Origin of the sequence: Pelagibius sp. (assembly GCF_965249265.1) — a bacterium.
Classification (GTDB): Bacteria; Pseudomonadota; Alphaproteobacteria; order Kiloniellales; family Kiloniellaceae; genus Pelagibius.
Genome location: NZ_OZ252224.1, coordinates 4,974,244 through 5,030,710 on the forward strand (window position 1 = coordinate 4,974,244; position 56,467 = coordinate 5,030,710).

The following is a 56,467-nucleotide window of genomic DNA, read 5'->3' on the forward strand; positions in this document are numbered from 1 at the left end:
TGCGGCAGACGACAGCGACCGCAGCGGCACTGGCGAAACCACCATCCAGGGCGCCATCATCCTGAGCGATGGTGCGGATGGTACGACAATCGACGGCTTCACCATTGCCGACGGGGCGACCGTCCAGGGTCAGTTGGCGGGAATCTACCTGGCTGCCGGCGCGACCGATGTTGTCATTGAGAACAATGTCTTCGAACGCAGCGGTGGTTTCGATAGCTTCCGCGGCATCCTCACCACTTCCGGCGGCGGCAACAGCGGCCTGACGATCAGCCAGAACAGCTTCACCGGCTGGGCCACCGGCGTTTTCCTGAACCCGGGCTCGACCGATGCGGAAGTGTCCGGGAACGTCTTCGACGGCAACTTCGTCGGCATGTCGGTCGACGGACCCGACGCGACATTGATCGCCGGCAACACCTTCACCAACAATGGCTTCGAAGGGCTGGGGATCGGTCCGGGTGAGGCTCAACCCGCCCTTACGCTGAACGGCAACACCTTTGCCGACAACGGTGGCGCAGCCGACGGCCGCTCCATCGGCGTCTACGACGACGGGATCACCGTCACCAGCGACGACGCGGGAACGAATGCGGTGTTCGAACTGCAGGACAATGTGCCCAACATCATTGTGGCCGACTTCACTCTGGCCGGCAGCGCAGACCTTTCGGTCATCGGCAATAACGCAGACAATGACATCGTAGGCAATGCTGGCGCCAACCGGCTGGAGGGCGGCAACGGCAGCGATACCATCGACGGCGGTGACGGCGATGACACCTTGCTCGGCGGCATCGGCAACGATGATCTGGCCGGCGACGCCGGAGCCGACCTGATCAACGGTGGCGAAGGCAATGACACACTGTTCGGTGATGCCGGGGCGGACACCCTCATCGGTGGCGCCGGCGGCGATACCTTCGTCTATGAGGTCCTGCTGGATGCCGGCGACGTCATCGACGGCTTCAGTTCTGCCGACGGCGACCGGATCGATCTGGACGCGCTTTTGGACAGCCTGGGCCTTACCGAGGACGAGGTCGAGCGCGCGACCCGCGTCGAGATCCAGCAAAATGCAAGCGGCGAGGATGCGACCATCTCCATCGACAGCAGTGGGGATGCGACTTTCGACACTGTCGTGGCGACGGTGACCAACGTCACCGGCGACCTGAACAACGACAGCCTGATCCTCAACGTGAGCTGAAACGGGCGAGAGGTAACGCGGTCACCCTTGCGGGTGACGCGCCCGGCGGTGACCGCGTTACGTTGATTGCGAAGGGGCGTCCCGAACTCGCCAAATCTGCGACCCCGACTTCCCCCTTGGTGGGCCGGGGCGCCCCGTCGCTACCAGAGACTCTCTGGCGGTTAAACGGGGTGGAAGGTGGGAGCGGTCCGGGGGTCACTTCGGGCCGATGTATAACCGGATGACGAGCGATCGCCGCGCGCGGGCCGGGCAGGGCCGTCCTGCCGTCAGGGACGGCAGCTTCACCACGAAAAACAAGCGGGTGCCAGGCACGCAACAACTGCGACGGCCCGCGCAGAGCCAAATCGTTGCTGTCCAACTGAAGCCGGGCTTGCGCTATCGCCTGCCCGCCGCGGCCGCCAATGCGCGTGTTTTCGTCCGCGAGCGCGACCTCTTGTTGCGCTTCGAGTCCGGTGGCTGCCTGCAACTGCAAAACCTCATCACCGTTGAGGCCATGGCGAACCCGCCGGTCTTGGAACTGCGTGAACGCGATATTCTGGCCAGCGTGATCGGGGTTCTGGCCCTGGCGCAGGGTGACGGGGCAACACTGGAGAAGCTCATCAAGCTGTCCGCCGACGTCGTCGCGGTTTCCGGCGACAGCCATTGCGCCGCCCTGCGGGCGCTGATGCGCGACGGTATCTTGCCGCGCAGTTGTTTCAGGTCCCGGGAAACACTCTTGAAAAGGACTGCAGTCTCGCAACACCGGGCTTTCCACAGCGATAGCAGTTGACAAGAGATCGGATCTGAAAAATATTCCAATAAGGAAAATAATTTCAGATCCAGGGAAAGCCCAGGGAAATGGCAACGCCCAACAAAGCCGGCCCCGCCCGTGCGGCTGCGACCGATCCGCGCCACGAGGCGGAGATGGCGGCCCGTGCCGCCTGGCTGCATTTCGTCGGCGGCCTGACCCAGAGCGAAGTCGCCAAGCGCCTCAGCGTGCCCAATACCCGCGCCCACCGCTACATCGCCCGCGCCCAGAACGAGGGGCTGGTGCGCGTTTTCGTCGACATCGAGTCCGCCGACTGCGTTGCCCTGGAGACCCGCCTGATGGCGGCCTACGGCCTCTCGACCTGCCGGGTTGCCATGGAAGCGCAGGAAAGCGGCCCGCTGCCGCTGCGCGCCCTCTCCGTCATCGGTGCGGACTACCTGATGCAGGTGCTGGCCGCCGGTGATCACGAAGTGATCGGCATCGGTCACGGCCGCACCATTGCCGCCTCGGTCGACGCCATGGGCCGGACCTCGGGTGAAAGGGTCCGCTTCGTTTCCCTGCTCGGCGGCCTGACCCGCAGCTATGCCGCCAACCCCTACGACGTGATCCACAACCTGGCGCGCAAGACCGGGGCCGAAGCCTATCTGATGCCCGCGCCGCTCTTTGCCAACTCCGCCAAGGACAAAGAGGTGATGCTGGCCCAGTCCGGACTGGCGGCGACCATGGAGTTGATCAGCGAAGCCTCGCTGGTGATCGTCGGCATCGGCGATATGGACAGTTCCGGCGGCGGCGCCTCGACCGACGCCCTGGAAGGGCCCGACGCCATTGCCGAACTCAGCCGCCTCGGCGCTTCAGCGGAAATTCTCGGCCAGTTCCTGACTGCCGAAGGGGAGATCCTGGCCACACCTTACGACAAGCGCGTCATGGCGCCGGCACTGGACAGCCTGCGCGGCCGCGAGGTGGTCGCCATCGCCGGCGGCGAAAGCAAGACAGGCGCCGTGCGCGCGGCACTGCGCAGCAAACTCCTGACCGGATTGATTATCGACGAGGCGACCGCTCGCCGCATCGTCGAAGAACTGTAGCCGGACCTTCGGCTAGAGACAGATACAAAAAGAGCAAACGGGAGGAACACAATGTACGAGAAAGAAAAAGATCTCATAGACGCGTTCCGCCGGGGGCAGATGAGCCGCCGCAATCTGATCCGCGGTCTCGGTGCGCTTGGCGTTTCCGCAGCCACCGCCGGGGTTCTGGTGAACATGGTCTCGACCCAGGCCATGGCCGCGGACTTCGACTGGAAGAAGCATGCCGGAACCGGCGTCAAACTGCTGCTGAACAAGCACCCCTACACCGACGCGATGATCGCCAACCTGGAAAACTTCAAGGCACTCACCGGTATGGAGGTCGCCTATGACGTCTTCCCCGAAGACGTCTACTTCGACAAGGTGACGGCGGCGCTGTCCTCGCGCTCCAGTGAATACGACGCCTTCATGACCGGCGCCTATATGACCTGGACCTACGGACCCGCCGGCTGGATTCCCGATCTCAACGAATGGATCCAGGACGACAGCAAGACCTCGCCCACCTATAACTGGGACGACATGCTGGAAGGCGTGCGCAAGTCCTGCGCCTGGAACGGCCGGCCGGGCGGCGAGCTCGGCTCCGACGATGCCAAGCAGTGGTGCATCCCCTGGGGCTACGAGCAGAACAATCTGGCCTACAACGCCGACATGCTGAAGCAGATCGGCGCCTCGGTGCCGACCAACATGTCGGAGCTGATGGAGGTTGCCGCCAAGGCCACCAAGGACATCGATGGTGCCTACGGCATCGGCGTGCGCGGCTCGCGCAGTTGGGCGACGATCCATCCCGGGTTCCTCTCGGCCTATGCCAACTTCGGTGAGAAGGACCTGAACGTCGCAGGCGACGGCAAGCTTTCGGCGGCGATGAACACCGCCAGTTCGAAGGCCTTCCATGCCGACTGGGTGAAGATGATCCAGGAAAGCGGGGCGGCGGACTGGTCGTCCCACACCTGGTATCAGGTCGGCACCGACCTGGGCGCCGGCAAGTCGGCGATGATCTTCGATGCCGACATCCTCGGCTACTTCATGAACGGCGGCGACAACGCCATGGCCGGCAAGCTGGCCTACGCACCTTTCGCCGCCAATCCGGCCGCTTCGGCACCGACGCCCAACATCTGGATCTGGTCGCTGTCGATGTCCAACTTCTCCCAGAAGAAGGATGCCGCCTGGTACTTCATGCAGTGGGCCTCCGGCCCCGAGCACGGCCTCTTCGGCGCCACCAAGATGGACTTCGTCAATCCGGTGCGCGAATCGGTCTGGGCCGACAGCGGCTTCCGCAAGCGGCTGGACGAAAGCTATCCCGGCTATGTGGCGATGCACGATGTCTCCGCGCCCGGCGCCAGCATCAAGTTCACGGCACAGCCGCTGTTCTTCGATCTGACGACGGAGTGGGCATCGAGCCTGCAGAAGATGGTGGCCAAGGAGCTGCCGGTCGACGAGGGTCTCGATCAGCTCGCGGCCTCGGTGGACCGTCAGTTGAAAGACGCCGGTCTCGGCTGAACCTGAGCTAGCGGCCCGTCGTTTCGCGGCGGGCCGCTGCCCCCTCTTCTTCGAAGGATGATCGCCATGGCGACGGCGAGCGACATCTCCATACCCAGGCGCCGCTTCTCGGTCTCGCGCCGGGTGCTGCCCTACCTGTTGAGCCTGCCGGCTCTGCTGGTCTGCATCGCCATCCTCGTGCCCTTCTTCACGGCGGTCTTCTACTCGCTTCAACGCTTCCGGCTGTCCCAGCCCTGGAACCGCGGCATGAACTGGGGCGAGAACTATCTGAACTTCCTCTCCGACCCGGATTTCTGGAACACGCTGCAGGTCTCGCTGACCTACGCTTTCCTCACCGTGGGCCTGGAACTGCTGCTGGGTCTCGGCATCGCGCTGCTGCTGAAGAAGCGCAGCCGCCTCAACAACTTCATCTCCATCATGCTGCTGATGCCGCTGATGACCGCGCCGGCGCTGGCAGCCCTGATGTGGAAGCTGATGACCAATCCCAACTTCGGCATCCTCAGCTACTTCGCCGCGCAGCTCGGCTTTCCGGATTTCCGCTGGGGCTCTTCGCCTGATACCGCGCTTTTCACGGTGCTGCTGGTCGACATCTGGGTCTACACGCCCTTCATCATGATCCTGCTGCTGGCCGGCCTGCGCTCCCTGCCGACCCAGCCTTTCGAGGCGGCGGCGCTGGACGGCGTGCCGCGCTTCCAGCAGTTCTGGCGCATCACCCTGCCGATGCTGACACCCTATATCCTGACCGCCTCGCTGTTCCGTCTGCTCGATTCGATCCAGCAGTTCGACATCATCTATGCGCTGACCCAAGGCGGCCCCGGCGACACCTTGATGGTGTTCCAGGTCGAGGCCTATCTGAACTTCTTCCAGTCGATGAACGTCGGGCGCTCAGCGGCGCTTTTGATGATCCTCTGGGTCATCACCTATTTCCTGTCGAACATCTTCATCAAGAACTGGCTGCGCCTGCGCGAGCGCGCCAGAGGGGAGGCCTGAGCCATGGATCACATGTCTCCGGTCGAAAAGATCCTGCGCGGAATCGCGCTGACGCTGGTGGTGCTGTTCTTCATGTTCCCGATCTTCTGGATCGTCCTGATGAGCCTGCAAACCAACGAGACCATTCTGCGCAGCCCCCCTTCCATGGTTTTCGAGCCGACCTTCCGCAACTACGTCGCCATCGTGACCGGCAAGCTCGATTCCAACGTTGCTTCCATGGACATCACCTTCATGCGCAACCTGTGGAATTCGATTCTGCTGTCCGCCGCCTCCGTCGCCGTTGCCTTACTGCTCGGCGTGCCGGCGGCCTATGCCTTCGCGCGGCACAAATTCCGCGGCTCCGAAGAGGTCGCCTTTACCCTGCTGTCGTTCCGCTTCGCCCCGCCGCTTCTGGTGCTGCTGCCGCTGTCGCTCTACTTCCAGGAAATCGGCCTGGCCAATACCTACATCGGTCTGATCTGGGTCTATCAATTGATCTGCCTGCCGCTCATTCTCTGGATCGTGCGCGGCTACTTCGAGGATATCAGCCCGGACCTGGAACACGCCTACCGCATCGCCGGGCATTCCTGGCTGTCGACCTTCCGGCGCATCGCCCTGCCGCTGGCCGGGCCCGGCATCGCCGCCGCCGGGCTGCTGGCCTTCATCTTCGCCTGGAACAACTTCATCTTCGCCCTGGTGCTGGCCTCCGCCGACAAGCAGCCGGTCACCGTCGGCGCCCTGGCCTTCGTCACCGCCTCCGGCATTCAGTACGGGCAGATCGCCGCGGCCATCGTGCTCTCCATCGCGCCGACCCTGGCCCTTGCCCTCTATGCCCAGCGCTACCTCGTCGAAGGCCTGTCGCTCGGCGCGGTGAAAGGTTAGATCATGCCCGAACTGCGCATCGAAAAGCTGACCAAGCGCTTCAAGAGCGAAACCGTTCTCGACGACGTCTCCTTTACCGTGGCCGACGGTGAGACGACCATCCTCTTCGGCCCCTCCGGCGCCGGCAAGACCGTGCTGCTGCGCTGCATCGCCGGGGCTGTCGATCCGGAGGAAGGCCGCATCACCATCGGCGGCAACGACATCAGCGAAGTACCGCCGGAGCATCGCGGCATCGGCATGGCTTTTCAGAACTTCGCCCTCTTCCCCCATATGACCGCCTTCGACAACATCGCCAGCCCGCTGACGGCGCGGCGCTGGTCGCGGGAGAAGATCGCCGAAGGTGTCGAGCAGGTCGCCAGGCTGTTGAAGATCGATCACGTGCTGAGCCATCCGCCGCGCGCCCTTTCCAACGGACAGAAGCAGCGCACAGCCCTGGCCCGAGCGCTGGCGGCTTCGCCCGAGATCCTGCTGCTCGACGACCCGCTGCGTAACGTCGATGCCAAGCTGCGCTTCGAGATGCGCCTGGAACTGCCGCGCCTCTTGGCCGACCAGGGCGCCACGGTGGTCTACGTCACCCAGGACTATAAGGAGGCCATGGCGCTGGGCGACCGCATCGCCGTGCTCTCCGACGGCCGCATCGCCCAGGTCGGCACGCCGGAAGACGTCTACCGCCGCCCGGCCTCCATCGCCATCGCGCGGCTCTTCGGCGATCCGACCATCAACCTGCTGGACGTGGTGCCGGAGAAAGACGGCGGCGGCATCTTCGCGCGCCTTTCCGACCAGCGGGTGCCTTTGGACAGTGGGTTGGAGGCTGCGGTCGGCAAGGACTGCGTGCTCGGCCTGCGGCCTGAGGCGCTGCGCTTTTCCGACAGAGAGGACGGCATCCCGGTGGAGATCGAGGCGGAAACGCCCTTCAACGAGAAGACCGTCACCCTGGTGCAGACCATAAGAAAACGGGAAATCCTGGTCTCGCGCCCCGCCGGCAGCCCGGCCCCCGCGAGCGGCATGGCGCGCATCGAAGTGGACGCCACCGATGCCCTGCTCTTCGACCGCGAGACAGAGGCACGCATCGCCCCCCATCGCGGCGGCGGCAAAAGCGAGGCCGCGGCATGAGTAAGGCGATGCTGACCCTGCAGGCGGTCGACAAGTTCTATAACCCCGGCAGCGCCGGCGAAGTCCATGCCGTGAAGGACCTGGACCTGGCCGTGGAGGAAGGGGAGATCGTCGCCCTGCTCGGGTCCTCGGGCTGCGGCAAAACCTCAACGCTGCGCATGATCGCCGGTTTCGAAGAGGCCTCCAACGGCAGCATCCAACTGGCCGGGCGCGATATCCATCGCCTGGCGCCCGCCAAACGCAACGTCGCCATGGCTTTCGAAGGCTACTCCCTCTACCCGCCGCTGACGGTGCGCGAGAACATTGCCTTCGCCCTGAAATCGCAATCCCTTTCGAAGGAGGTGGTGGCGGAACGGGTAACCGAGGTCGCCCAGTTGCTGGAGATCGAGGATGTGCTGGAGCGTTATCCCTCGTCGATTTCCGGCGGCCAGCAGCAGCGCGCGAGCCTGGGCCGCGCCTTGATCCGCAGCGCCGACCTGCATCTGCTGGATGAACCCATGGGGCAGTTGGAGCCGCAGTTGCGCGCCCTGCTGCGCGGACGCCTGAAGCACTTCATCAAGGAACGCGGCCTGACCGCGATCCTGGTCACCCACGACCAGACCGAAGCCAATGCCCTGGCCGACCGCATTGCCGTCATGGAAGAAGGCGTGCTGCAGCAGTTCGACACCCCGGCCAACCTGAAGGACCGCCCAGCCAATCTCTTCACCGGCGCCTTCATCGGCGAACCGCCGATGAACGTCTTCGAAGCTGAGGTGCGCAACGACGCCGGACGGCTGGTCTTCGGCCTCGGCGGCGGCGGCGCCCTCGACTATCCGGAGAATGAGTTCTCCCTCGCCCTGCGCGCCGCGCTGCTGAAGGAACCGCGGGTGACCATCGGTGTGCGCCCCCATGCAGTGCGCATCACCGAGGAAGGCGCCCGGGCCGAGGTAACCGCCAACCAGTGGCTCGGCGACCAGACCCACATCGCCGCCCGTTTCGCCGGCGGTGCCATCGTTTCCGTCGAGCACGACCGCACGCGCTATGCCAAGGGCGACAGCATCGGCGTCGCCCTGGCCTCGGAAGATCTCCATGTCTTCGACACCCGCAGCGGGACCGCCATCAGCCACGGCGGGGCCCTGGCATGAAGCAGGACATCCTGATCGGCGTCGATGCCGGCACCTCCGTCATCAAGGCCGTCGCCTTCGATCTGACAGGTCGGCAGATCGCCATGGCCAGCCGGCGCAACAGCTACAACACCCTGCCCAACGGCGGCGTTGAGCAGAACATGCGCCGCACCTGGACGGATACCGCCGCCGTGTTGCGCGCGCTGGGCGACCAGGTCGAAGGTCTGTCCGGTCGGACCCTGGCCCTCTCGGTAACCGGCCAGGGCGACGGCTGCTGGCTGATCGACGCCGCGGGCGCGCCGGTGCATGACGGCTGGCTCTGGCTCGACGCCCGCGCAGCAGAAGAAGCCCGGCACATCGCCGCCAGCGACGGCATTGATACGATTTACCGCACCACCGGCGCCGGGGTGAACGTCTGCCAGATGCGCACCCATCTGACCTGGATAAAGCGTCACGAACCCGACTTGCTGGAACGCGCGGCAACGGCGCTGCATTGCAAGGACTGGCTCTACTTCAATCTCACCGGCGAGCGTGCCAGCGACCCGACCGAGGGGGTCTTCACCTTCGGCGACTACCGCACCCGCGATTACTCCGATGCGGTACTGGCGGCTCTCGACCTTGCCGATCTGCGCCGCCTGCTGCCGCCCATCGTCGACGGTGCGGTGACGGCCCACCCCCTGACGGCAGCGGCCGCCGAAGCGACGGGGCTTGCCGCCGGCCTGCCGGTCACCCTCGCCTATGTCGACATCATGTGCTCGGCCATGGGCGCCGGCCTGCACGACGATGCCGTCTGTCCCGGCCTGACCGTGCTGGGGTCCACCGGTATGCACATGCGCTTCGTGCCCTCCGCCGAGGCCGTGGTGCTGAACGACGACCGCTGCGGCTACACCATGGCCTTTCCCGGCGGCGCCTATGCCCAGATGCAGACCAACATGGCCGCCACCCTGAACATCGACTGGGTACTGGGTCTGGCGCGCGACGTGCTCGCTGCCGAAGGCGTGGCCCGCGACCTTGGCGATCTGCTGAAGGGCCTGGATGACCGCGTCATGGCGGCGCGTCCCGGCGCCGCCCTCTACCACCCCTATATCTCTTCGGCCGGGGAGCGCGGGCCCTTTGCCGAACCCGCCGCCCGGGCCAGCTTCACCGGCCTCGACCAGACCACCGGCTGGTTCGACATGATCCGCGCCGTCTATGACGGTCTCGCCCTGGCGGCGCGCGACTGCTACACGGCCATGGGGCCGATGCCCGGCGAGATCCGCCTGACCGGCGGCGCCGCACGCTCCGCCAGCCTGAAGTCGATCTTTGCTTCGGCGCTCAATACGCCGCTGCGTACGGTCGCACAGGAAGAAGCCGGCGCCGCCGGTGCGGTGATGATCGCCGCCGTCCAGCAGGGCCTCTATCCCGACATGGCGGCCTGCTCCAAAGCCTGGGTGACGCCCTTGTTGCAGCAGGCTGAAGACCCGGACCCGCAGATGACCGCCACCTACGACGCGCTTTACGAGGCCTATGCCGCGACCCGCCAGGCCCTGGCGCCGGCCTGGACGACGATGAGCAGTGCAAGGGGAGCCTTGGCATGACCGCACCGGCACCGACCGAGGTGGCCATCATCGGCGACCGTTTCATGCTCTCGGCAATGTTCGAAGAGGCGCTGCACGAAGCCTGCGGCGACAGGGTTATCTGCCGCAGTCTCGACCTACCCTGGCCGGACGAACCGATGGAGCACGGCTATGCCAAACCCGGCATGGACGGCCTGAAGGAATACATGGGCGAACCGGAGGAAGTAATCGCCCATATCGGTTCGGCGCCAATCCTGGTGACTCACCTCGCGCCGCTTTCCGCCGCCATGTTTAAGGCGATGCCGGACCTGCGCCTCGTCGCGGTCTCGCGCGGCGGGCCGGTGAATATCGACATGGGTGCCGCCGCCGGCCATGGCGTCACCGTGGTCAACACGCCGGGCCGCAATGCCTCCGCCGTGGCCGAATTCACCATCGGCGCGATCATCGCCGAGACGCGCAACATCACCAAGGGGCACGACGCCCTGCGCCGGGGCGAGTATCGCGGCGACCTCTACCGCGCCGACGTCACCGGCAAGGAGCTGTCCGAGATGACCATCGGGGTGATCGGCTACGGCAACGTCGGCACCAGGGTGGTGCGCCTGCTGCGCGCCTTTGGCTGCCGCATCCTGGTGACCGACCCCTACGTCCAGCTTGCCCCCGCCGATGCCGCCGACGGCGTGGCGATGGTCGAGCTTGATCAACTGCTGGCGGAGTCCGATGTCGTGAGCCTGCATCCCCGGGTCACGGAGGAAACCCGCGGCATGCTGGGCGCCGAGGCTTTCGCCGCCATGAAGCCCGGCGCCGTGGTGGTCAACACCGCGCGCGGCCCGCTGATGGATTACGACGCGCTCTATCACGCGCTGACCGAGGGCAGCCTGCGCGGCGCGATGCTGGAAACCTTCTCCATCGAGCCGACGCCACCGGACTGGCCGCTTTTGCAACTGCCCAACGTGACCCTGACGCCACATATCGCCGGCGCCTCGGTGAAGACCGTCAGCATCGCCGCCGCCAAGGCCGCCGAAGAGGTGCGCCGCTGGATCACCGGCGAGCCGCCGCTCAATCCCTGTTGAGGATCTGATGCCCAGGTTGAGAACGACATGAACGCGCCCATCGACCTTCTCGTCATCGGCGGCGGCATCAACGGCGCCGGGGTGGCGCGCGATGCCGCGGGACGCGGTCTCTCGGTCGTACTCTGCGAAAAGGACGACCTGGCCGAGGGCACCTCGTCACGCTCCGGGAAGTACATTCACGGCGGGCTGCGCTATCTGGAGTATTACGAGTTCCGGCTGGTCCGCGAGGCGCTCATCGAGCGCGAAGTAGTGCTGCGGGTCGCCCCACAGCTTACCTGGCCGCTGCGTCTCGTACTGCCCCACAGCCCGGAGCAGCGGCCGCGCTGGCTGATCCGACTCGGTCTTTTTCTCTACGACCATCTCGGCGGGCGCCAGCGAATCCCGGCCAGCAAGGCCCTCGACCTGCGGACATCGCCTGAGGGCGCGATGCTGCGCGACACCTCTCCCAAGGGTTTCGACTATTGGGATGTCTGGGTCGACGATGCACGCCTTGTTATCCTCAACGCCCTGGATGCGGCCCGGCGCGGTGCCGAGGTGCTGCCGCGAACCGAGTGCGTCGCCGCGCGCCGCGACGGCGGGCTGTGGCATGCCCGGCTGAAGGACAGCACGAGCGGCGCAGAACGCGAGATCCGGGCCCGCGCCATCTTCAACGCCGCCGGCCCCTGGGTCGAAAAAGTGCTGGGCAATGTGGCGGGCGTAAACGCAAGGCGCAGCGTGCGTCTCGTCAAGGGCAGCCACATCATCATGAAGCGCTGGTGGCAGGGCGATCACGGCTATGTGCTGCAGGCCCAGGACAAGCGACTGATATTCGTGAATCCCTATTTCGACGATCTCGCCCTGATCGGCACTACCGACATCCCTTATGACGAGCGGCCGGAAGGCGTGACCATCGGCAGCGATGAAATCGACTACCTGCTCGCCATCCTGAACCGCTATTTCAAAACCGAGCTCACCCCCGGCGATGTCGTCGACAGCTATTCCGGCGTGCGCCCGCTCTATGACGACGACAGCGCAAAGGGCGCATCCGCCGTCACTCGCGACTACGAGTTCGAACTGGACGGCGGCGGGGACCGGGCGCCGATCCTCTCGGCCTTCGGCGGCAAGCTCACCACCTATCGCAAGCTGTCGGAACACGCCCTGGAGAAACTTGCCGCGTTTTTCCCGGAGATGGGTCCCGCCTGGACGGCCGGGGCGCCCCTGCCCGGCGGCGAAGTTCCCGAAGCGGATTTCGAGGCTTGGCTGCAACGCTTCGCCGCGGAGCGGCCCTGGCTGCCGACGGAGCTGGCCCGCCACTACGGACGCTGCTACGGCAGCGAGGCCGTCGACCTTCTGGCCGGAGCCCAGTCCCTGCAGGACCTCGGCCGCCACTTCGGCGCGCTGTTTTACGAGCGCGAGGCGAAGTGGCTGATCGACAGGGAATGGGCCCGCAGCGCAGAGGACATCCTGACCCGCCGCACGAAACATGCGCTGTTCCTGAACGACGCGGAGAAAGAAGCTTTCTCGAACTGGCTGAGACTGGAGGCCGCTGCATGAGCGCCTATGAAACACTCCGACAGTCACCGGCCTTTGCCGCGCTGCGCGCCGCCTCCGTGCGTCTCGGCAGCAACCCGCTGCAGGTCCAGGGGCCCGGCGGCAATGCCTCCATCAAGGACGGCGGCGTCATGCTGGTGAAAGCCTCCGGCACCTGGCTGGCCGAGGCCGAGAACAAAGACATCATGGTGCCGGTCGATATCGCGGGCTTCCGCGCCGCCCTGCGCGCCGGCGATCCGGCGGCGGAAGACAACGCCGCCTTCGTGCCGCAGGACGAAAACCCGTTTGGCCTGCGGCCCTCCATCGAGACCTCCGTTCACGCGATCTTCGACTGGCCGGTGGTGATCCACACCCACTGCGTCGCCACCATCGCGGCCGCGCTGCGCAAGGATGCGGCCGAGATCGTCACGCAACGCCTCGGCGATCTCGGCGCCGCCTTCGTGCCTTACGCCAAGCCGGGCCTCGATCTTGCTCGGGCGATCGACGCAGCCGCCACCGCGCAGACACGCATTCTCGTGCTTGGTAACCATGGGCTCGTCGTCGGTGCGGAGACAGCCGAGGAGGCGGAGACCCTGGCGCTGGAGGCGGCGGGGCGCCTGACCCCGGAGACAGCATCAAGGCCCGAGAGCCAAACCGAGTTGTCGACCTTTCTCGGCAACAGCGGCTGGCAGGCCGTCGACCACGCGGCAACCACCGCGATTGCCTTTGATGCGGCTTTACGGGCACGTATTGCGGGCGCGAGTTTCTATCCCGATCACGTTATCTTCCTGGGCCCGGGGATTCTGATTGCCGGCGAAGACGAGAGCGCTGCAGCAGCCATTGCACGGGCGCAAGAAGGGGCAGCCCAGAAACTGATTGTCTTTCCCGGCCGCGGCGTCGCGATTCCGACGGATGCCTCGCCCGCCATGCAGGCCATGGCCCGTTGCCTCGGCGACGTTGCCGCCTGCCTCGACCCCTCGGCGGAGCTGATCCGCCTGACGCCCGAGCAGGAAGCCGAGTTGCTGAACTGGGATGCGGAAAAGTACCGCCAGGCGATGAGTGCCGATACGCAGTAGCCTGCGCCTGGCAGCAAGGCTCACGAGATCGGCCGCTCTCCGTCGAACAGAGGGCGGTGATCGCGGAACAGCTTCAGCAGACGGTCAACGACAGCGCGGATGCGTGCGGTCTGGCGCATGTCCTGATGCACCACCATCCAGGTCTCGCCCTGCAGCTCGGGAATCGGATCCCCGACCCGCACCAGATCGGGTTCGCTGTCGGCGGCGTAGCATGACAGCAGGCCCAGGCCGGCGCCGCCCTTGACGGCATAGAGTTTCTCCGGCGGCGTGGAACAGCGCACCCGCTGGCGCCCGCCTTTCAATTTGGCGGAGAGCCAGCGCGCCGTCGCCAGGTGCTGATGCGCCTCGTCATAGCCGACCCAGTCCCATTCCGCATAGCGGTCCGGCTCCAGATCGATCTCCCGCCCGGCGACATAGTGTCGGCTGCCGTAGACGGCTACCGCAGGTCGCGCCACACGCTGCGTCACCAGATCGCCCTGTTCCGGCAGTCGGTTGCGGAGGGCGATGTCAGCCTCGCGACGTGAGAGGTTGGTGAATTCGAAGGAGGCGGCAAGCTCCAGTTCCAGCCCCGGCAGACCGTCAAGCAGCAAGGTCATCCGATTGCAGAGAAAGCGGCAGGCCGAAGAACCGGCAGAGATGCGCACCGTGCCGCTGAGTTCTTCACTCACCGCACGGCTGCGGTCGATGGCCTCCGCCGCGGCGCCCATGGAGGCCGCCATCGGCAGCAGGGCTTCGGCGGCTGCCGTGGGCAGATAGCCTTTCGGCAGGCGATCGAACAGCCGTTTGTCGAGCGTCTCCTCCAAAGCCTGAATCCGGCGGCCGACCGTCGGCTGGCTCATCCCCAACCGGCGGGCCGCGGCCGAGAGGCTGCCGGTCTCCACCAGGGCCAGAAAAACCCGGAGATCATCCCAGTTTGGCTGCGATCTATCCATTTATGAATATTACAATACAGTTATAGGCAATAGCCATTTATTTTTGAATGCACAACTGTCTCCGCGTGGAAAACCGAACGACGGAGATGAAGATGTTGATGGCCCTTGGCATTCGCAGCAGGTGGATATGGCTGAGGCAGCTTCTGCAGTGGTGGCGTCCGCGCCGCAAATCACCCGCCGTCCTGCATGTACGAGAGCTGGGCAACCACCTTCAACGCGACATCGGGCTTGAGGATTGGCGCGACCGGTGTTGAGGGATCGCGGCGCGCCGGCCCGTCTCTTCAGGGCTTGTCGTGGTAGTCGATGCTTTCCACGCGGTCGAGTCCGCGGCGCATGGTGTTCAAAATGAAGTCAGCGCGGCGTACAGGACCGCCGACACCGCTGCGGGGAAACTTTTCAGCCCAGGCATCCAGCTTCACCGAGGTGACGCAGAGCGCGCCGCCGACCTTGCTCTGATAGTCCGTTATCATCTGTTCCATGCGTTGGAATGAGTCCGCCGACATGTTGTCCCACATGTCTTCGGTGCGGGCACGGAACATGTCCAGCGTATCGCCCACTTCGCCCACGACGGTCGCGATTTTGGTTTCGACAGCCGAGCAGGCCGACACCACGCCGCGTTCCTTGCCGAGGTTCTTGTCGGCTTTCAACTCGGCCAGCGCCTTCAGGAAAGCCTGCAGCTTGGCCTGAGAAGCATCGAGGCAGGATTGATAGTAGGCAAGGGAAAGATAGACATCGCCATAGTTCTCCAGGAACTTGGGAATATCGGTCACTTGCAGGTTCATCTGGTCCGCCAGCTTACCCAGATTGCGCTGCGCCGCCTCGGCATCCGGTGAGGCAAAAAGCTGGACCAGTTCCTTTAGCGACCGCTCTTTCTTGTCATCCTTGCCGAAAACCGCGCGCAACAGCGGGCGGGTGAAACTCGACATATGGGGCGTAACCTCATGCACCTTCGCATCGGAGAGGCGGAGGTCGTCGACGTCGTCGACCTCGATGCCGAGACGGCGCAGTTCGACACGCAGGCTGTAGACGTCATAGCTGGAGAGCTGGCTGAGATTTCTGATCAGCGGCAGGTCGCGCTGGTTGTCCGCGTCGAAGTGAAAAACCTGTGGCAGATCTTCCGGCGCCACCTGTCCGCTGCCGGACTGGCTGTCCGCGAAGAGTTCGACCACGCCTTCGAGGTGGGAGTTCTTGACCAGGCGCGCGCGCTTCAGGCCCGGGGTAACCAAGGGCAGACCGGACAACGGCAGAATGTGCAGCGAGTCCTTGGCGACAGCATCGTCTTCTTCGCTGATTGAAAGCATGCTTGCGGTCGGTACGGGATCCGGATTTCCAGACACGCGGCTGAGCTCCTCTGCATCACGGCGCCGATGGGCCTCTTTAGAATATCCATCTATACGCGTTATGTTTATTTTTCGCTAAATCCTTTTTCGCGAAAACCCCAAAGAAATGCTGGCCTCCATCCCTACCGCCCGGCCGGCGGTCGAGGCGCCGGCGCAGCGAGCGGCGGGACTCTTCTCGCATAGGCTGTCGTAGTGAAGCGGCACGCAGAAAGCTGGGAAGCGGACGGGAGGCTGAAGACAGGGCGGATCGCCTGCCATCGCGTTTCCAACCGCCCGGATTACTGTGCGTCTTCGTAGCGGATGTCCTGCACCAGCTCGAGGCCGGGGCGCATGTTGGTCATCAGGAAGTCGGCGCGGCTCCAGGGACCGCCGCTTTCCTTCTGCGGGAACTGCTGGTTCCAGGCGTTCATCTTCACGGTGATGATGCAGAGCGCGGCGCCGATGGCCGTCTGGTAGCCGATAATCATCGCCTCCATACGCCGGAAGGTTTCCTCCGACATCTTCTCCCACATGTCGATGGTGCGGATGCGGAACATCTCCAGGATGTTGCCAAGTTCATGGACGATCCCGTTGATCTTGGTTTCCAGCATCTTGCAGGTTGCCATCAGATTGGCGGCCTGTTTCAGGCTGGGGGTGCGCTGCATCTCTTCCATGGCCTGCAGGAAGCTCTGAATCTGCGGTTTGTTCTGATCCAGGCAGTATTGGTAGTAGGCCAGCGCCAGATAGACATCGCCATAATCTTCGATGAACTTCGGAATCGCGGTCACTTCGATGCGCATTCTGTGGGACAGCCGCGCGAGGTTTTCCTTTGCGACCGCCTTGTTCGGCGAAACAAAGAGGTTGATCAGATCCTTCAGGTCGCCCGGCTCCTGGGTCTCGCCGCCATAGACCGCGTGCAGCAGGGGCCGGGTGAAGGTGCGCATGTGCGGAACCAACTGGGTGCGCAGTTCCGGAGAAATCTGCAGCGCATCGACGTCCTCCACCTCCATGCCGAGTCGGCGCAGGGCGACGCGGACCGTATAGACATCGTAGCTGTTGAGCTGGCTGAGATGCTTGATCAGATCGAGGTCGGACTGATTGTGGGAATCGAAGTGATAGACCTCCGCCAGGCGGTCCGGCGAGATCTGGCCGCTGCCCGACTTTTCGTCGGAGAACAGCTCGACGACGCCTTCGAAGCGGGCGTTCTTGATCAGGCGCGCCTTGCGCAGGCCGGAGGTGACAAGAGGTAATCCCTGGAGCGGCAGCTTATGCAGCGTGTCTTTGTCAGGCGGTTCGACATCCAAAGGAATATCGGACCGGACCGGCGGCTTCGAATAGGATCTTAGATGAGATTGGGCGACCGAATTGCTGCGCCCAGGCATGGCATTACCGACCATGAGGACTCACCCCCCCGATGATCCGTTGGACACTGTCGGCAGATCGACAAAGCAACCCATACCACTCATCATTTCCACAGTTTTCAACTCTTTGCAGCTGGATGCCATTTTCGCGGGTAAATCATAATAAACAATAAATCATCTTTTGCTGACATATCAATTAGCGATAATCGCTAAGATTGCAATTCGCTTTGAAGGTGAAAATCCAGAGGAAACTCGCCCCGAAAACCGAAAACAATCGTAAAAAACGAAACCTATCTGCATATCTCCCGCAAAACGCGTTCCTCATGTCACGGCCCACCCCCCGGGTAATTGAAACTGCCGGTTTCTCCAGTACGCTGCCCTTCAATCCATGATCCTGTTTAATCCTGGGGGTGGAATCGCCAGGGAATCGGGCGCGACGGGAGAGGGCCCGGCCAAGCAGCAAGGCCAATCAGAACCCTCTGGACGGCATCGAGGATGCCCGCCTCGCCGCCGCCGGAATCTTGGCGGCTATCGCCAATATGGACGCTGCCGAGAAGCACCAGCTTCTCGACATGGTCAGGGAGATCGCCAGTATCGAGGGGGGCGGCCTCTCCGACAGCCCGTTGGACGCACTGGAACGCTTGCGGCGGCAACGCGCCTAGAGCAGATCCGGGTTGCGGTTGCCGGTCTCCTATTAACCCCTGGCCATCGCTTTTGGGACCTCCTAAGGTTGCCGATGCCTGACTCGGCTCGACCCGTTCTGGAAGGGAAAGAGCCCAGGAAGCGGGAGGCAAAGAGGGTGGACCAGGCGACAGGCTTCTTTCGGCCGCGGGCAGCCAAGACAACATGACCGGCGTCGAAGCGCAGTCTGCGGCAACGCGCGCAATGGCGACGGCAAAGAATGAATGGTGGCGCGGCGCGGTCATCTATCAGATCTATCCGCGCAGTTTTCACGATGCCAGCGGCGACGGCCTGGGCGATCTCGCGGGCATCTCCGAAAAGCTGGACTACGTCGCATCCCTTGGCGTCGATGCGATCTGGATTTCACCCTTCTACAAGTCGCCGATGCGCGACTTCGGCTACGACGTCGCCGACTACCGGGCCGTCGATCCGATCTTCGGCACTCTCGACGACTTTCAGCACCTGCTGGAAAAAGCCCACAGGCTGAATCTCAAGGTCCTGATCGACCTGGTGCTCAGCCACACTTCCGACGAACACGACTGGTTCACGCAAAGCCGGCAGAGCCGCGATAATGCCAAGGCCGACTGGTATGTCTGGGCCGACCCGAAAACCGACGGCACGCCGCCCAACAACTGGTTGTCGATCTTCGGCGGCGGCGCCTGGGCCTGGGAGCCGCGGCGCCGGCAATACTACCTGCACAACTTCCTGACCTGCCAGCCGGATCTGAACCTGCACAACAAGGCGGTGCAGGACCAACTGCTGTCGGACGCGGCCTTCTGGCTCGACATGGGCGTCGACGGCTTCCGCCTGGATGCCGTCAACTTCTGCACCCACGACCCTCAGCTGCGCGATAACCCGCCGCTGAAGCCGGGGGAACGGCCGACCGATGGTGTGCCGCTGGACAACCCCTATGCCTATCAGCGTCATCTCTATGACAAGACCCAGCCGGAAACCGTCCACTTCCTGAAACGCCTGCGCGCCCTGACCGACCGCTACAACGCAAGGGCCACCATGGGGGAAGTCAGCGGCGACGACTCCCTGTCCATCGCCGCCGACTACACGCGCAGCGGCGACCGCCTGAACATGGCCTACACCTTCAACCTGCTGACCCAGACTTTCACCGCCGAGCACCTGCGCGACGTGGTCGAGGAAATGGAAGCGCAGATCGACGACGGCTGGGCGAGCTGGGCGTTCAGCAACCACGACGTCGCCCGGGCGGTGTCGCGTTGGGGCAACCCCGGCGACGGCGAATTCGCCCGCCTGCTGATGGCCCTGCTGTTCAGCCTGCGGGGCACCGCCTGCCTCTACCAGGGCGAGGAACTCGGCCTTGCCGAGGCCGAGGTGCCTTTCGAGCGCCTGCAGGACCCTTACGGCAAGGCTTTCTGGCCGGAGTACAAAGGGCGCGACGGCTGCCGCACGCCGATGCCCTGGCAAGGATCGGCCGATCATGCCGGCTTCTCGACGGCGGAGCCCTGGTTGCCGGTCGACCCCAGTCACCTGGAACTCGCCGTCGACCGGCAGGACCACCTGCCCGGGTCGCTGCTCAACGCCTATCGCGGTTTCCTGCACTGGCGCCGGACGCAGCCGGCGCTGCGTTTTGGCAGCCTGACGGTCAAGGAGTCCGAAGCGCCGCTTCTGATTTTCGAGCGCCGCTGCCCGGAACAGAAAATGCTGGCGGTCTTCAACTGCGGGCCCGAACCAAGGGACCTGCAACTGGAAGACAGTCAGGACCTGAAAGCCCTCGACGGACACGGCTTTACCGCCGCCTTGGAGAACGGGACACTGCGCCTGCCGCGCTATGGCGTTTTCTTCGGCGGCATGAATAATGAAGTACAACAAGAAGTTTCCGGTAACGGAATTGAGGGAGGAACAAACCATGGCTGAAGTGGTGCTGAGCGGTATCCGCAAGTCGTTCGGAGAGATCGAGACCATTCATGGTGTCGATCTGACGATCTCCGATCGTGAGTTCGTCGTCTTCGTCGGCCCTTCCGGTTGCGGCAAGTCGACGCTGCTGCGCCTCATCGCGGGCCTGGAGGAAATCACCGCCGGCGAGATGACGATCGACGGCCAACTGGTGAACGAACTGCCGCCGGCCCAGCGTGGGATCGCCATGGTGTTTCAGTCCTATGCGCTCTATCCGCATATGACGGTCTACGACAACATGGCTTTCGGCCTGAAGCTGGCCAAGGCGGGCAAGGATGTCATCGAAGAGCGCGTGCGCCGCGCGGCGGGGATTCTCCAGATCGACCACCTGCTCGATCGCAAGCCGAAGGAGATGTCGGGTGGCCAACGCCAGCGTGTCGCCATCGGCCGCGCCATTGTGCGCGAGCCCAAGGTCTTCCTCTTCGACGAACCGCTGTCGAATCTGGATGCCGCCCTCCGGGTCCAGACCCGCATCGAACTGGCCAAGCTGCACGTCGAGATGGCGGCGACCATGGTCTATGTGACCCACGACCAGATCGAAGCCATGACCCTGGCCGACAAGATCGTGGTGTTGAATGCCGGCAACGTGGAACAGATCGGCTCACCGCTGGAACTCTATCATCATCCCAACAACCTCTTCGTCGCAGGCTTTATCGGCTCACCGAAGATGAACTTCGTAAAGGGCGCTATCGCCAATGTCGGTGAAGCGGCGGTCGAGGTGGCCCTGCCGGGCGACGTCAAAGCCAACATTCCGGTGAAGGCAGAGGGTGCGCGCAACGGCGACGAGGTGACCCTCGGCGTACGCCCCGAACACATCCTTGCCGGCGGCCCCTCCCAGCTTGTCGGACGCGTCGACGTCGTCGAGCAACTCGGCGACTCCAACCTCGCCTATCTGACGCTTCCGGACGGTGAAACCGTTGTGGTGCGCAGCGAAGGGGATGCCAGCGTGCGCGAGGGCGATCAGATGCCGGCCGGACTGGATGCCGCGCAGTGCCACCTCTTCAATGCATCTGGGGCGGCCTTCCCCCGCGTCGCCCTGTAAGACTTGTTACCCTGTAAGACTTACAGCCGGTCGGGCGCCGCAATCACGTCCAGGCGACGGCGCAGCGACGCAAAGCGCACGTCCTGACTGCGCAGGTCTTCGGGAATCGCCAGCAGCAGCTCTGCAGCTTGATTCTCATGCCTCAAATGAAGGTGCGCCTCGATGCGGGCGATCATCAGATCGGTCAGGTGGCTGCGATGCCGCGCCTCTTCCAACCAGGGCAGCGCGGCATCGAGAAACCGCAACACCTCTTCGTAGCGTGACAGGCTGCGCAGAGCGGTGATCACGAAGTGTGCGGAGCGGCCGGCGGTATTCACGTAGACCTGGGCCGGCCCGGCACCGTGATTGCCGTAGAGATGGCGGCAGACGTGATAACAGGCCGTCGCCAGGGAGAGGCAGAGTTCCGGGTCGCGGTCGCCGACATGATCGGCCGTGACCTGATCGAGACCGACCACCGCGATGCTGGGTTCGTCCGATGCGGCAAGCTGGATCGCCACGTCGCGCGCCATGGTCGGCGGCATCGCCGCGAGGATCGCCTGGCGGTCACTCGGCGAGCCTTCGGTGAAAGCCCTGATGATCTCGTCGGTTCTTGGCCTCATGCCCGTCACCCCCTGCCCCCGTAACACCCTGCCTGCGACTTCCGCTTTTCCGTGATTGTCGGCACCGTTTCGGCGCCCTTCGAAGCAATCCTGGGTCGATGCGCTCTGGTGGCCCGGATCACACCGCCGACGGCAGCACCCCCGCTTGCCCGGACCCGGAGGATCTACAAGGCAAGAGTATGAAAAGCAGTACCGCCCGGGGCAATCGCGCCGTAGGGGTAGCCCCTTTGGGGGTAGGGGGAACGGCGAGAGTCCGACCGCGCTAGGGCTTGGCCGACGGGAATCCGGGCACGGCTTGCAGACCGCCGGGCTGAACATGATCCGGGCGATGGTCGATGCCGAAATGGGTGCTGAGATAGGTCAGGATCAGGGCCCGCTCGTCGGGCTCCAGCGGTTCCATCTCCTGCTCTTCGACCATCCAGTCGAGCGTTTCGTCCCAATCGCTGCGCGACAATCCTTGCTGGGTGACGAGGCGCAGGGAATGACAGGCGCCACAGAGATAGCCCGTCTCATCGCGGCCCGGCCCTTCGGGCCAGGTACTGCCGAAGGGATCGTCTTCCCCCCGTGCGGTCGTGGCAAGCAGAAGCGAGACCAGGATCGCGCTGCACATACCAACGCTGCGGCCAAAGCCGCCAAGCGTTCGGCTTCGCCGGGGATCACCCCATGAAAGGCTTCTCATGCGGCGACGGTCACCGCAATCCGGTGCATGGCGTTATTCAGATAACCCTTGGGATTCCAGTTCACTGCGAAGGGCTGCATGCGGCCCTCGCTGTCGGTCGCCCGGGCCCAAACCTCGTAGTAGCCCTTCTCCGGAAAGGACAAGGTCGCGCGCCAGTCCTGCCAGGAATAGCGATTGGGCGGGGCATCCAGTTCCGCGGCGATCCAACTGGCGCCGAAATCGATGGAGACCTCCAGCTTTGCAACACTTCGGTCACCCGCCCAAGCATGGCCGCGCAACGCGAGTTGGCGGCTTTGGATGGTGGTGTTGGTCTGTGGCGTGGTGATCAGCGACTTCACCGGCATCGACTCGATGATCCGGAAGTCCTTCTTGTCCACCTTGGTGCCCGGTGCCACGTTGTAGTAGGGCACCCGGTAGGAGGTGCCGGTCATCTTCGGGCCGTCGTGAACCACGTCGCGCAGCTCAATGCGGCGCAGCCATTTCTGCGAGGTCGAGCCCGGCCAGCCCGGACAGATGGTGCGCACCGGGAAACCGTTGAGCGCCGGAATCGGCTCGCCGTTCATTTCAAAGGCGATGAGGGAGTGGGACTCCAGCGCCTTGGCCAGCGGCACCCCGCGAGAGATCGGCAGCTTGTCCGGATTGCCGGAAAGATGTCCGTCCATGCCGTAGTGCGCGGTGTAGATCGCCTCGCTCTTGATACCCGCCGCCTTCAGCACGTCGGCATAGCGCACGCCGGTCCACTCGGCATTGCCGATGGCACCGAGAGTCCATTGGTTGCCCTTGGCCGGCGGATTGAACCCGGCCCGGCCGTTGCCGCCGCATTCGATCTGCAGCTTCAGCTTCACCACCTCGAAACGGCTGCGCAGATCATCCAGCGTCAGTTCGAGCGGCGTATCGACCGCGCCGTCCACGGTAAGCCGCCAGTCCTTGGCGTCCATGGCCAAGGCCATGTCCGGCACGGTGCCGTTGTTGCGCACGAAGTGGCGCGCATTGGGTGTCACCGAATCGTCGAGCAGATGCGGTGGCGTTTCGGCGTTTACCGGCCGGTCGTTCAGAAGAGTCAGGCCGTCCTTCGCCTCGAACAGCGAAAGCTCGGTTTCCTCCGCCAGCGCGGCGGGAATGAGCCCGGCCGGCATGTTGCGGTGAAACGGGATGGCGGCACCCAGAACGGCGCCCATGGTCGCCAGCCCTGCGCCGCGCAGAAAGCCGCGACGGTCGGCATGGGCCCGGCGCCCGAAAACGAGGTAGTCGGCCCGCTCCGGATCGTCCTGATAGATCTCGCAGAGGCCGCGTTCTTGTTTGCGATCGGTCATTTCTTCCCCCAGTTGGTTCGCGCCGGTTGGCCTGACGCTGTTGGTTTGCCGCAATCGGCTTGCAGCCGATGATTCGGGATCGGCAGTGAAGGAGGAAACGCCGCGGTTCCGGAAATCATTCCAAAAAAATGCCGGGACCGGCACCGACAGCAGGGGGACAGCAGGGGGATCGTCCTAGATCGGATCGTGTTTTGACGGAACCACTTCGTGGTTGCGCCAAAACATGTGAATCCGATCGACATTAAATGGTTAGAGCAGATTCACCGGGTTTAAAGGATCGCTGAAGCGATTCCATCAAACCCGGATCTGCTCTAGGTCAGGCAGCGTTCGGCCTGGGCGTAGCTGCGCTGCAGCGCCAGGCGGGTCTCTCTGCCGAAGGGGCGCTGTTCCAGACTGGCGCGGAACAGGCGTCGGGCGATCTCGGCGAAACGCAGCGGATCCATGCCTTCGGCCAACAGCAGGGTGGAGAAACCGCCGCCTTGCCAGGCGATCGCCTGGCGCGGCCCGGCCGAACCCGCATCCGGTGCGAGATCCAACATCTGCTGATCCAGACCCAGACCGCCCGCCAGCAGGAAAAGGCTGAGCCGGCAGCCCCGCGTCCCGCGGTAACCCAGATGCAGGGACGGCATGCCGTCGATGACCGGCCCGTCGCCGACATGGTCCAGGCTGAGGCCGGCAGAAAGCAGATCCGGCACATAGGCGGCCGGGCCGAGCTTTTGCTGGGCAAGACGCAGCGCCGCGGTCTGTTCACCGTTCTGATCGCGACTGCCGTCGCTTGCCGCTGCCGGCCAATTCGCATGGGTCACCCAGGCCTGCGTCGCCCAAACCACATGGCGCTCCGGCGGCGGCGAGAGCAGAATCCACAGCCCGCCCAGCAGAAACACCATCGTCAGGGAGGCGGCCAAAGCCATCCCGGAGCGCAGCCAGGCGGCGGCCTGCCGTTTTTCCGAAGGCAGGTCGATCCCCCCTTCCTCCACCAGGCCCTGGGCGGCGCCCTTCAGACGGTGCAGCGCGGCAACCTGATCGGCCAGGGCCGGGTCGCGGCCCAAGGCGGCCGCCACCTCGGCCGCGCGCTCGTCGGTGAGCTCGCCGTCGACATAGGCGTTGAGCTCTTCCCAGGTTGGCTGACCGGACTTCACTTTCTTGATCCTTTGATCGCGGGCTCGGGCAGGCTGCGGATGTTGCTCTCGTTCACCACCACGAGCAAGGCATGACGCGCACGGCTGATGCGGCTCATCACGGTTCCGACCGGTACGTTCAGGACCGCTGCCGCTTCGCCGTAAGTCAAACCGGCGATGTCGATCAACGCAATGATTTCACGCTCTCGCGCGGAAAGTTGTTGCAGCGCCAGCTTTACCGTCAGCCGGTTAATCAAATGTTGATCGCCGCGCCAGGCCTGGTCCGGCTCTATGGATCGGGTCTGCAGCTCGGCGGCACTGTCGAACGCCGCGACCTCCGGCCGGCGCCGGTTCTGTCGCAGGCGGTCGATGAAACGGTTCCTCAGCACCCTGAACAACCAGGCCCGATAGGCCGGCTCGTCCAGGGGCACGCGGCGCGCGGACAAAGCCTTTACCGCACAGTCCTGGACGAGATCGCGGGCCTCCTCCCGATTACCGACAAGACTGACGGCAAAACCGAAAAGCCGGTCCAGATACCCTTCCAGCCGATGAGGATTCGAGCTTGTCACCAAGTTGTCTCCGAGCGCGGCAGGGGCATCCTGACCGAGGAAGCGGCGAGCTGACAAGACGCCTCGGAGAATTACAACTTCTGGGTGCCAGCCAACGCTCTGGGGTTGCTGCCCCGCTTGACTTTCCGAGGGACGCGTTCCGGGTTTTGCGCCCCTCGTTAGGACCACGTTTACGGTGCCGAAGGGATAATTCCGCTGTGTCGGCCGGCCCCTGGCGGCCGCTGATGCTGCGAAACGCCGGCCTCACCCATCGACCAAAGCGGAACAAACCGATGCCCCCAATGGCAGGCAAGCCAGCCAACGGCCCAGCTTCCCGCAAAGATCAAAATGCCGGGTCAAAACAGAGCGCCCTGGTCAGCGCCTTGGGTCTGCTCGACGGCCTGCGGGAAAGCCAACCCTCTGCCGAGGCTGAAAATGAGGCTTTCACCGCCTGCCGCCAAGTTCTGCGCGACGGCGATGAAGCCGCCCGGCGCCAGCTCGGTGCCGCGATCACGGGCTTCACCGCCCTGCCGCGCGATATCGCTCTGGCGCTGGCGAGCGACCAGCCGTCGGTCTCCCTCCCCTTCATCGCGCGCTCTGCCGTGTTGAACGAAGATGATCTGGTAAAGCTGGTGTGGAGCGGCGATCCCGCAAAACAGGTCACCATTGCAGCGCGGCCCCAGTTGCCCGCCCCGGTGGCCGCTGCGCTGACCGCCGTTGCCGGCGCCCGGGTGCTGACGACCCTGCTCGCCAACAAGTCCGCCAGGATCGACGCAGACGCCCTGCAGAGCTGCCTCGACCGCTTCGGCGACGACGAAACCATCCAGCAAGGGCTGATCGGGCGCGAGCGCCTTCCGCTCGCCGTCAGCGAAGCACTCTTGGCCTCTGCCGCCCCAGGGCTGCAACAGGCCCTGTTGGCCCGTCATGCGGTTTCCCCGGCCGTCTCTCAAGAACTTCAGCGCCGGCGGGGCAGCACGGCGCCTTGGTGGCAGATCCAGATTTTTTCGCGCTGATCCCTGTTTCCGGATGATCGGCCTGCCCGGAACGATCAAGCCGCTCTTTAGTTGTAATTAACCATACCATTGCTCTTATTTATATGCCGATACGTGAATAGCCTCCACATTTCGTTTAGTTATATAAGAATAGTATGAAAGCAAATGGGTACAATTTCCTTCAGCACTGCACGTTAACCAAGAAAAACGCCATCAAATTCATCGTTCGAAACAATTCTGTCACAATTCATCTTGGTCTTTTGGGAATTCACGAAGTAACTTAAGCCCATGGTTGAGCTGCAGACCTGAAACGTCAGAGACAGCCATGACCGGAACAAGAGTTGGTGGGGGGCACTCCGGGAATGGTCTTCCGCATGTCAATAACGATCAAGTAGAGAGCACATTGCCATATGGAAGACCTGTCGCAGGATCTGCTGACCACCCTTGAGATTACGCCCAGTGTTACCCTGATCGATCTGGTGATCGCCCTGGTCACCAGCGCGGTTCTGAACTTCGTGCTGGCCTGGCTCTACATCCGCACCCACGGCGGATACTCCTATTCCAAGTCCTACGTGCAGTCGATCGTGCTGGTCGGACTGATCGTGTCGTTGATCATGATCGTCATCGGCTCGGAAATTGCCCGTGCCTTCGCCCTGGTCGGCGCCATGTCGATCGTCCGCTTCCGCACGCCGGTGAAGGACAGCCGGGATCTCATCTTCATCTTCGCGGCCATCGCCGTGGGTATGGCCGCGGGTACCGGATTCCATCTCTATGCTGCGGTCTTTACCGGATTCCTCGGCGCTCTCCTGCTCGCCTTTCACATGTTCAAGTTCGGTGATCTGGACCATCGCTCCTATGTCCTGAAACTGCGCCTCTCGCCGGGCGACAAAGACACTGTCGCCAAGCTCTGCCGCGAGCACTGCCGGCACTTCGCCGTGGTTTCCATTACCCGGACCAACGAAGACGCGGCGGTGGAAGACGTGGTCTACGAAGTCGATCTCAAGCCCAGGGTGAGCTACGGCGAGTTCGTCGAGAAACTGCGCGAGAAGGCAAACCCGCAATCCATCAATCTTCTGGTCGGCGAAGGCTCGGTGAATGTCTGAGCGGGAAAAGCCGAGGCGTGAAGCGACACTCAATCAGCTCACCCTTGGCGGCGGCGGCGCCGAAGTAACGGCCCGCCGGCGGGCGGAAGCCGGTCCCGCCCTGCCCCAGGCCTACACCAACCGCTATGAGATAAAGTACCTGGTCGCCGCAAGGGATCTGGCGAAGGTTCGTCACGCCTTCGAGGGCCTGCTCGAAGGCGACGCCAACAACGGTGACAACGGCGGTTACTTCAACCACTCGATTTACTTCGACTCGCCGCACTATCGCTACTACACGGAAAAGCACGAAGGCCAGTTGGCCCGGGTCAAACCGCGTCTGCGCTTCTATCGCGCCACAGCCTACGCGCCGCCCTCGGCGATCTACCTGGAACTGAAAGGCCGCTACGACCGCATTGTCGCCAAGCGCCGCACCAGGCTCGATATGGCCACCGCCGAGGCCCTCCTGCGCGGCAACGATCCGGCGGCTGCCATGGCGCACAACGGCGATGCCGTAGCCAAGGAGTTCACCTATCTGGCCCACCGCTTCAACCTGCAGCCCTGCGTGACGGTGCTCTATCACCGCGAAGCCTTCTTCAGCGCACTCTATAAAAGTCTTCGGGTGACCTTCGACAGCGGGCTGCTCTGCAGTCTCGCTACCGAACCGCTCAACCCGCTGGAGAGTTATCAGCAGGGCCTGCCGAACGGAGAGACGGTTCTCGAGGTAAAGTACAATGATCAGATCCCCAAGATCCTGCTGACCCGCCTCAACACTCTGGGCTTGCAGCAGCGGACCTTTTCAAAGTTCGCCGTGTCGCTCGAGCGCTGCTTCGATCAGTTTCGCAGCCGCCGCTTTCGCGCGAGCCGCTTTGCCTAAAGAGACAGACAGGCGGCAAACAGCACGGCTTCAACACCCTTTCCCCCCAAGGTACCAGACAAGAGGAAGACATGAGACTCTGGCAAAGACTTCAGCGAGGCGTCGCGGGTTTGGTTCTGACCGCCGGCCTGATCGGCCTCACGGGCCTCGGCTCGGCCGACGGCGCGGCGGCACAGGGCGCCGCGGCACAAAGCGATAAGGAGACACTGCGGGCCGCTGCCTTGCTGTACCGGCACGGCGTTATCTCCCCCAAGTACGCACCACCCAAAAACGCCACCGAATGGCCCATGGGCTTCAGTCAGCTGACGGCGGTCGGCATGCGCCAGATGTATGAAAGGGGCGGCGCACTGCGCAAGCGCTATGTCGAAGACCTCGGCCTCCTGAGCGAGCGTTATCACGCCGACGAACTTGCCGTGCGTTCCAGCAGCACCGACCGCGCCCTGCAGTCGGCGCAGATGCTGATACTCGGGCTCTACCCCCTCGGCCTCGGCCCCGATCCTTCGATCTATGACCAGAGCCTTGAGGCCGCGCCCAGCGCCGAGCTGGCCTTCACCCCCGTGCCGATCCACGCCGTCGCACTGGAGAACGATGCGGTCATGCGGCCCTGGACCGGCCGGGCCAGTTGCACCCGCTACCGAAACTTCGTCAAGCGCCTGGGCAACACCGAACTCTATGAGGAAAAGGGCAGGGAGCACGAAGACTTCCTGCGCCGTGTCTCGGCGGTGATGGGGGTCAACGAAGGCAAGAAGATCGGCACGGTTCTGTACCTCATCAACGAGGTTTACGAACCGCTTTCCGCCAACCTGCAGCACAACCTGCCGCTGCCCGAGGGCATCTCCCGGGAAGACATGGAGAAGATGAGCGAGCTGGCGGACTGGAACTATCATCATCAGTTTCTCGGCCGCACCGTTGGCCGTTTGACCGGCGGATCTTTCGTTGCCGACGTCCTGAGGAATTTCGCCCAGGTGAGCGAAGGCAACGCCAGGGCCAAACGGCTCTATCTCTACTCCGGGCATCAGCGCACCATGCTGGGCGTCGACGCAGCACTGGGTATTGAAACCGCCCGCACCAGCGGCCCGCTGTTCAAAGGGCGGGTGCCGCCGCTTGCTTCACACTACGCCTTCGAACTGCACGAGGTATCGGAAGGCGACTTTGCGATCCGCCTGAAGTTCGTCACCAACGACGCGGAGCAGACCATCCGGGTTCCCGGATGCGATTCAGATACCTGTTCGCTGAAGAACTTTGCCGCCGCGGTCGGCGATGCAATTCCCCGCAACTGGCGGCAGGAATGCGGCGGTTGATCAGGAGGCAACGGCCCGGTTACGGCAGGCCGGCACCGGGAGGTCGTTAGGGCGAAAACCGTTAGCGGGAAGGGGCGGCAACGGCACGCCGCGAGGCGACTGACAACGCCGCCCCGCTGCCGGACTTGGCCAGGCTCGGCGGCAGCACAAAGGTGACGCTGGTGCCTTCGCCGAGCACGCTGTCGATCACCAGCTCGCCGCCGTGAAGCTTCACCAGTGCAGCGGCAATCGGCAGACCCAGACCGGTTCCATCATGCTGGCGCGTGTAAGGGTTCTCAACCTGGCCGAAAGGCTGCATGACCTTCTCGAGCTGATCTTCGGGAATGCCGATGCCGCTGTCGGCGACCACCACACGCAGCCCGGCGCTTGCCGACCATTGAGCCGACAGAGAGATCCGCCCGCCCGCCTTTGTGAACTTGACGGCATTGCTCAACAGGTTCAGCAGAACCTGCCGGACATGCCGCGCATCGGCTTGCAGGATCGGAATCTTTCCGGACAGATCGACAGACAGTTGCAGTCTCTCTTCCGCCGCCTTCTCCTGGATCAGCAGCAGACAGGTTTCCGCCTCGGCGCGAAAGTCGACGTCCTCAATGTTGAGTTCGACCTTGCCCGCCTCGATCTTGGAGATGTCCAGGATATCGTTGATGAGTGCCAGAAGATGATTGCCGGAACCGTGCACCTGGCGCGCATAGTCGACATAACGGGGATCGCCGAGGGGACCGAAAAGCTCCATCACCATCATCTCTGAAAACCCGTTAATGGCGTTCAGAGGCGTGCGCAGCTCGTGGCTCATGTTCGCCAGGAAGGATGCCATTGCGCGGTTGGCCGACTCCGCCATGTCGCGGGCCTCCTCCAGCTCCGCCTCACGCTGCGCCTTCTGGGTCAGCAAAGCGCCGACCGAATTGACCGCCTCGTCCAACTGCTGCAGTTCCACCGAGGCGAAGGACGGCAAGGGATACGGTTTAACGTGGACGCCGCGGCTGAAGCTCACCAGATGCGCGACAAGCTTGTCGATGGGCCGGATCGCAAAGGCATTCACCAGCAGGAAAATCAGAAAGGAGAGGAGCAGGCAGGCGCCGCCGACCGCAACGGCGATCAGAAAAGTGTGTTTGGCAATCTCTTCCTGAAGCCGAGAGGTATCCCAGGCGAAGGTCATGCGGCCAAAGTCTTCGCCGGCAAAGGTTACGGACTTGGATATCTCGATCAGGTCTTCCCGAACCTCGGCGTCACGCTGCCAGGCATAGAGCGACACACCGGCTTCGTTCACGATGACCGCCGAGAAAAGGTCGGGATCGCGGACGATCATCTGACTCATGGTGGTCTCGAGGCGCGGCAGGTCTTCGCTGAGAATGTCCTCGAGGGAGGAGAGCCGGACGAGGTCGAACTTGCGTCCGGCCTCCTCGATTGATCGTTCGGTCAGGTAGGTCTGTTCAGTGTGGCGGATGATGAAACCCGCGAGCCCGCCCAGCAGAACGGCCAGCGCAGCCAGACCCAGAAGCAACTGCGTACCGAGGCGAAAGCGGCCCCGGCGCGCGTCACTGTATTCTGGCCCGATGATGCTGGGCATCGAATCATGCTGATCCATTTACCGCCTGCGAGCGCCGCCGGCGCCCTATCTACTGAAGTTGGGTCTTCTGAAGCTGGGTTTATTGAAGCTGCGCGAAGAACTGCGGGTTCGCGCGAATGGCGTCGCGCGTCGGCTCGTAGTCCCGGTCACTGCCTTCGAAGAAACCGTCGAAGCGCAGTGCCCGCAGAGCGGCGCTGTCATCTACGTTGAGAAGCGCCTGGCGCAGGGCGTCGCGTACCCGGGGGTCGAGACCGGCACGGGCGACCCAGGGCCGGGTTGAGTTGCTGAACTTCGCAAGCGCGCGGATCGGCACGCCTTTATCGACAAGCTTCTGGAAGGTCGTTTCCTCAAGCGCGCCGGCATCGAAAAGACCGGAGCCGACAGCCCGTCCGACCTTGTCATGCCGGCCGAGATATTCGTAGCGCGCAAGATCACGGGCATAGAGCCCAGCGCGCATCAGCGTCAGTTGGGAAAAGTACCGCCCCAAGGTCGACCGCTTGGAGCCGAAGGCGAAACTGTGGCCGCGGAGCTGCGATACATCGGTCAAGTTGCTGTCGCGATGCACCGCGATCACGCCGTCGAAGGATTTCGCGCCGTTCTTGTTCTCCATGGCCAGCACGGTAAGGCCACCGTTTTCATCTTTGGCGAAGATGTAGGAGGCGGGCCCAAGGCGGGTGAAGTCCGCCTCGCCATCGACAATCAAGGCAACGCCGGCTTCATAGCCTTTCACCAACTGCATCCTGATTTCGACTTCCTCGCCCAGTACCGCCGTCGCTTCCTTGGCGATCGCATCCAGGGTGGGACGCAGTTGGGCGACCATGGCGGAGGGCTTGTCCGGTGCATAGGTGCCGAAGGTCAAAACCACCTTGGCCTCGGCGGCAGCCGGTAAAAGGCCGGCGAATGCACAGACTATTAAAGCGGCCGCGGCTGATCGCACGGCGCTTCGGCGCGGGACTGTGGTAACCATCTTAAACTACCCCATCGTAGCGTTAGGGATTCGTGTTGTTGGGGATAAGTTAAGAAGATCGAAGTTAATAAAACTTGAAAACTATTGGATCAATTCAACCGTATTGAGTATTCGCTGAAACAAACAACCTGGAATTGCCATACCTCGCCATACCCCGCCAGGCGTATCACCGGGCCGGCTGCCGGGACTAACGCCCTAACCCGCCTGGGCTTTCCTGCCTTTTGTCTTCCTCAGCCTCATCGCCCTCTTCCGGCAGCATGTGCCCGCGCATGAAATAGATCTGCGCCGCGACAAAAATAAAGGTGAGGACAAGGATCCCAAAGACTTTGAAATTCACCCAGAAATCGGTCGACTGGGTCCGCCAGACTACTTCGTTGAGGGCGGCCATGACGACAAAGAAACAGGCATAGCGCAGGGAAAGCTTCGTCCAGCCCGCTTCATCCAACGGCCAGACCGAAGCAAGCAACGGCTTCAACAGGGGCCGCTTAAAAAACAGGCCGCCGAACAGTATGGCCGCAAACAACAGCTGGACGATCGTCGGCTTCATCTTGAAGAACGTCTCGTCTTCCAGCCAAAGCGTCAGTCCGCCGAAGACCCCGACCACAACCGCGGTCACCAGGGGCATCGGCGGCAAGCGGCGCTCGATGGCAAAGGACAGCACCAGAGCAACGGCGGTGGCGATCATGATCGCCAGGGTCGCCGCCATCAGATCGCTCATCCAATAGACCCCGAGAAATATGGCCAGGGGGCCGTAATCGACGGCGGGCCTTAGCCAGGCCGGGGCTGAGGGTTTCATCCTGTTCTTTCTCCGTCTTCTTCTATCCGGGCCGTCTCGCCGGCCGGCGCAGCGCCCCTCCGGGCACGGTCAGGCAGGCTGTGGGGAAAACCCCTCTGCAGCACAGGCGCAGGACTGAATATAGGCGCAGGGCGCGCCGCTTGCACCCTTGCTGCCCGCGGTTGGGAGACTTTGTGGCGAATACCGGCCAAAGACGCCGAGAGCTTAACAGCTTCTTAAAGCTGCTGTGACAGTTTGAGGAGATCGCCCGCTGCAACAGGGAGTTGCTGAAAGATGTTCCAACAGTTCGCTTCTCCGGAAGACCTGAATCGCGAAACCCTGGCCTGTAAGACCACGGCCCGCGAAACCAAGCATCAAGCGGCAACAGTCACAGCCCGGCAGTCCCGTCAGGCCGAGAGCCAGCCGGCGGACCAGCGCGATCCTTTCATCGAGCACTATTTCAAGCGCATCGACCCGAAGATGGCGGCAAGCTTCAGCGAAGAACAGTGTGCCGCGATCAAGCAGATGTTCGGCGCCCGCGGCATCGCCAAGCACGCCGTGGAACTGCGCCGGTCGATCCCCATCGGGCGGCGGCGCTTCTATCTGGTTCTGCTGATGGGGCGCGAACAACGCACCTTCAACCGGCTTTTCAGCGAAGGCACCGCAACACGTTCCTTTGCCATCCTCGGCTATGCGATCACCGCGGCGCTGTGGCTGATCCCGGCCGTCGCTCTGGCCTTCGCCCTGCAGGCCCTGCTCTGATTCAGGCTCCTTCCAAGTAGCCTGCCGCCGCCGGACCGGCTTTGAATGCCGCCCCGGAGGGCGTTATCCTGGGGCATGCCCGGCCGCCCGACCATAGACCCGCGAACAGACACCGCCGCGCCCCGGCGTACAGAGACGTTAACAGCCGAACGCGGCAGTACCGCTGCCTTGCTGTCGCGTGGCCTTACCCGCTTTCATGCCGACCTTGGCCTTGTCTGCCTCTCCGAGTTCACCCTGCGATCCGGCCGGCGCGCCGACCTGATGTGTCTGGACGCAAAGGGCGGGCTGACGATCATCGAGATCAAGTCAAGCGTGGAGGATTTTCGCAGCGACAAGAAGTGGCCGGAATACCTGGACTACTGTGACCGCTTTTTCTTCGCCGTCCCCGAAGACTTCCCGCAGGCTTTGATTCCCGCCGATCATGGCCTGCTGGTGGCCGACGCCTATGGGGCCACCGTGATTCGAGAGAGCGCGCTCCGGCCCCTGAACGCCGCCCGCAGAAAGGCTGTCACCCTGCGTTTCGCCCAGACCGCTGCGCGCCGCCTGATGGGCCTGATCGACCCCGAAGGTTTCACCGCTCCCTGATACCCCTTACCCAGATATCGAGGGACCCGCCTTAACCGCTGCTTTCCAGCCGCTTGATCGTCGCCGTGGTCGAATGGCCGGGAGACAGGTCAGCCAGCACCACCCGCCCGCCATAGCTCTGCACAACCTCGGCGCCGACCACCTCGTCGATGCTGTAGTCGGCGCCCTTGACCAGAACCTCGGGGCGCAGCGCTTCTATCAGTGCCATCGGCGTATCCTCGGAGAACACCACCACCCGGCTGACGCTGGCGAGAGACGCCAGCACCGCAGCCCGCGCCGCTTCGCCCTGAACCGGACGGCTTTCGCCCTTCAGACGGCGCACCGAGGCATCGCTGTTGAGGCCCACCACCAGACGGTCGCAGGCGGCTTCGGCCTGCTGCAGCAGAGAGACATGCCCCGGATGCAGCAGGTCGAAGCAGCCGTTGGTGAAACCGACGCGCAGGCCCGCCTGGCGCCAGCGCGCGGCCCGGTCGAGCAGATTGTCCAGATCGACGACTTTCGATTCCGCCGCCATCAATTCGCTGGCATGGAACGCCTGGGCAATCTCCTGCGGCTGGGCCACGGCGGTTCCGAGTTTACCGACAACGATGGCCGCGGCGGTGTTGGCCAGACCCGCGGCTTGCACAGGCTGCAACCCGGCCCCCAGGGCTGCGGCAAAGACCGCCACAACGGTGTCTCCGGCGCCGGAGACATCATAGACCTCCCGCGCCTCGGCCTTCAGGTGATGAACGACGCCTGCGGTCGAATTCTCACTCCCCTCAACCAGGGTCATGCCCTGCTCGCTGCGGGTCGCCAGAACACCGCCGATGCCGGCGCTTTCGACGATCCGGCGGCAGGCGGCAACCACGTCTTCATCGCTGCCGCCGGGAAGACCGCTGGCTTCCTGCAGTTCGCGGCGATTTGGTGTGATCCAGCCGGCGCCGCAGTAGCGCGTGAAATCGCGTCCCTTGGGATCGACCACCAGGGAGCAGGCGCGCTGCCCGGCGGCCTCGACCACGGCGGCGATCACCACCGGGCTCAGCAACCCCTTGCCGTAGTCGGAGAGGATCACAGCAGCAGCATCCTTCATGGCGGCGAGGGCCGCCTCGATAACCGCGGCCTCGCTTGTGGCATCGAGATCCCCCGAGGCCTCGCGGTCGGCCCGCAGCAACTGCTGACCGCCGGCAACGTAGCGTTCCTTGATGGTGGTCGGCCGCCCGGCGGGGTTCAGCAGTTCGATGCTGCCGCCGACCGGCGCGAGGCAGTCGCGGGCAAGGCGCGCCACGTCATCACCGGCGGCATCCCGGCCCACCACGCCGACCCCCAGCGGCTGGGCGCCGAGCGCCGCCAGATTGCGCAGCACATTACCCGCGCCGCCCAGCATGGCGGCCTCGCGCTCTATCCGCATCACCGGGATCGGCGCTTCCGGCGAGATGCGTTCGACGCCGCCATAGATGAAGCGATCCAGCATGAAGTCGCCCAAGACCAGAACCGGGACGCCCTTCAGGCGGGCGATCAAGGCTGTCAGATCGGTTTCTTCACTCATCGACTGCATCCGGTCCTGCTGGGTTTCGCGCGACACCGCGCCCGCAGTTGTTTCTCATTCCGGGGCAATCCGATCAAGACCCCCGCCGATCAGGACCCACGCCGAAACCACGGTCTTGCCGCCGCCGGGTCCAACGGCCCGGGATTCAGACAGCCTTGCCGCAAAGCCTCAGCCGACCAGCAAATCTAGTTAATAGTATTAACTGAAATGCAATGAAAGATAATCAATATGATTGTTATTACTGCCCGAATCCCGCTCACAATCAGGATCCCACGGCGATCATGACAGCCTCTGTCAGCCAACAGTCGACCATGCAAGAACAGGCCTTGCTGAACCACATCAAACGTCTGGAGCGCAACGGACAGGATCATCTTTGCGTTCAAATACACCTTTCCAGCCTGATCGCCTTCGACCGGCTGCCGGACTGCCGGAACATCGCCCGGACCATGATGGACCGGGGAGCCAGAACCCACGACGCCAGTCTGTTCGAGCTTTTCAACAGCGATCTCTTCCTGGTCTATCATCGTAGCAATGCAGCTCAGATCGAAGAGGATCTGAACCGGCTGCGCAGGGTCTGTCGGGAAGACCCCTTCTTCGCCGCCGGCGCTGAAGCCGACGCGGCGTTCTGCAGTCACTTTGATTTGGGCGAGGGCTACGAAACGTTATCGGAGCGGGTGTTGTCGCTGCTCGCCGAACGGGCGGAAATGGAGAGGTCGGCCAGCGGTCCGCGCCGCAACGCGTTGCCTATCAGCCTCGCCGACCTGGCAGCCGTCGAAAAGGCCATCGCCCAAGCGGATCTTTCGGCCATGACCAGCCGCCAGGCGATCTGTCAACTCGACGAAAACGGCCGCCCGCAACCGCTGTTTCACGAGCTCTTCACCTCAATGAGCACGCTGCGCGACACCCTGTTGCCCGGTCATGACATCTTCTCGGACCCCTGGCTGTTCCAGCATCTGACGACAAAGCTGGACCAGCGCATGCTGGCATGGCTCGCCAAGAACGACGATGCGACCCTGCGGCACTCGTTCAGCATCAACGTCAATGTCACCTCGGTGTCGTCGCAGCGATTCCTGGAACTGGATGAAGAACTCGATCAGAAGCGGCGCAACACCATCTTCATAGAACTGCAGGCGCTCGACATCTTCGCCGATGTCGACCGCTACCTCTTCGTGCGCGACTTCCTGCTGGACCGTGGCTACCGCATCTGCCTTGACGGCGTCACCGAGTTGTCGCTGCCCTACATCGACCGTGCCGATATCGGCGCGGAACTGGTCAAGCTGCAATGGTCGAAAACCCTGCGCAGCCAGGTGGAGGGCCGCAATCGCAAGGGCCTGCGGTCGGCAATCGAGAAAACCGATCCGGCGCGCATCATTCTGACCCGCTGCGAAAGTGACGATGCGATCGAGCTGGGTCACGAGTTGGGCATCCACTTGTTCCAGGGGCACTTCCTGGATCATCTGCTGCGTGAGAACATCACCCGTGACGAAGCCGCCGGGCGCCTGAGCGCCGCCCTTGCGCGCCATCGCCGGACCGTGGCGCAACAACACGCCGCAGCCAACTCCTGAAGCAGCGCCGACCGGACCCGCGAACCTGCGGCGACCGGTTGATACGGACCGTAATCAGCCGGAATGGGTCGCCGTCCCCAATCCGACACCGTCCGGTGGATGTACTCCCGGCCCGGCCAAGCGCTGGGCGTCTGAGGAGAAGGCCGCCCTCGTTATGCCCGCCCTCGTTATGCAAGGCAGCGCCGCATCGAATTAACACGCCATGCTATAGGCTTCATAAATAGCGTTAACTGAATTGAAAGAGGCGAGCGGTTATTTAGCCTAAACAGCTAATGAGTTTGATGTGGATAGTGGGAGCTAGCGTCGACCATGGCACGCTCGCCTGAGCAGCAGAAAATGCAGGAACAGGCCTTACTCAATCACATTAAGCGCCTGGAACGCAGCGGCAGTGACTATCTGGCCGTCCAGATCCATCTCTCCAGACTGATCGATCTCGACCGCCTGCCTGAATGCCTGAATGTCGCTCAGACCATGATGGCCCGGGTCGCAAAAACCAACGACGCCAGCCTCTTCGATCTGTTCAACAACGACCTTTTTCTGGTCTATCACCGCGACAGCGCGACGCAAATCGACGCCACCATGAAACGCCTCTGCCGGATCTTGAAGGAGGATCCCTTCTTCGCCAGCGAGCCCTGCGCCAAGGCGGCTTTCTACAGGCACTTCGATCTCGGCGACGAATACCAGGAGGTGTTGAACCGCGCCCAATCCCTTGTCGAGGCCCGCGAGAAGCAAGACGCCGCCCACGCCGACAAACGCACAAAGCCCAAACACAGCCCGATCACCCTCACCGATCTTGTCGCGGTGGAAAAAGCCATCACCCAGGCCGATCTTTCGACCATGACCAGCCGCCAGGCGGTCTGCGAGATGGACGAAAACGGCAGGCCGCAACCGCTCTTCTACGAGCTCTTCACCTCGATGACCTCGCTGCGCGATACCCTGCTGCCCGGGCAGGACATCTTTTCCGACCCCTGGCTGTTCCAGTATCTCACCACCAAACTCGACCAACGCATGTTGGCCTGGCTCGGCAAGAACGACGACGCCACGCTGAAGCATTCCTTCAGCCTGAACATCAACATCGCTTCGCTGCTGTCGCCACGTTTCCTTGAACTCGACGAACAGATCGACCGGCAAAGGCGCAACACCATCATCATCGAACTGCAGATGCAGGACATCTACGCCGATGTCACCCGCTACCTCTTCGTGCGTGAATACCTGTTGGACCGTGGTTACCGGATCTGTCTGGACGGCATCACCGAAACCTCGCTGCCCTACGTCAACCGCAAGGAACTCGGTGCCGAGCTGCTGAAACTGCAGTGGTCGAAGAGCCTGCGCAGCCAGATCGAAGGCAAGAACCGCAGCAGTCTGCGCGACGCCCTGGAAAGGGTCGATCCAAAGCGTGTCATCCTTTCACGCTGCGAAAGCGACGACGCGATCGAACTGGGCGGCAAGCTCGGCATATGGCTGTTCCAGGGTTACTATCTCGATGACCTGCTGAGCGAAAAGATCACCCGGGAAGAAGCCAGCGAACGCCTGGGCGCCGCCCTGACCAGGCACCGCCGTGCGGCGGCGCCGGCCAACATGGCGGTCAGTTCCTAGGCGCGTATTTGGCCAGGATACGCTGCAGCGTGCGCCGATGCATGCGCAGGCGCCTCGCCGTCTCCGAAACATTCCGGTCGCATTGCTCGTAGACCCGTTGAATATGCTCCCAGCGCACCCGGTCGGCGCTCATCGGGTTGCAGGGCGGCGGCGGCAGGACCTCTTCCTGTTCCAATAAAGCCGCTTCCACCTGATCGGCATCCGCCGGCTTCGGCAGATAGTCCGTCGCCCCGACCTTAACCGCCGCAACGGCCGTAGCGATGTTGCCGTAGCCGGTCAGAACGATGATCCGGGCATCTTCACGCGCGGCACGCAGGGCCTGTACCACTTCAAGGCCCGATCCGTCATCGAGACGCAGATCCACTACCGCATAGCCGGGCGCCGAAGCCTGAGACAGTGCCAGGCCATCGGCCACGGTATAGGCCGTGCGCACGGAAAAACCCCGGCGCTCCATGGCCCGTGCCAGACGATCGCAGAAGCGTTGATCGTCATCGACAATAACCAGTTCGCGCGCTGCGGCCTGCGCTTCAGCTTCGCTTACCATTCTCTTCTCCTATCCGTCTTCTCGTCCGTCACCTTGCTTTGCGGCGCTCGCCGCCGGCGACACTTCAACCACTTCCAAGCGATGGCGCGGCCAGCGAATCTCCACCACCGCGCCGCCTGAGATCTCGTTCGAGAATTCGATACCGGCGCCGAAATGCGCCAGCAGCGTGCGGGCGATGAAGATGCCAAGGCCCATGTGCTGACTGCCGCCGCGCCGACGGTCGCGCGAGCCGGTTGAATAGTAGGGCTCGCCCAGGCGGCTGAGTTCGGTCACGTCAAAGCCCGGCCCGTCGTCAATGATCCGCAGCATCACCGACTCTTCGTCCCAGGTCAGGTCGACAACCACTTTGCGGCGCGCAAACTGCACCGCGTTCTGTATCAGGGTGCCAAGCCCGTGCAGCACCTCGGCATTGCGGATCACCGTCGGCTGGGAGGCGTCGCTGTCGATCGCCGGACCGGCGCTGATTTCAACCGTCACGCCGTCGCGTTGATGCGGGCCGGCCGCCGCCTCCACCAGGGCCACCATGGGCAAGCGGTGATAGGGCGAGCCGTCGTCCCAGGCCGGCCGTTCGGCCAGCCCGGCGAGAATGGAACGGCAGCGCAGGGATTCCGCATGGAGCAGTTCCACGTCCTCGCGCCAGGGCGAATCCACCGCCAGTTCGCGCTGCAGTTCCCGCGCCACGACGGCGATGGTGGCCAGCGGCGTGCCGAGTTCATGGGCCGCCGCCGCCGCCAGGCCGCCAAGTGCGGAAAGCTGCTGCTCGCGCGCCAAAGCCAGCCGCGTTGCCTCCAGCGCCTGCGACATCTGCCTGTTTTCCTGAGCCACGGATGACACGTAGGAAGCGATGAAGATCACTGCAATCACCAAGGCGGTCCAGACGCCGGCAATGTAAACCGGCGACAGCAGGATGCCCGATTCGCTCCACGGCAGGGGCAGATACCAAACCGCCAGGATCGAGACCAGAAACAAGGCCAGGGCCGAGATCGTCAGGGTGCTGCGCCGCGACAGGGCCCAGCCCGAGACCACCACCGGCGCCAGAAGCAGCATTGCAAAAGGGTTTTGCAGACCACCGGTGAGGCCGAGCAGGGTCGCAAGCTGGACCACGTCGAAACAGAGGTTCCAGATCGCCTCGCGGTCGCTGGCCCAGGTCGCACTGGGCCGGGTGACCGACAGCACCACATTGAGCACGCCGGAAAAGGCAATCACCGACATGGCCGGCACGAAAGGAATATCAAAGCCGAGACCGAAGTAGACGACCGCCAGGGTGATCGCCTGCCCCCCAAGCGCAATCCAGCGGATGACGATCAGGGTGCGCAGGCGCAGGCGCCCGTTCGGGGCCGGCGCCGCCGTGGCGGCCAGCGGAGAGATCTCGGCAGCTCTCTCCGGGCCGGAGAGCTCAGAGGCAGCCTTAGGAGCGTTCTGGGGGGCGGTCTCGCTCATGGCGCACAGTCTCGCTCTGCAGCGCGGAAAGGCAAGACCCAGAAACCGGCACCCGGAACAGTTTGTTTTTTGCGGTTCAGCCTGCTTCGCTGGGTCCCGAAACCGCGGCCTCCGCGAAGGTCGCCATGCCGTTGTGGCAGGCAACGGCAGCCTTCAGCAGCAGGACGCCGACCATCGCGCCGGAGGCCTCGCCCAGGCGCAGCCCGAGATCGACCAGGGCCTCTTTGCCGAGACGCTTTAGAAGGTGCTTATGTCCGGGTTCGGCGGAGACGTGCGAGACCACGCAGTGGTCGATCGCCTGCGGGTCCAGGGCGTGGATCACCGCCGCCGCCGCGGTGCAGGCATAGCCGTCCAGCAGCACCGGCGTGCGCGCCAGCCGCGCCGCCAGGATGGCGCCGGCGATCGCCGCCAGCTCACGCCCGCCGAGACGGCGCAGCACCTCAAGGGGATCATTCAGGCTGTCCCGATGAAGCGCCACCGCCTGATCGATCAGCCTGGCCTTTTCGGCCATGCGTTCGGCATCGATGCCGGTGCCCGGCCCCACCCAATCGGACGCCGGGCCGCCATAGAGGCCGCAACACAGCGCCGCCGCCGAGGTGGTGTTGCCGATCCCCATCTCGCCCAGGGCCAACACGTCGATGCCACTCTCAACCGCCATCATGCCGTAGGCCATGGCCCGGGCGCAGTCCTCCTCGTCCATGGCCGGGCCTTCGGACATGTCGGCGGTGGGCTCCTCCAAGGCCATCTCGTAGACCCTGAGGTCGGCGTTCGCCAGACTGCAGAGCTGGTTCACCGCGGCGCCGCCGTCGATGAAGTTCTTCACCATCTGGGCCGTCACTTCCGCCGGATAGGCAGAGACGCCTTTCTGCGCAATCCCGTGATTGCCCGCAAAGACCGCGGTGTAGGGGCGTTCCACCGAGGGCGGGTTGCGGCCTTGCCAGGTCGCCAGCCAGACCGCCAGATCCTCCAGCCGTCCCAGAGAGCCGGCGGGCTTGGTCAGCTCCGCCTGGCGGTCGCGGGCGATCGCCGCCGCCACCCCATCCGCCGCCGGCAGATCGTTCAGCAGAGCGCGGATTTCGTCGAAACTTGCGATTGCCTCCGCGGATGTCATGACGGCGCAGTCCTCATGGCAGAAAGTCTCCGAACATCAAAGCTGTGACGGGCCGCGACAGGATTAGGCCCGCGCGGCGAACTGTCCTATAAACGGCCCCCAGAAGAAACACCCGAGAAGAAACACTCAAGAAGAAACACCGAAGCCAGACCTCGACGCCTCTTCCGAACCTCAACAGATCACTGCACCACGGACCACCGCCGTGTCCCCCTCCACCGAAACGCCGCCGCCCCGCCTGTCGCCGCAAAGCTGGCTGCAGGACCTGCAGATCGCCGTCGCGCTGCTGACCCGGCTGCCCAGCGGCAAAATTGCCGAGGACCCGGCCCCCTGCCTGGCCCGGGCGAGCCGCTGCTATCCGCTGGTGGGGGCGCTGGTCGGCGGATTGGCGGGGCTGGTTTTGCTGGTGACGGACGGATTTGGCCTGCCGGCGATCCCGGCAGCCCTGCTGGCCATTGCCACAACGGTGCTGATCACCGGCGCCCTGCATGAAGACGGCCTGGCCGATCTGGCAGACGGCTTCGGCGGCGGCCGCGACCGGGCGCAGAAGCTGGCCATCATGCGCGACAGCCGGATCGGCAGCTACGGTGTCCTCGCCCTGATTCTCACGGTCGCCCTGCGCGGCTTCAGCCTGGCCGCGATCGCCGACCCTCTGACGGCGATCGCGGTGCTGATCGCCGCGGAAAGCCTGTCGCGCGGCGGCCTCGCAAGCATCATGGCAATGCTGCCTGCTGCACGGCCCGACGGTTTGGCCGCCCATGTCGGCCGCCCCCGGGGCAGCGATGCCCTGACCGCCGCGGCCATCGCCCTGGCCATAGCCTTGCTGCTGCTGGACTGGCAGGCGGCCGTGTTGGCCGCCGTGGCGACCGTGCTCTTTCAAGGTGGGCTGGCGCTCTTGGCACGGCGCCAGATCGGCGGCTATACCGGCGACGTTCTGGGCGCCGCGCAGCAGGTTGCTGCAACCGCTGTCTTGCTGGTGCTCGCCGCCGCCCTCGGCTGACCGCAAAAGACTTTGGGACAGGAAGGACAGAGAATGGAGACGACCCGCTGGTGGTGGGTGCGCCATGCGCCGGTGACCGGCCACGACGGCCGGATCTACGGCAACCGCGATGTGGCTTGCGACTGCAGTGACACCGCGGTGTTTCGCGGTCTCGCCGGACAACTGCCCGACCAGGCGGCCTGGGTCGTCACCCCGCTCGGGCGCACAAGGCAGACCGCCGAGGCCATCGTCAACCACCACCCGGCGGAACCGGAGTTCGACGTCGAGCCCCACCTTGCCGAACAAAACTTCGGTAACTGGCAGGGCATGACCTATGCCGAGCTGGATCAACAGCGCGAGGGCGACTGGCATCGTTTCTGGCTGGCACCGGCGGAGGAAACCCCGCCCGGCGGCGAAAGCTTCGCCACGGTCTGCCAAAGGGTAGCCGGCGCCGTCAGCCGCCTGAATCAGCGTTTTTCCGGCCGCGATATCATCTGTGTGAGCCATGGCGGACCTATTCGCGCCGCCCTGGGCCATGCCCTCGGCCTGACGCCGGAAGCGGCCCTGGCCTTTTCCATCGACAACTGCGCGTTGACGCGGCTCGACCACTTCGCGGCAACAGACGGCAAACCGGAAAGCTGGCGCGTTGCACTGGTCAACGGACGCCCCCATATGCCGGGTAGCTAAAGTATAACCGCCCGGCGGCGCCGGACGCTTCGGCGTTACCCAGAAAGGGACGGACCGAAAAGAGGCGGAAAAGTGACCGGAATAGGCGGGTTTCCACCCCTTTCGGGCGCATGATTGCCTCTCCCGAAGCACCAGGAGGCCATGTTAGCTTTGCCCCTACTGGTTTTCAGGCCGGTTTTGAGGTCGTCAATTTTCAGGAAGGTTTTTTCATGATTGGTTCTGCGATTCAGAGCGGCCTGCGGATAATGGCTGCCGCGCTCTTCATTGTCTCGGCCGGCGGCACCGCGCTGGCGCAGGCCGAATCCGAGTCCGAAGCCCTGGTGACCGAATCCCGGCTGAGCGTCGACCGCCTGATGGCCGACAAGGATTTCTTTCAGCTGCCGAACTTCATCAAGAACGCCAAGGGCATCTACATCGTGCCGCAGTTGGTGAAGGGCGGTTTCATCATCGGCGCCGAGGGCGGATCGGGCGTCTTCCTGGCGCGCGGCACCGACGGGTCCTGGTCGGCGCCGGCCTTCTACACCCTGGCCGCCGGCTCCATCGGCCTGCAGGTCGGCGGCGAAGTGAAGGAAGTGGTCTTCGTGCTGATGAGCGACAAGGCGGTGGACGCCATGCTGTCGAGCGAGTTCAAGCTCGGCGCCGATGCCAGCATCTCGGTCGGCCCCATCGGCCGCGGCGTCGAGGCGTCACGCACCACCGATCTGACTTCCGACATCTATGCCTTCTCGAAATCCGTCGGCCTGTTCGGCGGCGGCGCGCTGGAGGGTGCCAAGATCTTCGAGCGGGAGTCCCTGAATACCGGCTATTACGGCAGCGGCGCGACGGCGCGCAGCATCGTCATCGACCGTAAATTCAGCAACGCCCAGGCGGACAAACTGCGCGAAACCCTGCCTTAAAGCGGATCCTGCCAGCTCATCCGGTAAAAAATCCGGGTCCGCGACAGCGCGCCGCATTGCGGTGCGCTGTTTTGCTTTCTATATCAATACTATGGTCCAGGAACCCTGCTCCGGGGCCGATTTGCCGTGACCGCCTGATGACAATGGGGATTTGAGCCGATGCCGAGGAATTTGCGTATCCTGCTGATCACCGCGCTGGGTCTGGCCTTGGTCGGCATCGGCCTGGGCACCTGGTTCTCGCTTCAGCCCAAGGGCCCGGCGCAGATCACCTCCAGCGAGACCCGCAGCAGCGGCACCGCCCTGATCGGCGGTCCCTTCACCCTGACCGATCACCAGGGCCAGCGCCGCAGCGAGGCGGATTTCGAGGGCCGCTACATGCTGATCTTCTTCGGCTACACCTACTGCCCCGATATCTGCCCGACCAGCCTCTCCACCATCACCCAGGGCCTGGACATCCTGGCCGAGACCAGCGAAGCCAAGGCCGCCGCCGTGACGCCGGTTTTCGTTTCCGTCGATCCGGCGCGCGATACCACTGAAGCCCTGGCCCAGTACGTCGATCACTTCCACCCCTCCATGGTCGGTATGACCGGCAGCGAGGAAGAGGTGGCCGCGGCCGCCAAGGCCTATCGCGTGTTCTACAAGAAGGTCGAACAGGCCGACGCCAGCGACTATCTGGTGGATCACTCCTCGATCATCTATCTGATGGCCCCGGACGGCAGCTATCTGACCCATTTCACCCACGCCAGCACCGGCGAGGACATCGCCGAGGGCCTGGCGCAGAGCGTCGACCCGGCCCTGGTCGCGGGCAGTTGAGCTGTTTGGGTAGTTCCGCCCGGATATCAGCGATAAATTAGATATCGGCGATGCGGCGGCCGCTCTCCGGATCGAAGAGATGGAGGGCGCCGGGGTCGGCGACCAGCGGCAGGCTGTCGCCCTCGGTCATCTTCATGGTGCCCGGCACCCGCAAGGTCAGGCTGTCGCTCTGACCCGCCAGGGTGCCGTGGGCCAGGGTGTCGGCCCCGAGTGTTTCCACCATCTGAACCTGCAGGGTAAAGGCCGGATCGCTGCCGCCCGCCGCGTGCAGATGCTCGGGCCGGACCCCCAGGGTCAGCCGCCGCCCGGCCTGGCTGCCCATGCCGTTCGACAGGCGGATGGCGGCGCCCTGGCTGACCGTCAGGCTGCCGCCGTCGCCGGCGACTTCGGCCGGCAGAAAGTTCATCGCCGGCGACCCGATGAAGCCGGCGACGAAAAGACTGGCCGGCCGTTCGTAGATTTCCAGCGGGCTGTCGATCTGTTCGGCATGGCCGCCGTTCATCACGATCAGCTTGTCGGCCATGGTCATGGCCTCCACCTGATCATGGGTGACGTAGACGGAGGTGGTGCCGAGACGGCGCTGCAGGCGCTTGATCTCCAGGCGCATCTGCACCCGCAGCTTGGCGTCCAGGTTCGACAGTGGTTCGTCGAAGAGGAAGGCCGCGGGCTTACGCACGATGGCGCGGCCCATGGCGACGCGCTGGCGCTGACCGCCGGAAAGCTGGCGCGGCTTGCGGGTCAGCAGATCCTTCAGTTCCAGAATACCGGCGGCCTCGGCGACCCGTTCGTCGATCTCGGCGCGGGGCGTGCCGGCGATCTTTAGGCCGTAGGCCATGTTGTCGTAGACCGTCATATGCGGGTAGAGCGCATAGTTCTGGAACACCATGGCGATGTCGCGGTCCTTGGGCTCCAGCTCGTTCACCACTTGGCCGCCGATGGCAATCTCGCCTTCGGTAATGCGCTCCAGGCCGGCGATCATGCGCAGCAGGGTCGACTTGCCGCAGCCCGAAGGACCGACGATGACGGCGAACTCGCCGTCGTGGATGTCGACGGAAACCCCGTGGATCACCTTGGTGTCGCCGTAGCTCTTTTTCACCGAGCGGATGGAGATGTCTGCCATGGCGTTTCCTAGTTTCCGTATCTCATTTTTCGGTCTCCACTAGGCCCTTCACGAAGAGCCGCTGCATCGCCACCACCACGAAGACAGGTGGGATCATCGCCAGGATCGCGGTGGCCATGATGAGGTGCCAGAGCGGTTCGGAGTCCGGCACCGCGACCATCCGCTGAATGCCCATGACGATGGTGTAGTAGGACTCGTCGTTCGTCACCAACAGCGGCCAGAGATATTGGTTCCAACCGAAGATGAAGAGGATGACGAAGAGCGCGGCGATGTTGGTGCGCGACAGGGGCAGCAGGATGTCCCAGAAAAAACGTAAGGGCCCCGCGCCGTCGATGCGCGCGGCCTCCAGCATCTCGTCGGGAATGGTCAGAAAGAACTGACGGAACAGGAAGGTCGCCGTCGCCGAAGCGATCAGGGGCACCGACAGGCCGGCATAGCTGTCCAGCATGCCGAGCAGCGCCACCACCTCGAAGGTCGGCAGGATGCGCACCTCGACCGGCAGCATCAGGGTCATGAAGATGACCCAGAAGGCGGTGGTACGAAAGGGGAAGCTGAAATAGACGATGGCGAAGGCGGAGATGATGGAGATGGCGATCTTGCCGAAGGCGATGGCGAAGGCCATCACCAGGCTGTTGATCATCATCGTCAGCACCGGCGGGCTGCCCGCCGCCTCGACGCCGCCGCTAAGGGCGGAGCCGTAGTTTTCCAGGAAATGGCCGCCGGGCCAGAGCGGCAGCACGCCGGAGACCAGGCCCTCGACCGGATAGGTCGAGGCGACGAAGGCAAGCCAGATCGGAAAGGCGACCAGTAGTGCGCCCAGGATCAGCACGATGTGGGTGACGGCGGTGAAGACGGGGCGGTTCTCGATCATCTGCCGGGCATCCCTCAGTACTCCACCCGGCGCTCGATGTAGCGGAACTGCACCACCGTGAGTGCCACCACGATGATCATCAGGATGACCGATTGCGCCGCCGAGCCGCCGAGATCGCCGCCGTTGAATCCATCATTGTAGACCTTGTAGACCAGGATGTTGGTTGCCTGCGCCGGCCCGCCGGAGGTGGTGGCGTGGATGATCCCGAAGGTATCGAAGAAGGCGTAGACCACATTCACCACCAGCAGGAAAAAGGTGGTGGGCGAGAGCAGCGGAAAGATGATGGTCCAGAAGCGCTTCACCGGACCGGCGCCGTCGATGGCCGCCGCCTCGATCAACGACTTGGGGATCGCCTGCAACCCTGCCAGAAAGAACAGGAAGTTGTAGCTCACCTGCTTCCAGGAAGCGGCAATAATCACCAGGGTCATTGCATTGCCGCCGCTGAGGTAATGGTTCCAGTCATAGCCGAGCTGCCGCAGGGCGTAGGCCAAGACCCCGATGGAAGGGTTGAACATGAACCACCAGAGAACGCCGGCGACGGCGGGCGCCACGGCGTATGGCCAGATCAACAGCGTCTTATAGGCCGTGCTGCCGCGTATCACCCGGTCTGCCATAGCGGCAAGAATGAGCGCGCTGCCCATGGACAGCAGTGTCACTCCGAGGCTGAAAACAATGGTGGTCTTGAACGAATTCAAGTAGCCGGGATCGGCAAAGAGGTCTTCAAAATTCTCAAACCAGACGAATTGTGAACTTGTACCGAATTGGTTCTCAAGCAGAACCGCTTGATAGAGTGCATGGATAGCCGGCCAGATGAAGAAGACCAGGGTGATGGCCAACTGGGGCAGGACCAGAAAATAGGGCAGGGCGCGCCCTTGGAAGATGACCCGCTTGTGCTGCATAGGGAATCAGCCGAACCCGAAAGCCGCGGCGGACCGGAAGCACCCGGCCCGCCGCGGCCTGTCGGGGACAGGACCTTAGTTGACGGTCTTTTCGAATTTACGCAGCAAGGTGTTGCCGCGGTTGACGGCGTCGTCGAGGCCCTGCTGGGCGGTCTTGTCGCCGTTCCAGATGGCCTCCAGTTCTTCGTTGATCACGTCACGGATCTGCACGAAGTTGCCGAGCCGCAAGCCCTTGGAGTTCTCCGTCGGGGCATTGGCGGTCATCTGCATAATGGCCACGTCGGTGCCCGGGTTCTGCTCGTAGAAACCCTGTTCCTTGGTCAGCTTGGCCGCCGCATGGGTGATCGGCAGGTAACCGGTGAACTGGTGCCAGTCGGCCTGCACCTCTGCTGAGGAGAGGTAGGAGAAGAACTTGGCAACGCCCTTGTACTCCGCGTCCTCATGGCCGGTCAGCACCCAGAGGGTGGCGCCGCCGATGATGGAGTTCTGCGGCTTGCCGGCATCCGGCCAGTAAGGCAGGGAGCCGACGCCGAACTCGAATTCCGTGGCGTTGGCCTTCACCCCGGCATAGGCCGCCGAGGAGTTCATGTACATGCCGCATTCCTGGTTATAGAACTTCGGCGCCGAATCGGAGCGGCGTCCGCCGTAGTCGAAGATCTTCTCCTGCTGCCAGGAGGCCAGGGTGCCGACGTGCTTCACGTGCAGCGGGGAGTTGAAGGCCAGCTCCGTATCGACCCCGGCAAAGCCGTTGGCCTTGGTGGCGAAGGGCACGTTATGCCAGGCGCTGAAGTTCTCGAGCTGCACCCAGGACTGCCAGCCGGTGGTGAAGCCGCAGGCATAACCGGCGGCCTGCAGCTTGCGCGCCGCGGCCTCGACTTCAGGCCAGGTCGCCGGCGCCTTGCTGGCATCGAGACCGGCCTTCGCGAAGGCATCCTTGTTGTAGTAGAGCACCGGGGTGGAGCTGTTGAACGGCATGGACAGCATGTTGCCGTCGGTGTCGGTGTAGTAGCCGGTGACCGAGGCCAGATAGGCGCTGGGGTCGAAGGGCTCGCCGGCTTCGGTCATCAACTGATAGACCGGCTTGATGGCGCCCTTGGCACCCATCATGGAGGCGGTGCCGACCTCGAAGACCTGAACGATATGGGGCTGCTGCTTGGCGCGGAAGGCCGCGACGGCCGAGGTCATGGTCTCGGTGTAGTTGCCCTTGTAGACCGGCAACAGTTTGTAGTCGCTCTGGGAGGCGTTGAAGCCCTCGGCGATCTCGTTGACTTTCTCACCCAGCTTGCCGCCCATGGCATGCCACCAGTTGATCTCGGTGGCGGCCAGGGCCGCGCTCGGCAGGCTGCCGGCAAAGGCGGCGGCGGCAGCCAGGGTTATGGCTTTGCGGTTCAGACGCATGAGGATTCCTTCCCTGTTAAGGCGACTAAGCTGATTTCGGCTCGGATAGTTCCAATTCGGCGCTGAAGCTAGCCATGAGCCGCGATGCTCTTTTGACATCTTTGTTACTGTTTTATGACAGAGCGATTGTGTGCCGATGAAAGAAGCTGAGCAAGATGATTACATCACCCTTCCCCCAATTATGCGCAAGCTTCGGATAGAGAGGGCTGCCGAACCTGGCTAAAAAGGCAGAAATCACGGTACTTTAAGGATGGGAAAGCGGAAAATGGACATCGAGAGGGCCAAAAAAGCGGTGAAGGCAAAAACGAATGCCGGCGAGCGTCAGATCGCGCTGGTCCGTGAGGCCTGCGCCATGATCGACGAGAGCGAAGGCGAGCGCATGACCCTGGCGGAGATCGCCGGCGCGCTCGACGTCAGCCCCTGGCACCTGCAGCGCCTGTTCAAGCGGACCATGGGGGTCAGTCCCCGGGACTATAACGACGCGCGCCGCAGCGCCGCCTTCCGCGAACAGCTGAAGCAGGGCGAGTCGATCGCCCAGGCGACCTACGGCGCGGGCTACGGCTCCTCCAGCCGGGTCTATGAGCGGGCCGAGCGCCTGCTGGGCATGACCCCGGCCTCCTACGCCAAGGGCGGCAAGGGCGCCGAGATTGCTTACGACGTTGTGGCCTCGCCGCTCGGGCGCCTGCTGGTCGCCGCCACCGCCAAGGGGCTCTGCTTCCTCAGCCTCGGCAACGACGAAGAGGCCCTGATCGCGGAGCTGGAACAGGAGTTTCCGAAGGCCGAGAGCATCACCCGCGACCGCCATTCCATTGCCCAGTCGGTGGCCGTGGTGATCGACTTCCTGGAAGGCAAAACCCCCAATGCCGAGCTGCCCCTGGACGTCCAGGCCACCGCCTTTCAGCGCCGGGTCTGGCAGGAGTTGATCGCCATTCCCTGCGGCGAAACCCGCAGCTATTCCGAGATCGCCGAGAGCCTGGGCGTGCCCAAGGGCCAGCGCGCGGTCGGCCGCGCCTGCGCCACCAACCCGGTCTCCCTTGTCATTCCCTGTCACCGGGCGCTGCGCGAAAACGGCGAGCTGGGCGGCTACCGCTGGGGCCTCGACCGCAAGGCTGTGCTGCTGACCAAGGAAGCCGAGCGCGCGGAGTAGCGTGTTGCGATTTACGTCGAAGAGGTTCCGGCCGACGAAGGAATCTTGACGCACCCTTCGAGACGCGGCCCGTAGGGCCGCTCCTCAGGGTGAGGCCAATTCATCAACCTCATGGTGAGGAGCCCCGAAGGGCCGTCTCGAACCATGCGGCAGGTTGAAAGTCCCTCTCGAAGAGAGCTGCCCGCCGGAGTCAGAGGTAGCGCCCGCGCTCCAGGATCTCCAGGCAGTACTGCTTATAGGTCATGCCCAGCTCGCGGGCCCGCTTGGCGCGGCTGCGCACCACCTCCACCGGCGGAGACTTCCAGGCCGCCTTCTGCGCCCGCTTCCAGGCGTAGAGATGCCAGGCGGACTGCACCAGCGGCGGCCCGGCGTTGTGGCCGATGCCGATTTCCTCAAGCCGCAGGCTGTTGCGTCGGTGCAGGCTATCCATTCCCATAACCTACTGAGAAGGATCGCCGATCCGCAACCGTCTGAAGTCGGCCGGGGCCCGGGCCTTGCCGGAATCCGGCAGGCCGCGCTATAGAGATTCATGGCTTTGCGCAGCACCGCCCCCCGCAACATCCACCTTCAGGCCCTGCAACCCGGCAGCCTTGAGGTTGCCGAGCGGGAAGTGCCGGTCGAACTGCAGCGCCATCCGCGGGCCCGGCGCATCAGCCTCAGAATCAGCAAAACCGGCGACGGCATCGTCATGGTGCTGCCCAAGCGCGCCGCGATCCGCGAGGCCATGGACTTCGCCGAACGCAACAGCGGATGGATATTGAAACACCTGGAAGACCAACCGGCGCGCATCGCCTTTGCGCCCGGGGCGATCATCCCCCTGTTCGGGGTCGATCATGTGGTGGAACACGATGCCGCCGCCAAACGGGGCGTCTGGCGCGGCGAGGGGCGCATCCTCGTCTCCGGCCAGGCCGAACACCTGCCGCGGCGGCTCGGCGATTTCCTGAAACGCGAAGCGCACCGGGAGATCGGCCAGCGGGCCCGCGAAAAGGCCGCGCGGATCGACCGCCGTATCGGCCGCATCAGCCTGCGCGACACCCGCAGCCGCTGGGGTAGCTGTTCCAGCAGGGGCGACATGAACTTTTCCTGGCGCCTCGTCCTGACACCGGACTACGTGCTCGACTACGTCGTCGCCCACGAGGTGGCGCATTTGATGGAACTGAACCATTCGCAACGTTTCTGGCGCCTCACCGACAGCCTGACGCCGGAAATGGAGCGCGCCAAGGACTGGCTCAGCCGCGAGGGCGGCAGGGTCCACCGCTACGGCTAGACCATGCGTCCTTCGCAGCGCGGTTACCATTATGCTGCGCGTCACCAAACAGAACTGAGCACCTAACTCACCCCGGCCTCTTGCGATCCTGAAGCCGCGCTAAGAGATCTTCCAGTTGATACAGCCCTTTGATTATCTCTTTGGTTAGCTCTATCGCTAACGCTGATTCGTCTTTGCCGATCTCGTCATACTGTCGAGCTTCGACATGTGCTGCATCATTACCAAGTAGCTTTAGCTCACCCATTGCGTCCAACAACGCCTCAGGCAAAACGATTCGCGTTCTTAGATGCTGAAGTCTTTCATGGAGGTTTTTACCCTCAGCATCGTTCTCATCACAAATCTCTTCCAACAGGCGTCGGATCATCATTGCGGCCGCTCGATATGAACCAGCACCATGACAAGCGACTGCCTCGCTGATCGTCCGCTGACAACGGGAGGGCACATTCTCTGTGTTGAAGTCGATTAGCTCTGGCGGAAAGACCGCAAGTCGTCCCTGCAGGCCATCGTTTACGACTACCACAAGTCCTCTACATTCCGGATTGGGGCAGAAGTGAAAAGACGCTGTCACATCTGAGAGGTACGTACCACCGATGGGCAAAGCCTTACACTTCTTTTTGTAGAGAATCCCGTTTGTACCCGCGAGATTGGCCATACCTTTGTGACGGCAATGGGGGCAGTCGATAGCTTGTGGCTGGATGCTGTCGACTGACTGAACACCCTGCTCAGGGCGCCAAATATTCTGATCAAGGTATTCGTAGCTGATGACGGCGTTGTCGCTCACCTCGGCTCGCTCCCAAAGAAAAAATCGGAAAAGTTGAAATGTTTGAACGATATTACCCCAATTAGTCTTCATCCAAAATCGAAAGGAGGCTGATATGCATCCGGCCACGCACCCTGTCACCGCCAGAAAGCGTCACGTCCTTCGAGAGTTCGAAGGACGCCGGACCTCCGAACACGTCCCCTCTTGTATTGAGGAAAACTGAAGACCCGTCTCGAATGGTGCGCGTACCTGATCGTAAAACCACTTGGTCTCTTTACCTTGGCACCTTCTCCACCGAAGGCACCCAGACATAGCCGTCGGGATCGACGAGAAAGGCTTCACGCAGGCCGTGCGGCTTGTCCGCCGGAGCCTGCAGGACATGATGGCCGGCGGCGTCGGCCCGGGCGGCGGCGGCATCGGGGTCGATGCCGTAGAGGCGCAGTTCCAGGCCGGCGCCACGAATTGCCCCGTCGCCGGTGAGGGCAAGCAACGGATTGGCGTGATAGCTGGCGTCGGAATGCAGCATCCATTCCTGGCCCCGGTGCCGGCAGACGGCGAAGTCCCGGTCGGCGTAGACCTTTTCGACCAGCAGAACCTCAGACAGGAAGGTCAGGCTGCGCCCGACATCGCGCACCAGCATGTTGACGCCGAACCCCTGCAGGGAGCGGCCATAGGCATCCGCCGAAGGAAAATCCATCTCATCCCCCGCTTCTGGCCGCCCGTCCGATTCCTCTGGCGCCATGGCGAAACCCCTTGTGTTCTGTTGCCCGGCGACGACTATAGGGCCGCCGCCCGCCCGGCGCTAAGGCCACTTGCCCAAATCGCCAGAGTCCAAAGAGAGAGTCCAGATGGGAGTCCAATCGGCCCGAGCCGACAGCTTGAGCGTCGCCGTCCTGCTGACGGGACTGATCGCCATGGGCGCGATCTCCACCGACCTCTACCTGCCCTCGCTGCCCGCCATCGGCGCGGCCTTCGGCGTCGCCGCGGCGGAAGTGCAGCTTACCCTTTCGGTTTTTCTGGTCGGTTTCGCCTGCAGCCAGTTGATCTGCGGTCCCTTATCAGACCGCTTCGGACGCCGCCCGGTCATTCTCGGCGGGATCGCGCTCTATCTCGCCGCGACCCTGCTCTGCATCGCAGCGCCGAGCATCGAAGTCTTGATCACCGCGCGCTTTCTGCAGGCCCTGGGGGCCTGTGTCGGCCCGGTGCTGGGGCGGGCGGTGGTGCGCGACGTCTATGGCCGCGAGGGGGCGGCCCAGGTGCTGTCCTATATGGGCATGGCGATGGCGCTGGCCCCCGCTCTCGGCCCCATCATCGGCGGCTATCTGCAGGTCTGGTTCGGCTGGCAGGCGAATTTCGGGGTGCTGGCGGCCTTCGCCCTGGCTCTCTTCGTGGCGATCCTCGCCGTGCTGCCGGAAACCAACCGCTGGCCCGACCCGTCAGCGACCCGGCCCGCGCGTCTGGCCACCACTTATCTATCGCTGCTGCGCGAGCGCAGCTACATCGGCTATGTGATGATCGTCGGCTTCAGCTACGCCGGGATCTTCTCCTTCATCTCCGGTTCTTCCTTCGTGCTGATCGGCCTGCTCGGCCTGACGCCCGACCTCTACGGCTATTGCTTCGCCGCCATCGTGGTCGGCTACATGATCGGCACTTTCGGTTCCGGGCGCCTGACCAGGCGCCTGGGGCTGGAGCGGATGATCAGCCTGGGCGGCGCGGTCCAATGCTTCGGCGGCCTCCTGGGCGTGGTGCTCTACGGCGCCGGCTTTTTCTCCGTGGTCTCCATCGTCGGGCCCGTGGCGCTGTTCATGATCGGCGCCGGTCTGGTGTTGCCCAATGCCCAGGCCGGGGCGCTCGGCCCCTTTCCGAAGAACGCTGGTTCCGCCTCGGCGCTTCTGGGCTTCTGTCAGATGGGCTTTGCCGCCCTGGTCGGCATCGCCGTCGGCCACGGCAGCGGCACCTCGGCCCTGCCGATGATGGCGGCTATCGCCCTGGTGGCCTTGGGCGCGCTGATGTCCTACCGGCTGGCGGTGCGCCGCGCCAAGCCTCTTGCCCAGGAGGCTGACTAAATCTAGTCGCGCTGGCTCTCGCGCTTCCAGAACGGCTTGTCGTCCTGATCGGCCTGCCGCCCGGCCGGGGCCGAGGGGGGTTGTGCCGTCGCCGGCTCATCGCCGGTCAGCCCTTTGAGGATACGGCCGATGAAACCGCCGATGCTGTCATCGCCGCTCTGGGCGACCAGTTCGCCGCCACCGGGCAGCGGCCGTGCCGGCGCGCCTTCCAGCGCCCGGGTCATGGTGCGGCCCCAGAGCTGGGCCGGCAGGCTGCCGCCGGTGACCTTGTCCATCGGCGCGCCGTCGTCGTTGCCGAACCAGACCCCGGTGACCAACTCGGCGGTGTAGCCGATGAACCAGGCATCGCGGAAATCCTGGCTGGTTCCGGTCTTGCCGGCGGCGGCGCGGCCCGGCTGCGCCGCCTTGCCGGTGCCCCAGACCACGGTGGCCGACATCATGTTGGCCATCTTGGCGAGGTTGCCCGCCGCGACCACGGTTTCCCCCGGCGGCGGATCGCGGCGGAACAGCAGCTTGCCGCGGCCGTCGCGGATCTCGGTGATGCCGTAGGGCCCGACGAGGCGGCCCTGGTTGGCGAAAACCGCGTAGGCGCCGGTCAGCTCCAGCAGCGTCACCTCCGAAGCGCCCAGGGATATGCCGCCGTTGGGCCGCAGTTCGCTGGTGATGCCGAGGCGCCGGGCGGCCTCCACCACCTTTTTCGGCCCGACCTTCTGGGTGACGCGCACCGCCACCGAGTTCATCGAGCGGGCAAAGGATTCGCGCAGGGTGACGTCGCCGTAGTAGCGCCCGCCATAGTTCTTGGGGCGCCATTGGCCCATGCGCACCGGCGCGTCGGTGACCTGGCTGTCCGGGCTCATCCCCGCTTCCAGACCCGCCAGGTAGACGAAGGTCTTGAAGGCGGAGCCGGGCTGGCGCAGGGCCTGGGTGGCGCGATTGAACTGGCTGTCGCCGTAATCGCGGCCACCGACCAGCGCGCGCACCGCCCCGTCGGGGGCCAAGCTGACCAGGGCCGCCTGACCGGCCTTGCGGGGCTCGGCCTGCGCGGCGAGAAGCGTGGAGACCTCCTCCCGGGCGATGCGCTGCAAAGCCGGATCGAGGGTGGTGGTCACCTGGATGTCGCTCTCGATACCGCCCAGGAAATCGCGCGCCTGGGCCAGAATCCAGTCGGCGAAATAGGGCGCCGGATTGCCGGCCTCAGCCCGTATCGGCTTTTTGGAGGCCTGCGCGGCGGTGGCCTCAGCCTGGGTGATGAAGCCGCTTTCGATCATGGTCTGCAGGACCAGGGCGGCGCGCTGATCGGCCGCATCGGGATTGCGGGTCGGATTGAGCCGCGACGGCGCCTTCAGCAGACCGGCCAGCAGGGCCGATTCATACAGCGTCGCCTCGGTCGCCGGCTTGCCGAAGTAGTGGCGCGAGGCGGCATCCACACCATAGGTGCCGGCCCCCAGATAAACCCGATTCAGGTAGATGGTGAGGATCTGGTCTTTGGTGAAGCGCTGCTCCAGCCAAACCGCCAGCATGACCTCCTGGATCTTGCGCTTGAAGGTGCGCTCGGGGGTGAGGAAGAGATTCTTCGCC

53 protein-coding genes (2 of these 53 running past the window's edge) are annotated in these 56,467 nt (G+C 63.8%); 30 read left to right on the plus strand and 23 right to left on the minus strand.

Annotated features, from left to right (window positions below; all coding sequences use genetic code 11):
• The 12 genes from ACP146_RS23135 to ACP146_RS23190 all read left to right on the plus strand — a co-directional run.
• A protein-coding gene (locus ACP146_RS23135; RefSeq protein ID WP_422369115.1) for a beta strand repeat-containing protein crosses the window boundary here: on the plus strand, window positions 1-1,186 show its final stretch. It extends 4,547 nt beyond the left edge of the window; the window shows 1,186 of its 5,733 coding nt (coding positions 4,548-5,733); its start codon lies off the left edge, out of view; the stop codon is at window positions 1,184-1,186.
• A 220-nt stretch (window positions 1,187-1,406) separates the two neighbouring features.
• Entirely contained in the window at window positions 1,407-1,955 is a 549-nt protein-coding gene (locus tag ACP146_RS23140) for a hypothetical protein (RefSeq protein WP_422369116.1), read from the plus strand.
• A gap of 68 nt (window positions 1,956-2,023) precedes the next feature.
• Window positions 2,024-3,016 (plus strand): sugar-binding transcriptional regulator, encoded by a 993-nt coding sequence (locus ACP146_RS23145; RefSeq protein ID WP_422369117.1) that lies wholly within the window; start codon window positions 2,024-2,026, stop codon window positions 3,014-3,016.
• Between the two features lie 51 nt (window positions 3,017-3,067).
• Window positions 3,068-4,510, plus strand: coding sequence for an extracellular solute-binding protein (locus ACP146_RS23150; protein WP_422369118.1), 1,443 nt, complete (start codon window positions 3,068-3,070; stop codon window positions 4,508-4,510).
• Window positions 4,511-4,576: 66 nt separating this feature from the next.
• Entirely contained in the window at window positions 4,577-5,500 is a 924-nt protein-coding gene (locus tag ACP146_RS23155) for a carbohydrate ABC transporter permease (protein ID WP_422369119.1), read from the plus strand.
• A gap of 3 nt (window positions 5,501-5,503) precedes the next feature.
• Entirely contained in the window at window positions 5,504-6,361 is an 858-nt protein-coding gene (locus tag ACP146_RS23160) for a carbohydrate ABC transporter permease (RefSeq protein ID WP_422369120.1), read from the plus strand.
• A 3-nt stretch (window positions 6,362-6,364) separates the two neighbouring features.
• Window positions 6,365-7,474, plus strand: a complete 1,110-nt coding sequence (locus tag ACP146_RS23165) for an ABC transporter ATP-binding protein (protein ID WP_422369121.1) — start codon at window positions 6,365-6,367, stop codon at window positions 7,472-7,474.
• Window positions 7,471-8,598 (plus strand): ABC transporter ATP-binding protein, encoded by a 1,128-nt coding sequence (locus tag ACP146_RS23170; RefSeq protein WP_422369122.1) that lies wholly within the window; start codon window positions 7,471-7,473, stop codon window positions 8,596-8,598. The genes ACP146_RS23165 and ACP146_RS23170 overlap by 4 nt, the downstream gene beginning before the upstream one ends.
• Window positions 8,595-10,154 (plus strand): FGGY family carbohydrate kinase, encoded by a 1,560-nt coding sequence (locus tag ACP146_RS23175; RefSeq protein ID WP_422369123.1) that lies wholly within the window; start codon window positions 8,595-8,597, stop codon window positions 10,152-10,154. The genes ACP146_RS23170 and ACP146_RS23175 overlap by 4 nt, the downstream gene beginning before the upstream one ends.
• Entirely contained in the window at window positions 10,151-11,203 is a 1,053-nt protein-coding gene (locus ACP146_RS23180) for a 2-hydroxyacid dehydrogenase (protein ID WP_422369124.1), read from the plus strand. The genes ACP146_RS23175 and ACP146_RS23180 overlap by 4 nt, the downstream gene beginning before the upstream one ends.
• A gap of 27 nt (window positions 11,204-11,230) precedes the next feature.
• A complete protein-coding gene (locus ACP146_RS23185) occupies window positions 11,231-12,736 on the plus strand; it encodes a glycerol-3-phosphate dehydrogenase (protein WP_422369125.1) in 1,506 nt (501 codons plus the stop codon).
• Window positions 12,733-13,788 (plus strand): class II aldolase/adducin family protein, encoded by a 1,056-nt coding sequence (locus ACP146_RS23190; protein WP_422369126.1) that lies wholly within the window; start codon window positions 12,733-12,735, stop codon window positions 13,786-13,788. The genes ACP146_RS23185 and ACP146_RS23190 overlap by 4 nt, the downstream gene beginning before the upstream one ends.
• Window positions 13,789-13,808: 20 nt before the next feature.
• Here ACP146_RS23190 and ACP146_RS23195 read toward each other — a convergent pair whose 3' ends face one another.
• From ACP146_RS23195 to ACP146_RS23205, 3 genes are all read right to left on the minus strand, one after another.
• Window positions 13,809-14,720: a LysR family transcriptional regulator gene (locus tag ACP146_RS23195; RefSeq protein ID WP_422369127.1), complete on the minus strand. Its 912-nt coding sequence runs from the start codon at window positions 14,718-14,720 to the stop codon at window positions 13,809-13,811.
• A 281-nt stretch (window positions 14,721-15,001) separates the two neighbouring features.
• Window positions 15,002-16,057: a hypothetical protein gene (locus ACP146_RS23200; protein WP_422369129.1), complete on the minus strand. Its 1,056-nt coding sequence runs from the start codon at window positions 16,055-16,057 to the stop codon at window positions 15,002-15,004.
• Between the two features lie 281 nt (window positions 16,058-16,338).
• Entirely contained in the window at window positions 16,339-17,343 is a 1,005-nt protein-coding gene (locus ACP146_RS23205; RefSeq protein ID WP_422369130.1) for a hypothetical protein, read from the minus strand.
• Between the two features lie 467 nt (window positions 17,344-17,810).
• On the opposite strand from ACP146_RS23205, the gene ACP146_RS23210 reads away from it, so the two are divergent.
• From ACP146_RS23210 to ACP146_RS23220, 3 genes are all read left to right on the plus strand, one after another.
• On the plus strand, window positions 17,811-18,062 hold the full coding sequence (locus tag ACP146_RS23210) for a hypothetical protein (RefSeq protein ID WP_422369131.1): 252 nt from the start codon (window positions 17,811-17,813) through the stop codon (window positions 18,060-18,062).
• 184 nt (window positions 18,063-18,246) lie between these two features.
• Window positions 18,247-19,965, plus strand: coding sequence for an alpha-glucosidase (locus ACP146_RS23215; protein ID WP_422369132.1), 1,719 nt, complete (start codon window positions 18,247-18,249; stop codon window positions 19,963-19,965).
• A complete protein-coding gene (locus tag ACP146_RS23220; RefSeq protein WP_422369133.1) occupies window positions 19,958-21,046 on the plus strand; it encodes an ABC transporter ATP-binding protein in 1,089 nt (362 codons plus the stop codon). The genes ACP146_RS23215 and ACP146_RS23220 overlap by 8 nt, the downstream gene beginning before the upstream one ends.
• A gap of 20 nt (window positions 21,047-21,066) precedes the next feature.
• Here the strand turns inward: ACP146_RS23220 and ACP146_RS23225 are convergent, their stop codons facing one another.
• The 5 genes from ACP146_RS23225 to ACP146_RS23245 form a co-directional block, all read right to left on the minus strand.
• A complete protein-coding gene (locus ACP146_RS23225) occupies window positions 21,067-21,645 on the minus strand; it encodes a hypothetical protein (protein ID WP_422369134.1) in 579 nt (192 codons plus the stop codon).
• A gap of 262 nt (window positions 21,646-21,907) precedes the next feature.
• Window positions 21,908-22,255 (minus strand): hypothetical protein, encoded by a 348-nt coding sequence (locus ACP146_RS23230; protein WP_422369135.1) that lies wholly within the window; start codon window positions 22,253-22,255, stop codon window positions 21,908-21,910.
• Window positions 22,256-22,320: 65 nt separating this feature from the next.
• Window positions 22,321-23,637: a sulfite oxidase gene (locus ACP146_RS23235; RefSeq protein ID WP_422369136.1), complete on the minus strand. Its 1,317-nt coding sequence runs from the start codon at window positions 23,635-23,637 to the stop codon at window positions 22,321-22,323.
• A 311-nt stretch (window positions 23,638-23,948) separates the two neighbouring features.
• A complete protein-coding gene (locus ACP146_RS23240; protein WP_422369137.1) occupies window positions 23,949-24,776 on the minus strand; it encodes an anti-sigma factor family protein in 828 nt (275 codons plus the stop codon).
• A complete protein-coding gene (locus ACP146_RS23245; RefSeq protein ID WP_422369138.1) occupies window positions 24,773-25,324 on the minus strand; it encodes an RNA polymerase sigma factor in 552 nt (183 codons plus the stop codon). Before ACP146_RS23245 ends, ACP146_RS23240 begins: the two co-directional genes overlap by 4 nt.
• A gap of 272 nt (window positions 25,325-25,596) precedes the next feature.
• Here ACP146_RS23245 and ACP146_RS23250 point away from each other — a divergent pair, with 272 nt between their 5' ends.
• From ACP146_RS23250 to ACP146_RS23265, 4 genes are all read left to right on the plus strand, one after another.
• Window positions 25,597-26,316: a DUF2336 domain-containing protein gene (locus ACP146_RS23250; RefSeq protein WP_422369139.1), complete on the plus strand. Its 720-nt coding sequence runs from the start codon at window positions 25,597-25,599 to the stop codon at window positions 26,314-26,316.
• 389 nt (window positions 26,317-26,705) lie between these two features.
• Window positions 26,706-27,398 (plus strand): DUF4956 domain-containing protein, encoded by a 693-nt coding sequence (locus tag ACP146_RS23255; RefSeq protein WP_422369140.1) that lies wholly within the window; start codon window positions 26,706-26,708, stop codon window positions 27,396-27,398.
• Window positions 27,391-28,251 (plus strand): VTC domain-containing protein, encoded by an 861-nt coding sequence (locus ACP146_RS23260; protein WP_422369141.1) that lies wholly within the window; start codon window positions 27,391-27,393, stop codon window positions 28,249-28,251. The genes ACP146_RS23255 and ACP146_RS23260 overlap by 8 nt, the downstream gene beginning before the upstream one ends.
• A 71-nt stretch (window positions 28,252-28,322) precedes the next feature.
• The gene (locus ACP146_RS23265; protein ID WP_422369142.1) at window positions 28,323-29,552 is read left to right on the plus strand and encodes a histidine-type phosphatase; all 1,230 of its coding nucleotides are present in this window, start codon (window positions 28,323-28,325) and stop codon (window positions 29,550-29,552) included.
• A 61-nt stretch (window positions 29,553-29,613) separates the two neighbouring features.
• On the opposite strand, the gene ACP146_RS23270 is transcribed toward ACP146_RS23265, so the two are convergent.
• The 3 genes from ACP146_RS23270 to ACP146_RS23280 all read right to left on the minus strand — a co-directional run bounded on the left by ACP146_RS23270 (window position 29,614) and on the right by ACP146_RS23280 (window position 32,882).
• Window positions 29,614-31,137, minus strand: coding sequence for a sensor histidine kinase (locus ACP146_RS23270; RefSeq protein ID WP_422369143.1), 1,524 nt, complete (start codon window positions 31,135-31,137; stop codon window positions 29,614-29,616).
• Window positions 31,138-31,198: 61 nt separating this feature from the next.
• Window positions 31,199-32,086, minus strand: a complete 888-nt coding sequence (locus tag ACP146_RS23275) for a PhnD/SsuA/transferrin family substrate-binding protein (RefSeq protein WP_422369144.1) — start codon at window positions 32,084-32,086, stop codon at window positions 31,199-31,201.
• A gap of 187 nt (window positions 32,087-32,273) precedes the next feature.
• Window positions 32,274-32,882 (minus strand): septation protein A, encoded by a 609-nt coding sequence (locus tag ACP146_RS23280; protein ID WP_422369145.1) that lies wholly within the window; start codon window positions 32,880-32,882, stop codon window positions 32,274-32,276.
• Window positions 32,883-33,155: 273 nt separating this feature from the next.
• Here ACP146_RS23280 and ACP146_RS23285 point away from each other — a divergent pair, with 273 nt between their 5' ends.
• Both ACP146_RS23285 and ACP146_RS23290 read left to right on the plus strand, forming a co-directional pair.
• Window positions 33,156-33,623, plus strand: a complete 468-nt coding sequence (locus tag ACP146_RS23285; RefSeq protein ID WP_422369146.1) for a hypothetical protein — start codon at window positions 33,156-33,158, stop codon at window positions 33,621-33,623.
• A gap of 75 nt (window positions 33,624-33,698) precedes the next feature.
• Window positions 33,699-34,208, plus strand: a complete 510-nt coding sequence (locus ACP146_RS23290; RefSeq protein WP_422369147.1) for an MmcB family DNA repair protein — start codon at window positions 33,699-33,701, stop codon at window positions 34,206-34,208.
• A 31-nt stretch (window positions 34,209-34,239) separates the two neighbouring features.
• Here ACP146_RS23290 and rfaE2 read toward each other — a convergent pair whose 3' ends face one another.
• Window positions 34,240-35,733: a D-glycero-beta-D-manno-heptose 1-phosphate adenylyltransferase gene (gene rfaE2 / locus ACP146_RS23295; protein WP_422369148.1), complete on the minus strand. Its 1,494-nt coding sequence runs from the start codon at window positions 35,731-35,733 to the stop codon at window positions 34,240-34,242.
• Between the two features lie 281 nt (window positions 35,734-36,014).
• Here rfaE2 and ACP146_RS23300 point away from each other — a divergent pair, with 281 nt between their 5' ends.
• A complete protein-coding gene (locus ACP146_RS23300) occupies window positions 36,015-37,298 on the plus strand; it encodes a hypothetical protein (protein WP_422369149.1) in 1,284 nt (427 codons plus the stop codon).
• A 309-nt stretch (window positions 37,299-37,607) separates the two neighbouring features.
• A complete protein-coding gene (locus ACP146_RS23305) occupies window positions 37,608-38,894 on the plus strand; it encodes a hypothetical protein (RefSeq protein WP_422369150.1) in 1,287 nt (428 codons plus the stop codon).
• On the opposite strand, the gene ACP146_RS23310 is transcribed toward ACP146_RS23305, so the two are convergent.
• From ACP146_RS23310 to cobT, 3 genes are all read right to left on the minus strand, one after another.
• Window positions 38,884-39,438 carry an ActR/PrrA/RegA family redox response regulator transcription factor gene (locus tag ACP146_RS23310; protein WP_422369151.1) on the minus strand — a complete coding sequence of 185 codons (555 nt, stop codon included), beginning with the start codon at window positions 39,436-39,438 and terminating at the stop codon, window positions 38,884-38,886. The genes ACP146_RS23305 and ACP146_RS23310 overlap by 11 nt on opposite strands.
• Before the next feature lie 9 nt (window positions 39,439-39,447).
• The gene (locus tag ACP146_RS23315; RefSeq protein WP_422369152.1) at window positions 39,448-40,878 is read right to left on the minus strand and encodes an ActS/PrrB/RegB family redox-sensitive histidine kinase; all 1,431 of its coding nucleotides are present in this window, start codon (window positions 40,876-40,878) and stop codon (window positions 39,448-39,450) included.
• Window positions 40,879-40,954: 76 nt separating this feature from the next.
• Window positions 40,955-41,989 (minus strand): nicotinate-nucleotide--dimethylbenzimidazole phosphoribosyltransferase, encoded by a 1,035-nt coding sequence (gene cobT / locus ACP146_RS23320; protein WP_422369153.1) that lies wholly within the window; start codon window positions 41,987-41,989, stop codon window positions 40,955-40,957.
• Window positions 41,990-42,191: 202 nt separating this feature from the next.
• Between cobT and cobS the strand changes: the two genes are divergently transcribed.
• The 4 genes from cobS to ACP146_RS23340 all read left to right on the plus strand — a co-directional run bounded on the left by cobS (window position 42,192) and on the right by ACP146_RS23340 (window position 45,361).
• Window positions 42,192-42,986 carry an adenosylcobinamide-GDP ribazoletransferase gene (gene cobS, locus ACP146_RS23325; RefSeq protein ID WP_422369154.1) on the plus strand — a complete coding sequence of 265 codons (795 nt, stop codon included), beginning with the start codon at window positions 42,192-42,194 and terminating at the stop codon, window positions 42,984-42,986.
• A 33-nt stretch (window positions 42,987-43,019) separates the two neighbouring features.
• Window positions 43,020-43,652 carry a histidine phosphatase family protein gene (locus ACP146_RS23330; RefSeq protein WP_422369155.1) on the plus strand — a complete coding sequence of 211 codons (633 nt, stop codon included), beginning with the start codon at window positions 43,020-43,022 and terminating at the stop codon, window positions 43,650-43,652.
• Between the two features lie 209 nt (window positions 43,653-43,861).
• Window positions 43,862-44,548 carry a lipid-binding SYLF domain-containing protein gene (locus ACP146_RS23335; protein ID WP_422369156.1) on the plus strand — a complete coding sequence of 229 codons (687 nt, stop codon included), beginning with the start codon at window positions 43,862-43,864 and terminating at the stop codon, window positions 44,546-44,548.
• 159 nt (window positions 44,549-44,707) lie between these two features.
• Window positions 44,708-45,361, plus strand: a complete 654-nt coding sequence (locus ACP146_RS23340; protein WP_422369157.1) for an SCO family protein — start codon at window positions 44,708-44,710, stop codon at window positions 45,359-45,361.
• Between the two features lie 37 nt (window positions 45,362-45,398).
• On the opposite strand, the gene ACP146_RS23345 is transcribed toward ACP146_RS23340, so the two are convergent.
• From ACP146_RS23345 to ugpB, 4 genes are all read right to left on the minus strand, one after another.
• Window positions 45,399-46,481 (minus strand): sn-glycerol-3-phosphate import ATP-binding protein UgpC, encoded by a 1,083-nt coding sequence (locus ACP146_RS23345; RefSeq protein WP_422369158.1) that lies wholly within the window; start codon window positions 46,479-46,481, stop codon window positions 45,399-45,401.
• Between the two features lie 22 nt (window positions 46,482-46,503).
• Window positions 46,504-47,352 carry a sn-glycerol-3-phosphate ABC transporter permease UgpE gene (gene ugpE / locus ACP146_RS23350; protein ID WP_422369159.1) on the minus strand — a complete coding sequence of 283 codons (849 nt, stop codon included), beginning with the start codon at window positions 47,350-47,352 and terminating at the stop codon, window positions 46,504-46,506.
• Between the two features lie 14 nt (window positions 47,353-47,366).
• Window positions 47,367-48,251, minus strand: a complete 885-nt coding sequence (gene ugpA / locus ACP146_RS23355; protein WP_422369160.1) for a sn-glycerol-3-phosphate ABC transporter permease UgpA — start codon at window positions 48,249-48,251, stop codon at window positions 47,367-47,369.
• A gap of 75 nt (window positions 48,252-48,326) precedes the next feature.
• Entirely contained in the window at window positions 48,327-49,649 is a 1,323-nt protein-coding gene (ugpB, locus tag ACP146_RS23360) for a sn-glycerol-3-phosphate ABC transporter substrate-binding protein UgpB (protein ID WP_422369161.1), read from the minus strand.
• 265 nt (window positions 49,650-49,914) lie between these two features.
• Here ugpB and ACP146_RS23365 point away from each other — a divergent pair, with 265 nt between their 5' ends.
• Entirely contained in the window at window positions 49,915-50,796 is an 882-nt protein-coding gene (locus tag ACP146_RS23365) for a methylated-DNA--[protein]-cysteine S-methyltransferase (RefSeq protein ID WP_422369162.1), read from the plus strand.
• 190 nt (window positions 50,797-50,986) lie between these two features.
• Here ACP146_RS23365 and ACP146_RS23370 read toward each other — a convergent pair whose 3' ends face one another.
• The gene (locus ACP146_RS23370; protein ID WP_422369163.1) at window positions 50,987-51,226 is read right to left on the minus strand and encodes a hypothetical protein; all 240 of its coding nucleotides are present in this window, start codon (window positions 51,224-51,226) and stop codon (window positions 50,987-50,989) included.
• A 99-nt stretch (window positions 51,227-51,325) separates the two neighbouring features.
• Between ACP146_RS23370 and ACP146_RS23375 the strand changes: the two genes are divergently transcribed.
• Entirely contained in the window at window positions 51,326-52,063 is a 738-nt protein-coding gene (locus ACP146_RS23375) for a M48 family metallopeptidase (protein WP_422369164.1), read from the plus strand.
• Window positions 52,064-52,130: 67 nt separating this feature from the next.
• On the opposite strand, the gene ACP146_RS23380 is transcribed toward ACP146_RS23375, so the two are convergent.
• On the minus strand, window positions 52,131-52,844 hold the full coding sequence (locus ACP146_RS23380) for a DUF4145 domain-containing protein (RefSeq protein ID WP_422369165.1): 714 nt from the start codon (window positions 52,842-52,844) through the stop codon (window positions 52,131-52,133).
• Window positions 52,845-53,097: 253 nt separating this feature from the next.
• Complete coding sequence (locus tag ACP146_RS23385) at window positions 53,098-53,565, minus strand: VOC family protein (protein ID WP_422369166.1); 468 nt, start codon at window positions 53,563-53,565, stop codon at window positions 53,098-53,100.
• Window positions 53,566-53,671: 106 nt separating this feature from the next.
• On the opposite strand from ACP146_RS23385, the gene ACP146_RS23390 reads away from it, so the two are divergent.
• Window positions 53,672-54,889, plus strand: a complete 1,218-nt coding sequence (locus ACP146_RS23390; RefSeq protein WP_422369167.1) for a multidrug effflux MFS transporter — start codon at window positions 53,672-53,674, stop codon at window positions 54,887-54,889.
• A gap of 2 nt (window positions 54,890-54,891) precedes the next feature.
• Here the strand turns inward: ACP146_RS23390 and ACP146_RS23395 are convergent, their stop codons facing one another.
• On the minus strand, window positions 54,892-56,467 hold the 3' portion of the coding sequence (locus ACP146_RS23395) for a transglycosylase domain-containing protein (RefSeq protein ID WP_422369168.1). 521 nt of this gene lie beyond the right edge of the window; 1,576 of the gene's 2,097 nt are visible here — the last part of the coding sequence; its start codon lies off the right edge, out of view; its stop codon occupies window positions 54,892-54,894.

Excerpts from the sequence above, each read along its gene's own strand:
- ACP146_RS23140 (WP_422369116.1), top strand. The coding sequence starts at position 1,407 with ATGACGAGCGATCGCCGCGCGCGGGCCGGGCAGGGCCGTCCTGCCGTC.
- ACP146_RS23145 (WP_422369117.1), top strand. The coding sequence starts at position 2,024 with ATGGCAACGCCCAACAAAGCCGGCCCCGCCCGTGCGGCTGCGACCGAT.
- ACP146_RS23150 (WP_422369118.1), top strand. The coding sequence starts at position 3,068 with ATGTACGAGAAAGAAAAAGATCTCATAGACGCGTTCCGCCGGGGGCAG.
- ACP146_RS23155 (WP_422369119.1), top strand. The coding sequence starts at position 4,577 with ATGGCGACGGCGAGCGACATCTCCATACCCAGGCGCCGCTTCTCGGTC.
- ACP146_RS23160 (WP_422369120.1), top strand. The coding sequence starts at position 5,504 with ATGGATCACATGTCTCCGGTCGAAAAGATCCTGCGCGGAATCGCGCTG.
- ACP146_RS23165 (WP_422369121.1), top strand. The coding sequence starts at position 6,365 with ATGCCCGAACTGCGCATCGAAAAGCTGACCAAGCGCTTCAAGAGCGAA.
- ACP146_RS23170 (WP_422369122.1), top strand. The coding sequence starts at position 7,471 with ATGAGTAAGGCGATGCTGACCCTGCAGGCGGTCGACAAGTTCTATAAC.
- ACP146_RS23175 (WP_422369123.1), top strand. The coding sequence starts at position 8,595 with ATGAAGCAGGACATCCTGATCGGCGTCGATGCCGGCACCTCCGTCATC.
- ACP146_RS23180 (WP_422369124.1), top strand. The coding sequence starts at position 10,151 with ATGACCGCACCGGCACCGACCGAGGTGGCCATCATCGGCGACCGTTTC.
- ACP146_RS23185 (WP_422369125.1), top strand. The coding sequence starts at position 11,231 with ATGAACGCGCCCATCGACCTTCTCGTCATCGGCGGCGGCATCAACGGC.
- ACP146_RS23190 (WP_422369126.1), top strand. The coding sequence starts at position 12,733 with ATGAGCGCCTATGAAACACTCCGACAGTCACCGGCCTTTGCCGCGCTG.
- ACP146_RS23195 (WP_422369127.1), bottom strand. The coding sequence starts at position 14,720 with ATGGATAGATCGCAGCCAAACTGGGATGATCTCCGGGTTTTTCTGGCC.
- ACP146_RS23215 (WP_422369132.1), top strand. The coding sequence starts at position 18,247 with ATGACCGGCGTCGAAGCGCAGTCTGCGGCAACGCGCGCAATGGCGACG.
- ACP146_RS23220 (WP_422369133.1), top strand. The coding sequence starts at position 19,958 with ATGGCTGAAGTGGTGCTGAGCGGTATCCGCAAGTCGTTCGGAGAGATC.
- ACP146_RS23225 (WP_422369134.1), bottom strand. The coding sequence starts at position 21,645 with ATGAGGCCAAGAACCGACGAGATCATCAGGGCTTTCACCGAAGGCTCG.
- ACP146_RS23230 (WP_422369135.1), bottom strand. The coding sequence starts at position 22,255 with ATGTGCAGCGCGATCCTGGTCTCGCTTCTGCTTGCCACGACCGCACGG.
- ACP146_RS23235 (WP_422369136.1), bottom strand. The coding sequence starts at position 23,637 with ATGACCGATCGCAAACAAGAACGCGGCCTCTGCGAGATCTATCAGGAC.
- ACP146_RS23250 (WP_422369139.1), top strand. The coding sequence starts at position 25,597 with ATGCCCCCAATGGCAGGCAAGCCAGCCAACGGCCCAGCTTCCCGCAAA.
- ACP146_RS23255 (WP_422369140.1), top strand. The coding sequence starts at position 26,706 with ATGGAAGACCTGTCGCAGGATCTGCTGACCACCCTTGAGATTACGCCC.
- ACP146_RS23260 (WP_422369141.1), top strand. The coding sequence starts at position 27,391 with ATGTCTGAGCGGGAAAAGCCGAGGCGTGAAGCGACACTCAATCAGCTC.
- ACP146_RS23265 (WP_422369142.1), top strand. The coding sequence starts at position 28,323 with ATGAGACTCTGGCAAAGACTTCAGCGAGGCGTCGCGGGTTTGGTTCTG.
- ACP146_RS23270 (WP_422369143.1), bottom strand. The coding sequence starts at position 31,137 with ATGGATCAGCATGATTCGATGCCCAGCATCATCGGGCCAGAATACAGT.
- ACP146_RS23275 (WP_422369144.1), bottom strand. The coding sequence starts at position 32,086 with ATGGTTACCACAGTCCCGCGCCGAAGCGCCGTGCGATCAGCCGCGGCC.
- ACP146_RS23280 (WP_422369145.1), bottom strand. The coding sequence starts at position 32,882 with ATGAAACCCTCAGCCCCGGCCTGGCTAAGGCCCGCCGTCGATTACGGC.
- ACP146_RS23285 (WP_422369146.1), top strand. The coding sequence starts at position 33,156 with ATGTTCCAACAGTTCGCTTCTCCGGAAGACCTGAATCGCGAAACCCTG.
- ACP146_RS23290 (WP_422369147.1), top strand. The coding sequence starts at position 33,699 with ATGCCCGGCCGCCCGACCATAGACCCGCGAACAGACACCGCCGCGCCC.
- rfaE2 (WP_422369148.1), bottom strand. The coding sequence starts at position 35,733 with ATGAGTGAAGAAACCGATCTGACAGCCTTGATCGCCCGCCTGAAGGGC.
- ACP146_RS23300 (WP_422369149.1), top strand. The coding sequence starts at position 36,015 with ATGACAGCCTCTGTCAGCCAACAGTCGACCATGCAAGAACAGGCCTTG.
- ACP146_RS23305 (WP_422369150.1), top strand. The coding sequence starts at position 37,608 with ATGGCACGCTCGCCTGAGCAGCAGAAAATGCAGGAACAGGCCTTACTC.
- ACP146_RS23310 (WP_422369151.1), bottom strand. The coding sequence starts at position 39,438 with ATGGTAAGCGAAGCTGAAGCGCAGGCCGCAGCGCGCGAACTGGTTATT.
- ACP146_RS23315 (WP_422369152.1), bottom strand. The coding sequence starts at position 40,878 with ATGAGCGAGACCGCCCCCCAGAACGCTCCTAAGGCTGCCTCTGAGCTC.
- cobT (WP_422369153.1), bottom strand. The coding sequence starts at position 41,989 with ATGACATCCGCGGAGGCAATCGCAAGTTTCGACGAAATCCGCGCTCTG.
- ACP146_RS23330 (WP_422369155.1), top strand. The coding sequence starts at position 43,020 with ATGGAGACGACCCGCTGGTGGTGGGTGCGCCATGCGCCGGTGACCGGC.
- ACP146_RS23335 (WP_422369156.1), top strand. The coding sequence starts at position 43,862 with ATGATTGGTTCTGCGATTCAGAGCGGCCTGCGGATAATGGCTGCCGCG.
- ACP146_RS23340 (WP_422369157.1), top strand. The coding sequence starts at position 44,708 with ATGCCGAGGAATTTGCGTATCCTGCTGATCACCGCGCTGGGTCTGGCC.
- ACP146_RS23345 (WP_422369158.1), bottom strand. The coding sequence starts at position 46,481 with ATGGCAGACATCTCCATCCGCTCGGTGAAAAAGAGCTACGGCGACACC.
- ugpE (WP_422369159.1), bottom strand. The coding sequence starts at position 47,352 with ATGATCGAGAACCGCCCCGTCTTCACCGCCGTCACCCACATCGTGCTG.
- ugpA (WP_422369160.1), bottom strand. The coding sequence starts at position 48,251 with ATGCAGCACAAGCGGGTCATCTTCCAAGGGCGCGCCCTGCCCTATTTT.
- ugpB (WP_422369161.1), bottom strand. The coding sequence starts at position 49,649 with ATGCGTCTGAACCGCAAAGCCATAACCCTGGCTGCCGCCGCCGCCTTT.
- ACP146_RS23365 (WP_422369162.1), top strand. The coding sequence starts at position 49,915 with ATGGACATCGAGAGGGCCAAAAAAGCGGTGAAGGCAAAAACGAATGCC.
- ACP146_RS23370 (WP_422369163.1), bottom strand. The coding sequence starts at position 51,226 with ATGGATAGCCTGCACCGACGCAACAGCCTGCGGCTTGAGGAAATCGGC.
- ACP146_RS23375 (WP_422369164.1), top strand. The coding sequence starts at position 51,326 with ATGGCTTTGCGCAGCACCGCCCCCCGCAACATCCACCTTCAGGCCCTG.
- ACP146_RS23385 (WP_422369166.1), bottom strand. The coding sequence starts at position 53,565 with ATGGCGCCAGAGGAATCGGACGGGCGGCCAGAAGCGGGGGATGAGATG.
- ACP146_RS23390 (WP_422369167.1), top strand. The coding sequence starts at position 53,672 with ATGGGAGTCCAATCGGCCCGAGCCGACAGCTTGAGCGTCGCCGTCCTG.